Raw genomic sequence first — 57,671 nt, forward strand, 5'->3', positions numbered from 1 at the left:
GACGATCGAATGAAGTCGCCTCGCGATGCCCTTCGTGCCGGTCGCTGCCATGGTCGGTCTCCCGATGTCCGGTGTGCGTTCACCAACCCGGCCCGCCGCATGGGCAGACCGGGCACGAGAGGCCCACGGCATCAGTATGCCGAATGAGTGGTCGCGCGCCAAGGCTCATCATGGAACTTTGCGGCTCGGACTCGCGGGATCGTCGCGGCGAGCGGGCAGCAGATAGAGGAGGAGCCGCCCGTGGGCACACGGCGCACGGGCGGCTCGGATGGGGGACGAGTTGTGTTGGTTGGTCAGCCGGCGCGGACCTGGACGCGCTGGGCGCGCCGCGAGGTTCTCTTGGGCAGAACGATGGTCAGCACGCCGTCGCGGCAGGTCGCCGTGATGCCTTCCTGATCCACGTCCTCGCCCAGGCGGAACGCGCGGCGGTAGTCGCCCACACCGAACTCGCCCTGCACCCAGCGGGCGTCCTCGGGGTAGCGTTGCTCGACGCGGGCCTCGACGGTCAGTACGCCGTCGTCGATCGTGAGCGAGATGCCCTCGGGCGTCGCCCCGGGGACGTCGGCGTGGATCTCGAAGCGGTCATCAAAGGTGAAGAAGTCGCTCGGCGGCCTGTAGAGCCTGCGCTCGCCCGCGACGTTCGACACGGACCCGTTGCGTTCAATCACCGTCGTCTCGTTCATGGTGGTGTCCTCCGTTTGGTGTTCGAGCGTGCGGCACGACCTCACGAGGCGTTCACCGGGAGCGTCTTCGCCTGCTTCGTTTCCGGCGCGCCCAGGGCACGCACCTCGATCTTGCGCGGCCGCGCCGACTCGGCCTTGGGCATCGTCACCCGCAGCACGCCGTTCGTCAGCGTCGCCTCGACGCGCGACGGATCGATCGGCAGCGGCAGGCCGACCGTGCGTTCGAAGTGCGCCAGTTCACGCTCGACGCGCAGGGTCTCCGCGCCTTCGGGAGTGGTGCGCTCACGCCGGCCGCGCACCGTCACGAGGTTCTCCGTTGCCGTCACCTCGACCTCGTCGAGTGAGAAGCCGGGGAGTTCCGCCTCGAGATGGAACGCGGTGTCGTCGTGCCAGAGGTTGACGGCGGGCCACGAGGCCGGCACGGACGGCGCGATGCCGAACGCTTCGTCCATCCGGCGGGTCATCGCATCGAACACCCGCCCGAACTGCCTCGACAGGTCATCGATTCTCGGGGTCAGGATCAGTGTGCCACGCATGGGTCGCCTCCTTTCGATCGTTCATTCCCGGTCGCCGATTCCCACAGACCGGCGCTACGGGAAGGTGGGCAACCAGCGTGCCAGCGCGCGTGGCGACCACGGAGTCATGGGGGCGAGCGGAGCGTCTGTCGCGGAGGCAATGCGTGCAGGGCGGGCTGTCAAGTTGACAGCCCAGGGCTCGAGACTCAGGACTCGAGCGTCCAGGCTCCTCCTACGATCCCCTGCCGGTGGGGTGGCCGAGTGGTCGAAGGCGCCGGTCTTGAAAACCGGTAGACCCGTCAGGGTCTCGCGGGTTCGAATCCCGCCCCCACCGCTTGTTTTTCGGACAATCCTTGGGGGTAGCCGCCGCGTCGGCTCACCCCGGGGAGACGCCGTGTCGATGCTTACGCGGGCCTCGCGTGATCGCACCCCGTCCGGAGGAACGGAAGATGCGCCTCGACTTCGACATCGCTTATCTGTCGCTGGAGATCGGGATCGACTCTCGCATCCCGACCTACGCCGGCGGCCTCGGCGTGCTCGCGGGCGACACCATGCTCGCCGCCGCCGACCTCGGTATCCCCATGGTCGGCGTCACCCTCCTCTACCGCGAGGGCTACTTCACGCAGGAACCGGCGGGGGGCAACCCGCGCGACATTCCCCAGCCCTGGGAGCCTGAGCGCGTGCTGCGCCAGATGCTCCCGCGCGTCGTCGTGCCGATCGACGGACGGCCGGTCATGCTCCGCGCCTGGCGGCACGACGCGGTGGGCGTGGGCGGGCACGTCGTCCCCGTCTACTTCCTCGACGCCGAGCTCCCCGAGAACGATCCGGACGCTCGCATCATCACCCGCCGCCTCTACGCCGGCGACCACCAGCATCGGATTCGGCAGGAGACGGTGCTCGGCATCGGCGGCCCAAGGATGCTGCGCGCCATCGGGCACGACGTGCGCCTCTTCCACATGAACGAAGGACACGCTTCCTTCGCCACCCTCGAAGCCCTCAGCGCGTGCGTCGCCCGGCGATCGGAGCACGGCGGCACGGCGCACGATGCGCTGGGGCCGGCGTCGATCGCCCAGGTCCGCGACCGCTTCGTCTTCACCACCCACACGCCCCTGCCCGCCGGCCACGACCGGTTCGACGTCGATACCGTGCGCCGCATCGTGGGCGACCATCCCGCCCTCCACCGCCCGGACCTGCACGGGGAGGGCGAGTTGAACACGACGCGCCTGGCGATGAACCTCAGCGCGTTCACCAACGCCGTCTCGCGCCGCCACGCCGAGGTCTCGCGGGCGATGTTCCCCGGCTACCGCATCGAGTCCGTGACGAACGGTGTGCACGCCGGCCGCTGGGCGAATGCGCACGTCGCCGCCCTGTTCGACGAGCACGTTCCGAACTGGCGGCGGCACAACGCCGACCTGCGCCTCGCGCACCGCATCCCAGCTGACGCCATCCTCGCCGCCCACGCGAAGGCCAAGGGCGAGATGCTCACGGCAGTCGCCTCCGCGACGGGCCGATCGCTCGAGCCCGACGCCCTCACGATCGTCTTCGCGCGGCGCATGACGGACTACAAGCGCCCGACGCTCGCCCTCGCCGATCCTGCCCGGCTTCGCGCCATCGCCGACCGCGCGGGCCCGATCCAGCTCGTCTTCGCGGGCAAGGCCCACGCCCACGACGGCGCGGGTCAGGAAATCGTCCGGCGGATCCACGCCGTCGCCAGGTCGCTCGAAGGCTCTGTGCCCATCGTGTTCGTGAACGGGTACGACATCGCTCTCGCGCACAAACTCGTCGCCGGCGCGGACCTCTGGCTGAACGTCCCTCGTCCGCCGTTGGAGGCCTCTGGCACGAGCGGGATGAAAGCCGCCATCAACGGCGTGCCCAGCCTCTCCACCCTCGATGGCTGGTGGCTCGAAGGATGCGTCGAGGGCGTAACGGGCTGGTCGATCGGCTCTGCGTCCGACGACTGCCGAACCGAAGGCCACGAGAGCATGGACCCGCGACACGCCGCGGACCTCTACGACAAGCTCGAGCGCGCCGTCGCGCCGCTCTTCCACCGCGACAAGCCGTCCTGGGCGCGGATGATGCTCAACTGCATCGCCGTGAACGGGTCGTACTTCACCGCCGAGCGGATGGTCGCCGAGTACGCCGTGCGGGCGTACGCGCGCTAGGCCGTCGTCTCCGGCCCGACGACCTCGACACGCGTCGATCGGTCGAGGTTGCAGACGACCAGTTCGCCGTCGTCCTTGCGGATGACGAGGCGGTCGAGCCAGAGTTTCTTGTCCTCGCCGTGCGCGTACCACGAGCCGGTCTTCTCGCGCCCGGCGCGCACCACCGTCCCCTCGAAAGTGGTCGTGATCGCGCCGGAGAGGCGCGGCACTTCCTTCGTCACACGGACGCGGTCGCCAGGCTCGAAGGTGCGGGTCTGGAGCGGCATGGGGCTGAGTATACGCGCGGCGTCACCGCCCGATGGCACGCTCGACCTCGGCCAGCAGGCGGGCCGCGCCGTCGCCGGTGCGCGCCTCGGCGATCAGCCGCATGATCGGCTCGGTGTTGCTCGCCCGCACGTGGACCCACGCCGGACCGCCGCCCGCGTGGCGGCAGTCGTCCCAGTCCACGCGCACACCGTCCTGACGGTCGGCGCGGGCACCTTCCCTGCTCGCCCAGGCGGCGACGCGCTCGACGGCGGGCGACGCCGCCTCGCGGGCGGCCATCTCGACCTTGCGCTTCTCGATCGCATAGGCGGGCATTTCCGCGATCAGCTCGGCGAGCGCCCGCCCGTGCCGGGCCATCAGGGCGAGCACGAGGGCCATCGCGCTCAGTGAGTCGCGGACGCAGGTCACGCCCGGCCAGATGACGCCGCCGTTCCCCTCCCCACCGATCTCGGAGCCTTCGCGCTTCATCGCGCCGGCGACGTGTGCCTCGCCGACGGGCGTGCGAACGACACGCGCCCCGTGCTCGCGTGCGAGGTCGTCGATCATTCGGCTGGTCGAGAGGTTCGCGCACAGCACGATGCCGCGGTGTCCCTCGTGCGCGCGCGCACCCAGCGCGTCGCACGCCTCCAGCACGCTCCGCGCGGCGAGCACGAGCGTCCACTCCTCGCCGACGTATCTCCCTTCGCCGTCGATGATCGCGAGGCGGTCGCCGTCAGGATCCTGCGCGAAGCCGGCGTCCGCCCGGGACTCGCTCACCGCCGCGCAGAGTGTGCCGAGGTTTTCGCGTGTCGGTTCCGGCGGGTGGGGGAAGACGCCAGACTCGTCGTCGCCGAGGTGTGTGACGCGGCAGCCGAGCGATTCGAGCAGCCGCCGCCCGCCCTCGACCCCGGCCGCGTTCACCGAGTCCAGCACGACCGAGTAGCGCCGTTCGCGGATGAGCGCGACGAGTTCGTCGCCGAGCCTGCGGAGCACGAGCGCGGCGTGGTCCCAGCCCGCGTCGTGCCGGCGCCGCACTCGCCCCGCCTCCGACCAGTTCCGCCACACGACACGCCCACCGCGGAACGTCGCGGCGATCTCGTCAGCGGCCGGCGGCGGCGGGGCGCAAGCGCGCACGCCCTCGGCGACGCCCTCACCCTCGGCGACGAGGCACTTGATCCCGTTCCATTCCTGGCCGTTATGGCTGGCGGTGACGACGAGGCCGCCCGCCGCGTCGAGTTCGTCCACCATCACGCCGACGGTGGGGGTCATCTCGACGCCGAGGTCGATCACGTCGCATCCCGCGCCGGTGAGGCCCGCAACGGCCGCAGCGTGGATCGGGTCGCACCCCGCGCGTCCGTCGCGCCCGACAACGACCACCGGCCTGCCCCCCCGTCGAGGCAGCCACGACCCGAACGCCGCGGCGAACCGCGCCGCGACTTCGGTCGTCAGGCTCGTGCCGACGATCCCGCGCATCCCGCTCACCCCGACCATCAACGGACCGTCGCGCATCGTTCCTCCCGCCGCCCGGCAGAGAACAGCCTACCCGCCGACTCACGATCGGCCCACTCATGTCTGGTTCCTGGCGTCTCTCCTCCTCCTTCCTATACTTCGCGCCCTTCCATGTATTCCATCTCCGTCGAGACCGAGTTCTGCGCCGCGCACGCCATCGTCATCGCCGGCGTGCGCGAGCCGCTCCACGGGCACAACTGGCGAGTGACGGCGACGATCTCCGGCGACACGCTCGACGATGAGGGCGTGCTCTGCGACTTCCACGCCGTCGAGGCCGCGCTCCGCGAGGTCATCTCTCCTTTCGTCAACGCGAACCTGCACGATTCGCCCCCGTTCAACCGCCGCAACCCTACCGCCGAACTCGTGGCGCGGCACATCGCCGACGAACTCGCCGTGCGTCTCGCGCCGTCGCTCGCCCGGGGCGCCCGCGTGTCAGCCGTGAGCGTCACCGAAGCCCCCGGTTGCGCCGCGACCTACCGTCCTGAGCCGTGACGCAGACCCGCCGAGCCAACTCCGTCACCCGCGAGCCGGAGCCGTCGCCCGAGGCGTCGCACTTCTTCAACCGCGACCTCTCGTGGCTGGAGTTCAACCGGCGCGTGCTGGCGCAGGCCGCCGACGCGGACTTTCCGCTGCTCGAACGGGTGAAGTTCCTCGCCATCTTCTCGAACAACCTCGACGAGTTCTTCATGAAGCGTGTCGGCCTGCTGAAGCGCTCGGTGCATGCGGGCATCGACTCGCCCGGGCCGGACGGGCTGCGCGGCCGGCAGGTGCTGGCGGCCATCCGCGAGCGCGTCATCGAGTTGCAGCGCGTGCAGGCGGAGTTGTGGGAGCGGACGCTTCGCCCCGCGCTCGAAGCCGAGGGCGTGCGCATCCTCCGCTACGCCGACCTGAACGCCGACGAACGAACCGCGATCGACGCCTGGTACCGGGCGAACGTGTTCCCGGTGCTTACGCCGCTTGCGGTCGATCCGGGCCACCGCTTCCCGTTCATCTCGAACCTCTCGGAGAACCTCGGCATTCTCGTCTGCGCGCCGGGCAGCCCCGAGCGGCACTTCGCCCGCATCAAGGTGCCCGACGTCCTGCCCCGGTTCGTCCCCGTGGGTGCGGACGCGCCCATGCAGCCCGGCGACCTCGCCCGCCTCCCGGTCTCGCAGGATGCGCCGCTGCGCCTGCTCCCGCTGGAGGAGCTGATCCTCAACAACCTCGACGACCTCTTCCCCGGCATGGAAACGCACGACGTCACGCCCTTCCGGCTGACGCGCAACGCGGCGGTCGAGCGGGAGGACGACGAGGTCGAGGATCTCCTCGAGCACGTCGAGGCGGAACTTCACATGCGCCGGTTCGCCAGCGCGGTGCGCATCGAGACCGCCCCGAACCCTTCGCCCGGCGTGCTCGCCTTCGTCACCGACGAGCTGGGCCTGACCGAGGAGGACGTCTACAAGCGGCCCGGACCGCTCGAGTACGCCGACCTCTTCCAGGTGGCGGAAGTCGCCCTGCCGCACCTGAAGTTCGAGCCGTGGATTCCCGCCGTGCCGCCCGCGATCGCGCACGCCTCGTCCTCGGACTCGGACCTCTTCGCCATCGTGCGTGAGCGCGACGTGCTGCTCCACCATCCCTACGAGTCGTTCAAGGCGTCGGTCGAGCGGTTCATCGCCGCCGCCGCCCGCGACCCGGACGTGCTGGCGATCAAGCAGACCATCTACCGTACCAGCCGCGACTCGCCCTTCGTCGCCTCGCTCATCCGCGCCGCGGAGAACGGCAAGCAGGTCGCCTGCCTCGTCGAGCTCCGCGCCCGCTTCGACGAGCAGAAGAACCTCCGCTTCGCGCGGCAGCTCGAGAAACACGGCGTCCACGTCGCCTACGGCGTCGTCGGGCTGAAGACCCACTGCAAGTGCTCCCTCGTCGTCCGCCGCGAGAGCGGCGGCCTGCGCGCCTACGCCCACCTCGGCACCGGAAACTACAACCCCCACACGGCCCAGCTCTACACCGACATCGGCCTGCTCACCTCCAACCCGCGCATCACCGACGACGTCGTCGCCCTCTTCAACCTCCTCACCGGACGCAGCCAGCAGACCGAATACAACGAGCTGCTCATCGCCCCCGCCAACCTCCGCCGCCAGTTCTCCGAGCTCATCCGCCGCGAGACAGAGAATGCACGCCGCGGTCTGCCCGCGCGCATCTTCGTCAAGGTCAACTCCCTCGAAGACCGCAAGATGAGCGAACTCATCTACGAGGCCTCGCAGGCCGGCGTGCGGGTCGATCTCGTCGTGCGCGGCTTCTGCTGCCTCCGCCCCGGCGTGCCCGGACTCTCCGACAACGTCCGCGTCGTCTCCGTCGTCGGCAGGTTCCTCGAACACTCGCGCGTCTTTCACTTCGCCAACGCCCGCGAGAACCCCCTCGACGGCGACTGGTACATCGGCTCGGCCGACTGGATGTACCGCAACCTCAACAACCGCGTCGAGGCGGTCATCCCCGTGCGCGACGCCGACGCCCGGCGACGCCTGAACCGCATCCGCGAGGTCATGCTCGCCGATCGCCGTCGCGCCTGGTCGCTCAACCCCGACGGCTCGTACACGCAACTCGTCCCCCCCCCGGACGCGCCGCCCGATTCGCCCGTCGCCCTCGGCACCTTCCGCACGCTGATGAACGACACGCTCGCCGCCTCGGGCCAAGGGTAACGCCCCCCTCATCCTCTCCTCGGTCAGGCCTCCTCCAGCGCGCCGAACTCCGGCTCCTCCGCCGCGCTCCCCGTGCCCGTGATCGCCCGCACGATGCGTTCGGCGTGGACGTGCGTGTTCTCGATGAAGTATCGCGTGCGCTCCTGCGAGCCGCCGCACGCCGTCCCCGCGACGTACACGCCCGGCACGTTCGTCTCCATCGTTCGAGGGTCGTGGGTCGGCCGCCGTTCCGGGCCTTCCAGCGCGATGCCGAACGCTTCGAACAGCGATGGATCCTGCACGTACCCGGTCATCAGCAGCACGAAATCGGTTTCGATCTCGGTCGGCCCGCCGCGCCCGCCCGCGTCGCCGAGCACGACCGAGCCGTCGCGGATCTCGCGCACGACCGTCCGCGGCAGCCACCCGATCTCGCCCTTCGCGATCAGCCACTCGATCTCCGGCCGCAGCCAGTACTTCACCCGCTGCTCGTCGAACCGCTCGCCGCGATACGAGACCGTCACACGCGCCCCCACCCGCCGGCACCGCAGCGCGGCCTCCACCGCCGAGTTCTTCCCGCCCACGATCAGCACGCGCGTGCCGAAGTACTTGTGCGGTCCCTCGAAGTAGTGGCTCACGTGCGCCAGCCCCTCGCCCGCCACGCCCAGCATCCGCGGCCGGTGCATGTTCCCGATCGCCAGCACGACCCGCCGCGCTCGATACTCCTCCCCTCCTTCTTCGGGTGCAGGGCCTTGCATGCCCCGTTCCTCCCCCATTTCCTCCTTCCCTCCCACACCGTGCGGGCTTCTTGCTGTCCGAACAACGAACACCTCTCCCTCGCGCCGCACGCCGACCACACGCCGGTATGGGCGAATCTCCAGCCCGAACTGCCGCACGATCTCGCGCAGGTACGCCTGGTACTCCTCGCCGGTGATCTTGGCCTGATCGACGCTGGGGATCGGCACGCCGCGGACGGCGAGCCGCTCGGTGCTGGAGAAGAACCGGGTGTTCGGCGCCCACCACCCGAAGGTCGCGCCGACCTGTCCGGCCTCGACGTGCGCGTACGACACCCCCGCGCGCTTCAGCCCCGCTGCAACCTCCAGACCGATCGGCCCAGCGCCGACGATCAGCACGTCCGCGTCGATCATCGGCCAAGAATAGCCCAGGCGCGCGGCGTCTCACGAACAGCACGCTCCGCGGTCGGCAGGCGGAAGACGCGGTGGTCAGCGCGCACGCCGGGAGTGGTTGAAGACGGGGTCTGCAAGGATCCGCCCCGGTGAAGTCGGCATTCCCGCTCTTGCCTTGATCCCTCTTCCCCTCCACCTCCGTAGCATCCGCCATGCGACGCGCCGGGTGCGACGAGAACAACCTGCAGATGTCCGACGTGCTCTGCGACTTCTGCGGGGCGGAGTGGACCCTCGATCGCCCGATGGTCGAAGGCCACCGCGGCGCGTGCATCTGCGGCCCGTGCCTCAGCATCGCCTACACCGAACTCGTGATGCTGGGCACGGACGCCGCGCCCGCGGGCTATGAGTGCCGCCTGTGCCTGGAGCACAAACCGGACCCGGCGTGGAGCAGCCCGCTCTTCGAGGGCGTGTACGCCTGCCGCCAGTGCGTAAAGCGCAGCGCGGGCGTGCTGCACAAGGACCCGGACATCCCGTGGCGCAAGCCGGACGCGCCCGCGCCGCCGTGATGCCGGTCAGCGGTCGTGGTCATTCTCGTCGTCGCTCGCCGGCAGGTCTTCGTGCCCGGATTCGAGGGCTGCTCGCAGGGCCGCGAGCCGTGCCGCGTGGCCCTCGGTCAGGCGACCGGTGAAGAGGCGTTCGAAGGCGTCCGCGGCGTCGGTCGCGTGCGGCAGCGATGCCGCGCGGTCGAGGACGTCGAGCCAGGTGTCGGCGTCGGCGTTCAGGGCGGCCGCGGCGTCGTAGCGCCGCAGCGCGATGAGCGCGCCGAGGCGGGCACGGACGGCGCGGGCGTGCGAAGCATCGTCAGCGTCCTCGGGGAAGACGCCGAGCACGTCGAGCGCGGTCTGCGCGCGGCCGAGGGCCAACCTGGCCTCGGCGAGCATCAGGATCGCCTCGACGCGGTCGCGCTCGTCGAGGACGCGGGCCTTGGCCCCCTCGATGAGCGGCGCCAGCGCGAGTTCCCGCCGCGCTGGCGAGCGGATCACGCGCGCCACGGCGACCCGGTCGGCAGGCGCGAGCGCCTCGACGAACGCATCCAGCGCGGCGGCGTGGGCCGCGGGCGTCGGCGCTGGCAGCAGCACCATCCGCTCGAATGCCTCGGCGGCGGGCAGGTGCGCCTGCGCGGCCCGCGAGGCGGCGGCGAAGAGGCCGGGATCGTCCGAGGCACGGGCGATGATCGCCCCGGTGAACTCCGCGAACGGCGCGAGGCTGTCCGCGACAGCCGCGCGCACCCCCGCGCGCGTCGAGGCCAGCAGCGAGGCGACTGCGCGCCGATCGCCGTCATCTCCCAGCGAGGCCAGCAGGCGAACGGATGAGGGGTTCAGCGTGTCAGGTGGGGCGGCGCGCAGCGACTCGACGACGCGCTGCCGGTCCGTGGGGTCTTCGAGCAGCCCGGCGCGGTGCAGCGCGAGCAGGGCATCGGCGGCCGCGCCACGCGCGCCCGACTCGCGTTCAAGCCACGCGAGCGCGGGGCCGCGGATCACCGGCGAGGGCCAGCGCGTGGCGGCGACCAGCAGCGCCTCGGCGGGGCGGGCGTCGGTCTCGCGGGCAAGGGCGCGTCCGACCACAGGCTCCGCCTCGGGGGGGGCGAGGCGACTGACGAGCAGCGCAGCCTCGGCCCGAACCTCCGGCGATGCGTGTTCGAGCAGCGAGATCGCGGAGGCCGCGACCTCACCCCCGAGCGTGTTCGTCGCCGAGAGTTCCCGCGCGGCCAGTTCAAAGCCGAGGCGGCGCAGTTCGTCCCGGTCGTCGCGCAGCAGCGAAGCAAGCATCGTGAGCCGCTCCTCGGCGGACACGAGGAGGTAGAGCCGCCGGGTCGTTTCGACCAGGCGTGTCTTCGCGCGCTCGTTGCGCTGCCACAGGTCCGCGCTTCGCCGCGCCAGCGACTCGATCAGCTCCCGCTGCCATAGCCGCTCCGGCAGCGTTTCGACGCGAGTCAGCCACGCCTGCCACGCCTCGGCGGTGCGAGGCAGGTCGGTCCGCGCGGCGAGGCGTTCGAGAGCGTCGAACGCCGCCGTGCGCACCGCTGACGGGCGACTCGGCTCGACGAACGCCACGATCGTCCGCGCGGCTTCGCGCGTGCGCACGCTCGCCAGCGCGCCGAGCACCGCCGGAACCTGCTCCGGCGTTGAGACCGCCGCCAGCGCGCCCAGCGGCGCGCCGAGGTCGACCGCGACCGCCGGCGAGCGCGCCATCGCGGCCAGCAGCAGCCGGCGCGATCCCGGGGCGTCTTCCGCGCGGGCGAGAACCTCGGAAACCAGCCGCAGGCTCTCCGGCTCCACGCACCGATCCACCAAGAGCGAAGCCGCCCGCTCCCGGTCGGCGGCAGGTGCGGCGGGATCGTCGAGCAGGGCAAGGAGTGACTCCGGTGTTGCCGCGGGCGCCACCGCGGCCTGGACCGTGCCTGTTCCGTTCTGCAACGCGAGAGCCTGCGGCCCTGCCAGGGCGAGCGCGAGTATAAGCGTACCCGTCCATCGGGCGCACCCATGCCGTCGTCCCGGCCTGTCAGGCCGCTGTCCCACGCGTGTTCGGCTCCCACTGGGGGCGATCGGCGCCGAAGGCCGGCCCACCGTCCCGATCCTACCGTTGCCGCGGCATTGATGTTGCTGCAACCTCTCCCTACCATCGGTCGGCCCGCCTTTCGGGGGCCATCGGCGAGGCGACATGAACGACTGGTTCGACGCCGAAGAGCACGTTGAACGCGCCCACGAGCTGTACGAGGCCGGGCGCTGGGACGAGGCCGAGTCCGAGTTGCGCAAGGCCCTGTCGCGCAATCCCTACCAGGCGGAGTGGCAGTTCAACCTCGGCCTTACGCTCGAGGCCGCGGGCCGGTATCGCGAGGCCGCCGAGGCGTTCGCCTGCGCCGCCGAGTTGCGCCCCGACGACGCCCCGACGTCCGTGCTCGCGGGCCTGAACCGTCTCCGTGCCGGTGACCCCGAGGGCGCGCTGCCGCTGCTGGAGAAGGCGGCCTCGATCGACCCGCAGAACCTGGACGCCTTCACGTACCGCATCGAGGCGAACGCTCGGCTCGGCCGGCACGAGCAGGCTGAACTCTTGTTCTACATGGCGCAGCAGCTCGCCCCCGACCACGCGGACATCTACGCCGCGATGGCGGACTCGCTCCTCGAGCGTGGCCTGCACGACAAGGCCGTCTGGTGTTTGCGCGAGGCGGCTCGGCTGGACCCGGACCTGCCGCGTGTGCAGGCGAGACTCGCCGAGGCCTACGCCAGCACGGGGCGCCACGAGCGGGCGCGGCAGTTGTACCTGCTGGAACTGCGGCGCGACCCGGGCGACGTGGAGACGCTCCTCGACCTCGGTTGCCTGCTGACGGACATGAACCGCTACGCCGAGGCTGGCGAGAAGTTCCGCCGCGTGCTGGAACTGGAGCCGGACAACCCCGATGCGCACTTCCACCTCGGCGAGCTGGCGGAGCGGCAGGGCGACCGGGCCGGCGCGCTGGTGCAGTTCGACGTGGTGGTGCGCCTGAACGCGGAGTTCCCGGGGGCGCGGTGCGCGCTGGCCGAGTGCCTCATGCAGCGCGACAAGCCCGGCGATGCGGATCGCGCCGCGGACCTGCTGCTCGAGGAGTGCGCCGACCAGGCCCGCCACCCGGACCGCTCGGACCCGGAGGACGCGGCGGAGCTGGCACGCCTCCTGTTGGACGCGGATCGTCCGAAGGAGGCCGCGACGGTTTTCTCCCGTGTGCTGGCGAAACGCCCGAACGACGCCGAAGCCCACCACGGGCTGAGTGTGGCGAGGTTCCGGCTGCGCGACTTGGCGGGGGGGATGGAGTCGGCCCGCGCTGCACTGCGCCTGGCCCCGACAATGGTGGCGCCGATGCACAACCTCGCGCTGGCGTATCTGGAGCAGGGGCAGTGGACGCGGGCGCGCTACTGGGCCGCGCAGGCCTGCCGCATCGACCCGGACGACCCCTCACTGCGCCGCCTGCGCCTGCGCCTGCGGGTGCACGCGCTGGTCGAGGTCGTGGCGTGGCTGGCCGGGCGGGTGGTGCGACGCAAGCGCTGAGCATCCCGCGCCTCAAGCCTCAAGCCTCAAGCCTCAAGCCTCAAACTTTCCACCATCCGCCGCGCGATCGCCCGTGTTGGCGCGATCATCTCGTCCCCGTGCGATGCCGAAAACGCGGCGAGTTCCGCGAGCGTGAGCCAGCGCGTCTCCTCGTACTCCCAGGCGTCCGGGGCATGAGCGGTTGGAAGCGCCTCGGGGGCCCGGTCGTATTCGAGCCGCAGGACGATGTCCGTACCGCGACCGGCGGGGTCGAGCGTGATGCACTCCGGCACGGCCCGCGCCGGCGGGAGTGTGATGCCGATCTCCTCGCGGATCTCGCGCAGCAGGTGGTCGAGCGCGTCGCGACCGTTGAGCGTGGCCGGCTGGTCGTCGTCGAAGACACCCGGCGCGTGCAGGCCGCCGGCGGGTCCGAACTCCCACTTGCCGGGGCAGGCCCAGACCTCGCGGCTTCGCCTGCCGAGCAGCACGCGCGTGGGCTCGCCGGGCGGCGCGGCAACCAGCAGCCCCGTCACGCCCAGCAGCGAGACGATCGGCGGGTCGGACTCGTCCTGGCACGTCAGGCGGAGGTAGGAGTCGCGCCGGGCGTGGATGGTCGAGGCGGCCCCGTCAAACGACACAAACGCGAGGATCGGGCCGTTGAAGAGGCGCGGCGTGCGCGTCCGCAGCGCGTTCCAGCGTTCGAGCATGGCGCGCGAAGGCTCCGGCGCCCGCCCGGCAGCCACCTCGACGCGGAGCGCGTCGAGGAGAGTGGGCATTGGACGGTGGACAATGGACATTCGGTGTCGGTCCCTTCAGGCGGTGAGGGCTATTCTGCCGTCTGTCTTCACGTCCATCGTCCGCTGTTCACCGTCAACTGTCCCTCGGGCGTTTGGGCGTGATACGGCCGAGCGAGCCTTCGAAGGCTTCGAGCGCGGCCTTCACGAGCGGGTGTTCGGTGACGGTGACTTCCGGCCTCGCGCCGGTGTCGGGCGTGCCGACGGGCGACTCCTTGCGCTCGCGGATTTCCACTCGGGCGCGGCGGCCGGTCCCGTCCCGGATCAGCCGCTCCACCGCCTCACGTTGCGGTTCGAGAAGCGGCACGGCGAGCGGCGGCGCGTGCAGCACGATGGGATCGTCGTCCAGCGTCCCGGCCTCAACCCCCGCCAGCAGCGCGCGCAGGCGCGGCGACGCGCGATCGACAACCTCCGCCCATGAACGGGCGCGAGGCGGCGCGGCAGGCGCGTGGGAACTCGGCTGCGGACTCGAGGCAGGGCGCGAAGCGACGGACGCGGCTCGGCGTTCCTCCGGCGCGCCCGGCGGCGGCGGGTCGGCCCTTACCCCCGCCGCCCGGCCGGTTTTCCCGGCGGGCCTCCGCCCTCGAGTTGCGTGACCAGCGCGGTCACCTCCGCCAGCTTCTCCGTCATCGCCAGCCGAACGATTCCCGCGTCCAGCAGGGCGCGCGGCATCGCGCTCCCCTTGGCCGCCCGCTGCACGCTCTCGCAGACCGCGATCATGTGCACCAGACCAGCGGCGTCAAAGCGTGCCGCACGGGCGACCTCTTCCTCGCGCGTCCCGCCCGACAGGTCGAGCAGCGAGGTCTTCGGCCCGCACGCGGCGAGAATCATCAGGTCGCGGAGCCGACCCATGAGTGTTTCGAGCAACTGCTCGACGCCGACCCCCTTGGCGAGAAGCTCGGCGGTGCGGTCGAGGGCTGCGCCCGCGTCGCCTTCTGCGAAGGTGTCAATGAGTGCGCCGACCAGCGTCCGGTCCGGCAGCCCGAGCAGCTCTTCGAGGAGTTTCACCGTGAGCCGCTTCTCGCCCGCGGCCATGAGGCGGTCCAGCAGCGAGAGCGCGTCTCGCATCGATCCGTTGCCCAGCCGTGAGACCTCGGCGATCAGTTCCGGCTCGGCGTCGAGTCCCTCCTGCCGGATGACCTTCGCCATGTGCTCGGCGATCAGCGACGACGGGATGTCGCGGAAGTCGAACCGCTGGCACCGGCTCTGGATCGTCGCGGGAACCTTGTGCGCCTCGGTGGTGCAAAGAATGAACTTGACGTGCTCCGGCGGCTCCTCCATCGTCTTGAGAAGCGTGTTGAAGGCGTCGCGGGTCAGGCCGTGCACTTCGTCGATGATGTAGACCTTGTACGGCCCGCGCATCGGGCGATATACGCAGTTGGCGATGAGTTCGCGCGCGTTCTCGACGCCGCGGTTGCTGGCCGCGTCGATCTCGATGACGTCCTGGTCGCGGCCCGTCATGATGGCCTGCGCGACCTCATCGCTCAGGGCGCCGTCCTTGGGCGTGTTGAGCGCCTTGGCGAAGAGGCGGGCCATGGTCGTCTTGCCCACGCCGCGCGTGCCGCAGAAGAGGTAGGCGTGCGCAACGCGACCGGAGCGGATGGCGTTGCGGAGCGTGCGAGCGATCGGCTCCTGGCCGACCACCTCGTCAAAGTCGCGCGAGCGGTAGCGGCGGGCAAGAACGGTGTAGGCCATGGGTTCGATTGTACGGCCCCGCCCCGCCAGCGACGGCCCGACGTAGACTCACCCCGTGCGGACCCTCCGGATCGCATCGCTGGCGGCGGCCGTGCTCGTGCTGTCGGCCTGTGCCGGCGGTTCGGGCGGCTCCTCTGGGCGGGCGGAAACCTTCGAGCCCCTCTTCAACGGCTTCACGCTCCACGGCTGGACGAAGCGCGGCGGCAGCGCGGAGTTCTTCGTCGATCGTCCCAACCCGCTCAAGCCCGCGGTCATCGTCGGCCGCAGCGCGCCCAACACCGAGAACACGTTCCTCTGCACCGAGCGTGAGTACGCCGACTTCGTCCTCGAGCTGGAGTTCCTGGTGCACCCCGAGTTGAACTCTGGCGTGCAGTTCCGATCGCGGAGCGACCCCGCCTACCGCGACGGCCGCGTGCACGGCTACCAGGCGGAGATCGACCCGTCGGAGCGGGCATGGACCGGCGGCATCTACGACGAGGGGCGGCGCGGCTGGCTCGCGGACCTGAGCACGAACCCCGCCGCACGGGCGGCGTTCAGGCAGAACGAGTGGAACCACATGCGCATCGAGGCCGTCGGGACGCGCATCCGCACATGGGTCAACGGCGTGCCCGCCGCGGACCTGACCGATGGCATGACGCGCAGCGGGTTCGTCGCGTTGCAGGTCCACGGGGTTGGCGACCGAACCGACCCGCTCGAAGTGCGCTTCCGGAACGTGCGCATCCGTGAAGTGCGCGGGGACTGAGCCAGCATGACTCGGAAGTTCGATTGCGCGCCGGGCGTGGTGGGGGTGTCGGGCGCGGACCTGCCGCCCCTGCCGGACGAGATCGGCACGAATCCCGAGGCGGGACGCGTCGATCCACGGGCATGGTTCGAGCGCCCCGATCGCCCGCTGGAAATCGAGATCGGCTCGGGCAAAGGGACGTTCATCCTCGCGCAGGCCGGGCGAGACCCGGCGACCAACTACCTCGGCGTCGAGTGGGCGGGGGAGTTCTACGCCTACGCCGCCGACCGCGTGCGCCGGCGGCGCGAAGCCACGGGCGGGCCGCGGAACGTGCGCCTGCTGCACGCGGACGCGACGGAGTTCCTGCGCTGGCGCGTGCCGTCCGGGATCGTACGCGTGATCCACCTGTACTTTTCCGACCCGTGGCCCAAGCGCAAGCACTGGAAGAAGCGGGTGGTGCAGGACCGGTTCCTCGCGGACGTGTGGCGCGTGCTGGAGCGGGGGGGAGAGTTGCGAGTGGTGACGGACCACGACGGTCTGTGGGCGTGGTACGAGGAGCACTTCGCGCGGTGGACCTGTCCTCAGGGCTGGGCGACGCTCGGGATCCCGCCGGAAGGGGGGGGTGGACCATTCGAGCGTGTCGCCTTCGAGCCACAGGGCTGGGTGGACGAGGGAGAACTCGTGGGGACGAACTTCGAGCGGAAGTTCCGGGCCGAGGGGCGGCGGTTCCGTGCCGCGTGTCTGCGGAAGGTCCACTCGTAGGTCCGATCGAGTTATCGCCGGATAGGCGTCCGATCCTCGCCGCGCCGGGTTCGTTCCCGGACATTCGCCCAAGGCGGGTCGCAGGCGGTCCGATCTTGATACGGGGCGTCCGGGCGCTCCCGGAGCGGCCGATGGGCTGGATCGAGTTTGACTACGCCGTGTTCGTGGTCGCGTGTGCCGCGGCTGTCGGCGCGCTCTCGTCGTGGCTGCGCCGTCATTCCGGGCGCGGGCGCGTCCCCGCGTCGGCGTGGCTGCTGATCGGCTCGGTGGTGGCCTTCGGCTGGTCGTTCACGGAGTGGGCAGGGCGTGAGGAACGCCGCCGCATGGAATCGATGGTGCAGGGCTTCGCCCCGACCTTCGCGATGGAGATGACCCGGCTCGGCCACGCGGACGTTCGTCTCGACACCCCGCCGAACGATCCGACGTACCTCCGGCTGATCGAGGCGCAGATCCGGTGGCTCGCCGTGAACCCGAGGATCGCCGACGTGTACACGTTCCGGCGCCTCGACGACGGGACGATCGTGCTCGTCGTGGACTCGGAGACCGACTATGACGGCGACGGCCGATACGTCGGCGAGCGCGAGTCGCGCACTCCCATAGGCGAGGTCTACGAGGAATCCTACCCCGCGCTGGAGCGTGCGTTCGCCGGCATCCCCTGCTTCGACGACGAGATCGTCCAGGACCGCTGGGGCACCTGGGTCAGCGCGTTCCACCCGATGTACGACGAGGAAGGCAACGTCGAGGCCGTGCTCGGCGTGGACTTCCCCGCCGACGAATGGCTGGCGCGGATCGCCGCGGCGCGTTGGCGCGTGATCGGCTACGTGGCGGGGCTGTGCGGCGTCCTGCTCGCGGCCGCAGTCGTCGTGACGCGCACACGCGATGAACTCGCCGAACGCATGAGGATGCAGAGCGAACTCGTCCGGGCACGCGACGAGGCGGCGGCGGCAGCGGCGGCGCGCGGGGCCTTCCTCGCCAACATGAGCCACGAGATCCGCACGCCCATGACCGCCATCCTCGGCTACGCCGACCTTCTGGACGATCCCTCGGTGGACGAGGCGGGGCGGGTCGAGGCCGTCCGAGTCATCCGCAGAAATGGTCGCCACCTCCTGTCGGTCATCAACGACATCCTGGACCTTTCCAAGATTGAAGCGGGTCGCCTCGAGGTCGAGCCGGGCGACTGCGTGCCGGTGCGCATCGTCGAGGAAGTCTGCTCGCTCCTGCGCGTCCGCGCCGTTGAGAAGGGACTCGATCTCGAGTGGTCGATGGGCGGGCAGGTGCCACGGCGCATCCGTACCGACGCCCGACGGCTCAAGCAGACCCTGCTGAACCTCGTCGGGAACGCCGTCAAGTTCACCGAACGCGGATCGGTCCGGGTCGTCGTGGCGATGGGAGGCGACGACGAATCCGGCCGCGTGATCCGCTTCCGGGTCGCCGACACCGGGATCGGGATCGCGGCGGACAAGATCGCCACGCTCTTCGAGCCGTTCATGCAGGCCGATGAGACGATGTCGCGCCGCTTCGGCGGCACGGGGCTTGGCCTGGCGGTCTCCCACCGCCTGACCGAGATGCTGGGCGGGTCCATCGAAGTGCGCAGCGAACCGGGCGTCGGCAGTGAGTTCACGCTCATGCTGCCCGTCACCAGGGAGGAGGCGTCGGACCTCATCTCCTCGCCCGACGAGTTGTTCGAGGCGGACGTCGCCGAGGGCGAACACGCCGCGATGGATGGCGTCCGCTTGCGGGCGCGCGTGCTGCTGGCCGAAGACGGCGAAGACAACCGTCGCCTCATCGTCCACCATCTCACGCGGGCCGGGGCCGAGGTGGAGACTGTCGCCAACGGGCGGGCCGCGGTGGAGCTGGCCGTCGCCGCGGTCAACGAGGCGAGGCCGTTCGACGTGGTGCTGATGGACATGCAGATGCCGGTGATGGACGGGTACACCGCGTCGAAGGAACTCCGGCGCGTGGGCTACGGGCTGCCGATCATCGCCCTCACAGCCCACGCCATGGCTGAGGACCGTGCCCGCTGCCTCGCCGCAGGGTGCGACGATTACGTCAGCAAGCCGATCGACCGCACCGAGCTCCTGCGGGCCTGCGCCCGGTGGGCTGGCCGGCGCGTGCGACGCGCCGCGGCGTGAGATCGCTGCCGCCCCTCTACAGTTGCGCGTGGCGAATGCGGCATCGAAGGATCGACGATCGGCGGTCGTGCTGCTCTCCGGCGGGCTGGACAGCGCGACCGTGCTGGCCATGGCCCACGCCGCCGGGCTGGCGTGCCACACGCTCAGCGTGGATTACGGGCAGCGGCATAGATTGGAGCTGGATGCGGCCGCGAGGGTCGCCTCCAGCCTCGGTGCCGCGTCGCACCGCGTCGTGCGCGTGGACCTGCGCGCGATCGGGGGGAGCGCACTGACGGACGACATCGCCGTGCCTGGGGGGCGCACCGAGGCCGAGATCGGGGACGGCATCCCGGCGACCTATGTGCCGGCGCGGAACCTCGTGTTCCTTTCGATCGGCGTGGGGCTGGCGGAAGCGCTCGGGGCGGCGGAGTTGCACGTCGGCGTGAACGCGGTGGACTACTCGGGCTACCCGGACTGCCGACCGGCGTTCGTTGAGGCGTTCCAGCGTGCGGCGGACCTGTCGACGAAGGCGGGTGTGGAGGGGCGCGGCGTGTCGGTGCGCACGCCCATCATCGCCATGACCAAGGCCGAGATCATCCGCGAGGGCGTGCGTCTCGGCGTGGACTACTCGCTCACGCGATCGTGCTACGACCCTGACGAGCGTGGGCGTGCCTGCGGCGTGTGCGACGCGTGCACGATTCGACGCCGCGGGTTCGAGGCCGCAGGCGTGCCGGACCCGACGGACTACGCGGAAGTGGGAAGTGACTGAGTGACGCAGAGGAGCCTGGTGCGTCTGTGAGCAGCAGCGCGTCCATCCCGGTGGCGGAAACCTTCCTCTCGATCCAGGGCGAGGGGAAGCTGACCGGCGTGCCCTCGTACTTTGTGCGCGTCAGCGGGTGCAACCTGCGCTGCGCCTGGTGCGACACGCCCTACGCCAGCTGGTCGCCGGAGGGAAGGGGCGTCGAGATCGGCGAGCTCGTTCGCCGCGCCGAATCGAGTGGCGCTCGACACGCGGTCGTCACCGGGGGCGAGCCGATGATCTTCCCACAGGTGACCACGCTGACGCACGCGCTGCGCGAGACGGGCCTGCACGTCACCGTCGAGACGGCGGGGACGGTGCATCGCGGGGTCGCGTGCGACCTGCTGAGCCTCAGCCCGAAACTGCGCAACTCGACGCCCATCGGCGATCCACGCGACCCGCTCGGAGAGTGGACCGCGCGCCACGAGACGCGCCGGCTCAACCTGCCCGTACTGCAGCGCCTCGTCGACGAACACCCCGATCGGCAGGTGAAGTTCGTCGTGTCGTCGCCCGCGGACCTGCCGGAGATCGACGCGCTGCTCGGGCAACTCCGCGGCCTGGCCCCGTCGGACGTCATGCTCATGCCCGAAGGCACCACCGTCCCCGACCCGACCTCGGTGCGCTGGGCGGTGGACGAGTGCCTCCGCCGCGGCTGGCGGTACTGCCACCGCCTTCACGTCGAGTTGTTCGGGAACACGAGGGGGACGTAGGAACAGCGAACAGCGAAAAACGAAGAGCGAACATGGAGCAAGGGTCGGCGCGGGCTCGGCTTGTGTCGCAGCGCCGACCGGCGCGCGTAGAATCCGCTCCGGTGCGCCGGCGACGTTCACCCGGCTCGTCCGCTCTGTGCTTCATGTTCGCTTTTCGTTTTTCGCTGTTCGCTTTTCCATGCCCTACCGCGTCTGCAAGTCGTTCGAGATCGAGAGCGGGCACATGCTCTCGAAGCACCCCGGCCGGTGCCGGCATCCGCACGGGCACTCCCGCCGGGTCGAGGTCGTCGTGGCGCGCCGGCGGCTGGATGAGCACGACATGGTCTGCGACTTCAAGGCTCTGCGGCTCGCCCTCGAGTCCTATCTCGATGCTCTCGACCATGCTCTGCTCGTGAACAGCGACGACCCCGCCCTGCCCGTCCTGCGAGACACCGTCGGCGGCCGGCTGGTGGTTTTCGAGGGCGAGGACCCCACGACGGAGGCGATCGCGCGGCGCATCTACGAGCATCTGAAGGGCGAGGTCGAGGCGGGGCGCTCGTACGCCGACGCCGTGGGGCACCGCTACGCCCTGCCGCGCGACCTGATCGTCGAGCGCGTGCGGGTGTGGGAGACCTCGTCCTCGTGGGCGGAGTACGGCGTCGAGCCGGGAGGACCGTGAGCATGGCTTCAAGCGTTGCGTGGTGGCGTCGCCCGGCGGTGGTTGCGATCGCTCTCGTGCTGGCGGGTCAGGCGTTGGCGCAGCCGGACCGCGATGCGCCGTCAGCGGCCGACTACGACTACGCCCGTGGCCTGTCGCGGGTGTTCGAGAGCGCGGTCGCCCGCGTCGAGGAGTCGGTGGTCCACATCACGTCGGTCGAGGAGCGGCAACTCGTCGCCCGCGACTTCTTCGGCCGCCCGCAGAACCGGACCTTCCGCCGCTCCGGCCTCGGGTCGGGCGTCATCGTGAGCCAGGACGGCCTCATCCTGACCAACAACCACGTTGTGCAGGGCGCGACGCAACTGATCGTCAGGCTGCCCGACGGGCGCGAACTCGAGGCCCAGGTCGTCGGGACCGACGAACTCCGCGATCTGGCCGTGCTGCGCGTGCGTGCCAACGGGCTGAAGGCCGCAGCGTGGGGCGATTCCGACCGCGTGCGCGTCGGCGAGTGGGTGCTCGCGGTGGGCAGCCCGTTCGGCTTTGCGCGCACGGTGACCGCTGGGATCGTGAGCGCGAAGGGGCGCGGCCTGGGCATCGGCTCCGACGAGTTCAAGGAGGCCGAGGAGTACATCCAGACCGACGCCGCCATCAACCCCGGCAACTCCGGCGGCCCGCTCATCAACGTCGAAGGCGAGGTCATCGGCATCAACACCGCGATCTACTCGACGCGCATGGGGGGGTCGATCGGCCTGGGCTTCGCCATCCCGTCCGAACTCGCTCGCGCCGTCGCCGACAACATTGTGCGCGGAGGCCGCGCCGACTTCGGCTGGCTCGGCGTCGAGATGCGAGCGCTCACCGAACAGGAGTCCGCCGGCGCAACGGGAGGCGGAGTGGTCGTGACGCGAGTCGTCCCCGGCAGCCCCGCCGAACGAGCCGGCCTGCGGACGGGCGACGTCATCACCCGATACCGCGGCCGCGCGGTCGCCAGCGAGGACCAGCTCGTGCGCGCCGTGCAGTTCACGCCGCCCGGCAGCGAGGTCGAGATGGACGTGGTGCGAGACGGCCGACCGTCGCGCCTGCGGGCGACGATCGTGGACCGTACCGCCGCGCTCGGCGGAGCGTGGCTCGACGCCGTCGGCTTCGCCGCCGCGCCCATGCGACCCGACCTCCGCGGCACGGGCAACGCGCCCGCCGAGGGACTGCTCGTGCTGCGCGTCGATCGAGGCGGCCCGGCGGCGCAGGTCGGGCTGGAGCCGGGCGACGTCATCGTCGCCGTCGGAGGCCGCTCCGTGAAGGACGTCGAGGAGTTGCGCCGCGCCATCGAACGCGCACGCGACCGACGACTCCCCATCGCCATCGTCCGCGGCGGGCTGCGCGGCGAGGGCGTCCTCCGCTGGTAGCCCTCGCGGACCGTACCATGCCGCGATGAAGACCCTCTACGTGATCGACGGGTACGCCCAGTTCTTCCGCGCGTACCACGCGATCCGGACGCCCATGAGCAGCCCCGTCACGGGCGAACCGACCAACCTCACCTTCGGCTTCGTCGGCATGCTCCTGAAGCTGCTGCGCGGCGAGGGCGCGGTCGGCGGCATGCCCGACTACGTCGCCGTCGCGCTGGACGTCTCCGGCGACCGCGGCACGTTCCGCAGCGGCCTCTACCCCGAGTACAAGGCGACGCGGCCGCCCCCCCCGGAGGACCTGCCCGTGCAGGTCGAGCGCTGTCTGCGCATCCTGCGCGAGATCGGCGTGCCGATCGTCGGCGCGGAGGGCTTCGAGGCCGACGACGTGATCGCCACCGTCGTGGACCGCCTGAAAGAGCAGCACCCCGACCTGCGTGTGCGGATCGTGAGCAAGGACAAGGATCTCAAGCAACTGCTCCGCGACAACGTGGTCGAGTTGTACGACGTGCACCACGACGCCGTCATCGACGAGGCGAAGCTGCGCGAGGAGACGGGCCTCTCGCCGGCGCAGGTCGTGGACATGCTCGCGCTCATGGGCGACACGGTGGACAACGTGCCCGGCGTGGAGGGCGTGGGGCCGAAGACCGCCGCCCAACTTATCGCCGAGTACGGGTCGCTCGACGCGCTGCTCGCCCGGGCGGACGAGATCAAGGGCAAGCGCGGCGAGAAACTCCGCGAGGCCGCGCCGAGGCTCGGACTGTCCAGACAGCTGGTCACGCTGCGCCGCGACGCCCCGGCGGAGTTGGACCTTGAAGCCGCGTCAGTGCGCCGGCTCCGGCTCGAACGCCTGCTCCCGATCCTCAAGGAACTGGGCTTCAACCGCTACCAGGATGAAGTGCGGGAGCTGCTCGCCGGGCCTGGGGCGCGCAGGCCTGACGAGCCGGGCACGGGCGAGGAATCCGGCGCGTTCGCCGATTCGCTCTTCGCGCAGGCGCCGGGTGCGTCGGTGCGCCCGAAGGCCGAGGGCGATTACCGCTGCGTGCGCACGCGAGCGGAACTGGACGCCCTCGTTGAGGAGTTGCGCCGCGCCCCGGCCGTCTCCGTGGACACCGAGACGACCTCGGTCAGCCCCATGCGAGCCGCGCTCTGCGGGCTGTGTTTCGCCGTCGGGCCGGGCGCGGGGTGGTACGTGCCCGTGCGCTCGCCCGAGCAGGCGACGCACCTCGACGAGCGCGCCGTGCTCGACGCCCTGCGCCCCGTGCTCGAAGACCCGGACAAGCCGAAACTCGGCCACAACCTCAAGTACGACATGCTTGTCCTGCGCCGCCACGGCGTCGAACTGCGCGGTCTCTCCCGGGCGGGCGGGAACGCGGAGGACTTTCCGTCCTGCGACTCGATGGTGGCGAGTTACCTCATCGACTCGTCGCGTTCGAGCCACGGGCTCGATGCGCTCGCTCTCGCACTCCTCGGTCGGACGAACATCTCGATCAAGGAACTGATCGGCACGGGCAAGACGCAGCGGACCTTCGACCAGGTGCCGCTGGAGCAGGCGACGCCCTACGCCGCCGAGGACGCCGACGTCGCCCTGCAACTGGCCCGGGCGATGGCGCCCAGGCTGCGGGCGATGGGGCTGATGCCGCTCTTTGCGGGGCTGGAGATGCCGCTGGTCGAGGTGCTCGCAGAGCTCGAGTGGAACGGCATCCTGGTGGACCCGGACGAACTCGACCGCCAGCGTCAACGCCTCGAATCCCGGATCGCAGACCTCAAATCGAAGATATCAGACGCGGCCTTCGACGCCCTGGGCCGGACCTTCGACCCCGACTCGCCGAAGCAACTCGCCGCCGTGCTCTTCAACCGCCCCGACTCGCCCGAGCCCGGCCTCGGCCTGCGCGCGACGAAGCGCGGCAAGACCGGCCCGAGCACCGACGCGGAGGTGCTCGAAAAACTGGCGGAGGACGCCGGCGTCGAGTCGCCCATTCCCAGGCTCGTCCTGGACTACCGCCAACTCACGAAACTCGTGAGCACCTATCTCGTCAGCCTGCGCGACGAGATCAACCCCGAGACGAAGCGCATCCACGCCAGTTTCAACCAGACCGTCGCGGCCACCGGGCGGCTCAGTTCCAGCGACCCGAACCTCCAGAACATCCCCATCCGCACCGACGTCGGTCGCGAGATCCGCAAGGCGTTCGTCGCGCCGCCCGGCCGCGTGCTCATCACCGCCGACTACTCGCAGATCGAGCTGCGGCTGCTGGCGCACCTCTCACGCGACCCGGCCCTCATCGCCGCATTCCGCGAGGGTCAGGACATCCACGCCGCCGTCGCCGCCCAGATCCACGGCGTGCCCGTCGAGAAGGTCACACGCGAGCAGCGGAACGGCGCAAAGATGGTGAACTTCGGCATCGTGTACGGCATCACGCCCTACGGGCTGGCACGCCGCCTCGGCGTCTCGAACACCGAGGCGACCGAGATCATCGACGGCTACAAGCGTCGCTTCGCCGGCATCACGACCTTCCTGCAGGAGTGCGTTGAGCAGGCGACACGCCGCGGCTACGTCGAGACCATGATGAAGCGCCGCCGCTCGATCCCCGACATCGAATCGACGAACCCGCAGCGGCGCGCCCTCGCCGAGCGCACGGCGATCAACAGCGTGGTGCAGGGGTCCGCCGCCGACCTCATCAAGATCGCCATGGTGGACCTGCACCGCCGCCTCAGCCCCCACGCGGCCCACCACCGCGGCGGCAGACCACCCGAGATCGAGGGTGTGCGGATGCTGCTGCAGATTCACGACGAACTCGTCTTCGAGGCTCCCGAAGAACGGGCCGAGGAGGCGCGCCGCGTGATCGTGGACCGGATGGAGCACGCGATGACGCTCGACGTGCCGCTGGTGGCGGACTCGGCCGTGAGCCGCGACTGGCACGAGGCGAAGTGAATCTCACGCCGGAAACGGCACTGGGCGGGGCAGTCGCGGAGTCGGTGCGGAGAGCGCGGAGAGGGCGGAGTTGTCTTCTTCAACTACCCTTGACCCGTCCCGGCGGCATGGTATACTTCGTCATTTGCCGAAATAACGGAGTGACCCGTGCCCGCCGAAGTTCTCAAAGCCCTGGCCGACGAAACCCGGCTCCGGCTCGCCCTCGCCTGCCGCGGCCGGGAACTGTGCGTCTGCCAGCTGCTGGCCCTGGTGCGGTTGGCCCCCTCAACCGTCTCTCAGCACCTGAAAGTGCTCGCCTACGCGGGCGTGCTGATGAGCCGCAAGGAGGGCCGGTGGATGCACTACCGGCTGGCGGAGCCGCCCGAGCCGGAGGCCGCGATCGTGCGAGCCGCGCTCGACGCCTTCGCCCGCACTCCGATGGGGCGCGAGGACGCGCGATCGCTCCGTGAGATTCTGCGGCTGGACTTGGAGGCGTTATGTCTGATCCTGCGCGAAGGCGGGTGCTGTTCGTCTGCACCGGGAACTCCTGCCGCAGCCAGATGGCCGAGGGCTGGGCGCGCGCGCTCCACGCGGACCTGATCGAGGCACGGTCCGCCGGGACGCGCCCGAAGGAGATCGACCCAATGGCGGTGCGTGTCATGCGTGAAGCAGGCGTGGACATCGCGGGCCAGCGCTCGACGCGCCTGGCGGACCTCGCCGACGAGCAGTTCGACCTCGCCGTGACAGTCTGCGACGACGCGCGCGAGGCGTGCCCGGTCGTGCCCGGTGCGGCCGGAACGCTGCACGCCCCGTTCGACGACCCGCCCCGGCTGGCCCGCGAGGCGAAGTCGGAAGCCGAGGCGCTCGCCCACTACCGGCGCGTGCGCGACGAGATCCGCGAGTTCGTGCGTTCTCTCCCGATGCGGCTTGCAACCGGCCGCGGCGTGCCGGAAAGGAAGACCGAGCGATGAGAGGTCCAGCAACAGACACCTGCTGCACGCCCGCCTGCCCGATACCCCGCACGAAGCGGCTCGGATTCCTCGACCGCTTCCTGACGGCGTGGATCTTCCTCGCCATGGCAGCGGGGGTGCTCATCGGCCGCTTCGCCCCGGCCGTTCCCGAGGCGCTCGGTCGCGTCTCGGTTGGCACAACGAACATTCCCATCGCCGTCGGCCTGATCCTGATGATGTACCCGCCCCTGGCCAAGGTGCGCTACGAGAAACTCCCCGAAGTCTTCCGCGACTGGCAAATCCTCGCCCTTTCCCTCGTCCAGAACTGGATCGTCGGCCCCGTGCTGATGTTCACCCTCGCCGTCGTCTTCCTGCACGGGCACCCTGAGTACATGATCGGCCTCATCATGGTCGGTCTCGCACGCTGCATCGCCATGGTGCTGGTCTGGAACGATCTCGCCCGCGGCAGCAGCGACTACGCCGCAGGCCTCGTCGCCTTCAACAGCATCTTCCAGGTGCTCTTCTTCGGCGCCTACGCATGGGTATTCGTCACCTGGCTCCCGCCCGCACTGGGCCTCGAAGGCGCGGTCGTGGACGTCGGCATCGGGGAGGTCTTCCGCAGCGTGATGATCTACCTGGGCATCCCCTTCCTCGGCGGCATGCTCACGCGCTTCGTCCTCCGCCCGCTCAAGGGCGACGCGTGGTACTCGGCACGGTTCATTCCGACCATCGCGCCCGTCACGCTCATCGCCCTCCTCTTCACGATCGCCGTGATGTTCAGCCTCAAGGGCGAGAAGATCGTCGAGCTGCCGCTCGACATCCTGCGGATCGCGCTGCCCCTGACCGTCTACTTCGTCGTGATGTTCCTGGTGAGTTTCCTGATGGCGAACCGCCTCGGCGCGGACTACGAGCGGGCGACGACGCTCGCGTTCACCGCCTCGGGCAACAACTTCGAACTCGCGATCGCGGTCGCGGTCGCGGTCTTCGGGCTTGGCTCGGGCGTGGCGTTCGCCACGGTCGTCGGTCCTCTCGTCGAGGTGCCGGTGCTCATCGGGCTGGTGTCGGTGTCGTTGTGGCTGGGCAGGCGGCTGTACCGGCCTTCGGTGGTCAAGGCCTGACAAGGCCGGAAAGGACGTGCGAGATGAAAAGTGCACAGATTGATACACGCGACGTCGTGCGCCAGGGCTACGGCGCCATTGCCGAGAGCGGCGACGGGTGCTGCGGCGGGGGATGCTGCGGACCGACGATGGACGCCGGCACCCTCGCCCAGCGCATCGGCTACTCGGCCGAAGAGGTCGCCGCGCTGCCCGAGGGTGCGAACATGGGCCTCTCCTGCGGCAACCCGGGCGCGATCGCAGCGCTCCGGCCCGGCGAGGTTGTCCTCGACCTCGGGTCGGGGGGGGGCTTCGACGTCTTCCTCTGCGGCCCGAAGGTCGGCGCGGCGGGGCGCGTCATCGGCGTGGACATGACGCCCGCCATGCTCTCCAAGGCACGCCGCAACCTCGACCACTACCGCCGCTCCACCGGCCTCGACAACGTCGAGTTCCGCCTGGGCGAGATCGAGAGCCTGCCCGTCGCCGATGCGAGCGTCGACGTCGTCATCTCGAACTGCGTCCTCAACCTCTCGCCCGACAAGCCCCGCGTCTGGCGCGAAATCGCCCGGGTCCTCAGGCCCGGCGGGCGGGTCGCCATCTCGGACCTTGCCCTCCTCCGCCCGCTCCCAGCGAGCGTTCTGGCGATGGTCGAAGCGATGATCGGCTGCGTCTCGGGCGCGGCGCTGGTCGCCGACGTCGAGCGCATGGCCCGCGAGGCCGGCCTCAAGGACGTGCGCGTCACCCCGAAGCCGGGCTACGTGGCCGCGCTCAGCGGCTTCAAGGATCCGCTCTACGCCAAGATCGCCGAGTCGCTCCCGTCGGGCGCGACCGTCGCCGACTTCGTCACGAGCGTGGACATCGAGGCGCGGAAGTGACGAAGTGATGCAGCCGCCGAGTGGCGGAGTGGCGCGGGCGGGATCGGGCAACGTCCTGTTCTCGCCCGCGCTCTCTGCGCCCTCCGCACGAGATCAATCTCGCCGCCGCGCCATCACCACCCGCGGCCTCCCCTCGAAGTCGTCAACCACGCGAGCATCCTCCAGCTCACACACGCCCCGCGCGATCGCCAGAGCGTCGGCCGCCCGCGACTCCGCGATCTCGACCGCAATCATCCCCCCCGGTCGCAGGTGGGCAGCCCCATGCTCAAGGATCGGCCTCACGAAGCGCAGCCCGTCCTCACCGCCGCGAAGGGCGGTCTCCGGCTCGTAGTCCTTCACGTTCGCGGGCACAGCGGCCCACTCATCGTCAGGGACATACGGCGGGTTGGCGACGAGGTAGTGCGCCCGCCCCTTCGTTCCCGCCGCCGGATGCTCGGCCAGCGGCGCGAAGAGGTCGCCCACGAGAAAGTCGATGCGGTCGGCCACGGCGTGCCGCGCCGCGTTCTCGCGCGCCACTTCGACCGCCTCGCCCGAAACGTCCGTCGCCACGACGCGGGCGTGCGGCAACCGCGTCGCCAGCGCCACCGCAACGCACCCCGAACCCGTGCACAGGTCGATGACGAGCGTGCCGTCGCCTTCCGCGCCGCCGAAGCCCGGAGTCGCACGGGCGTGCTGCAGCACGTGCTCGACGATCGTCTCCGTCGCGGGCCGCGGCACGAGCACGCGCCGATCGACCCTGAACGGCAGCCCGAAGAACCACGCCTCGCCCGTGAGGTACTGCACCGGCTCGTGACGCAGGGCGCGGGCCACGAGGTCGCGCAGCGCCTGGCGTTCGAGCGGCGACGCCGGCCGGTCAGGGTCCGTGTACAGCCGAAGCCGGTCGCACCCGATCACGTGCAGCACCAGCATCTCCGCGCACAACCGGGGAGAGTCGATGCCCGCCTTCGTGAAGGCCTCGCCCATCCACGCGAGCAGTCTTCGCGTGGTCCAGACCTGCGATTGTGCGCGCTGGGTGGCCACGACGGGAGTGTATTCGCCGCCGTGAATCCGGGGGGCACGGGGCGCGAAACGCTCCGCGCCGTCGTCGGCTACCGTGCTCCGAGGAGCGAGGAGATGCCGGCCAGCGCGCTCTGCTGCGACTGGAGTGCGGCGAGCGCCCGCTCCATCGCCAGGAACTGCGCTTCGAGCTGCTTTCGGCGCTGCTCGAGCCGCACGTCGAAAGCCTCGATGCGCTTGCTCTGGAGTTCGATCTGCGTCGCCAGGGTGCGGTCGCGCTGCCTCAGCACGCCGTCCACCGAATCGACGTACTGCTTCGCCAACTCCTCCACCTGGTAGAGCACGCCGAGTTTGGAGAACTCGTCCTTCGTGCTGGTGTTCTTCACCCACACGCCCGGCTCGATCTCGATGAACTCCTCCCTGGCCGCCACCTCGCGCGCCGCGAAGACCTCCTGCACGGCGGCGAAATCGGACTCCATCGCCTCGCGCAACCGGTTGCGATCGATCGAGAGCTTCCCCCCCTCGCCGACCTTCACGCCGACCTCGGTAAGGCGCGTGTACCGCCCCGTTACGCCCTTCGCCTCGCCGAGGATCGTCCGCTGCATCGAGGCGAGGAGGTTCGCCACCGTGGAATCGCCGAGCAGCGGGCCGCGGACGTTGGTCTCCTGGTCGAACTTCGTCTGCGTTTTCACGCGGTCGAGGACCGCGTTGTACGCGCTGATGAAGTCGTCGATGGCCTTCTCCATGCTGCCCGTGTCGCGCGAGACCGTGAGCGTCACCGGGTTGGGGTTGGTCGCGTGCAGGTCGATCGTCACTCCCGTAACGACCGTGTCGAGCGTGTTCGTCGAGGACGTCAGCAGGACCGCCTTCGCCGGGTCGCTGGAACCGAAGAAGACGCGCGCATCCTCGCCCGCGTCGAGCGTCTCCAGCCCGAGCGCAAGCCCCCCGTCGTCAAGGATGAACCGCCCGGCCCGTCCCGAAGCGGCCGAGACCAGGCTGATGCGGAACGGGCTGGACCCCGACCCGTCGTTGATGACCGTGGCCCGCACGCCAACGCCCGCCTCGTTGATCTTCCTGACCACCGTGTCCAGTGTGTCGGCGGCGTCGAACTCGACCGTCGTCTCGTAGGAGCCGCTGATGAAGTTGTCGTCCCCCGTGCCGGACGCCGTGCCCGCGATGCGCAGCGATCGGGCGACGGTGCCGGTCAGGTCCTCGATCTTGATCGCCGCCCCGCCCTCCGGCTCCCCGTCCTTCTCGCGGACGAGCAGGCCGTCGCCGTTGGCGTTGATCGACGCGACGAGGTTCAGCCCGAGCGCGCCGGCCTGCGCGTTCATCTCCTGGATCAGGTCGGCGAGGGTCTTCGTGTCCGTGCCGATGTCGATCACGGCCGTTTTGCCGTTGCCGTCGGTGAGCCGGAAGGTTCCCGTGCCGATACCGCGCCCGCCGTTGAGGTCGGCGACCCGCGTCGAGAGCGTGACGTAGCGGTGCTGGAGGTTCGCGCCCTGCACGCTGGACTTGGCGACGCCGCCGGCTTCGGTGGCGATGCCGAGCGATTCGGCCGTCTCGCCCGTCACGATCAGGTTCGAGCCGCCCCCCGTCGTGTCGGTGATGAGCAGGCCGTTGCCCGCGCCGTTGAGCGAGGCAACGATCCGCCCGCCGTTGCCCGCGGCATCGTTGATCGCGGCCATCACCGCGCGGATCGTCTCCGCGCCGGACAGATCGGCCGAGAACGACGTGCCGTCGCGGGCCGTGAACGAGATCGTCCCGTCTCCCGTGATGCCCGCCCCCCCGTTGAGGTTCGAGACGAGGGTCGTGTTCAGGCCCGCGAGCACACGCTTCCCTGTCAGCGTGCCCGTGGCCGAGCCGAGGATGCCGAGGTCCCTGGCGGTGCTGGATGTCCCGCTCTTCTCGACGACCTGCAGGGAGCGGCCCTGCGTGTCCGTCAGCACGATCCTGCCGCCGCTGAGCGACGCCGAGACGTCCGCGTTCAGACCGGCATCGGTCAGGGCGGCGTTGATCCGCTCGATCACGCCCCCCAGCGTCGAGACCGGTCCCTGCACGAGGTTCAGGTCGGCGTCGTATTTCGCGCCAACGTTCACGTTCACCGAGAGGTTCGCGCCGCCCGGATCGATCCTGATCGTGAAGTCGTAGCGCGTCGTGCTGATGTCCGTTCCGATGAACACGCCGTTGCCGTCGTTCAGCGAAGCGAGCGCGGTCCCGCTCCCCGCGTAGTAGACCTCCGAGCCGTTGAGCGTGCCCGACGACGACGATCCCTTGATGCCGAGCGACTCGGCCGTCGTGAACCCGGCCGCGTTCGACACCGAGAAATCCGCCGTGCTCGTCAGCACGAACCGGCCCCCGCTCACGCTCGCCGTCACGTCCACCTCGGCCGCCGCGTTGATGGCGTCGATCACGTCGTTCACCGTGACCGCCTTCGACAGGTCGATCGTCGCGCTCGACGACCCCTGCGAGATGACAATCTTGCCCCGCTTCACGCCCTCCCCCGCGTTGAAGTCCGCCAGCGCGACGTCGCGGTCCAGCCTCGCCTCGGCCGATTCGAACGTGAACGCCGTCGCCCCGACCGACGAGATGTCCCGGTCGGCGAACCCTCGCGAGAGCAGCTGCTGGCTCGACACCAGGCGATCGACGACGAAGCTGTACGAGCCGGGCGATGCGCCGATCCCTGCCGTGGCCGTCAGCACGTTCGCGTTGCTGCTCGACGCGGCCATCGCAGAGAACGTCCGGTTCGTGCGGAAGCCCGACGCCGCCGACCGCAGCGCGGACATCCGCGCGTTCACGTCCATGTATGCCGTCTGCTGCAACTGCAGCTGGGCCATGCGACGCTGGGCCAGCGCCTTGGGTCTCGCTTCGAGCGACAGCAACTGCTGGATCAGCGTCGCCGTGTCGATCCCGCTGAACAGCCCGATGCCGGTCGTGATCCCGCCCATCCCGAACGCTCCCCGATCGGCCACCCGTGTTTCTGGTGCCCGTCCGTACACGCGGCCGCAAAGCCCGGGCCACGCACGCACCGCCCCCGGACCCTTTCATCGGCTCTTCGCCAGCCGACGCTTGTCCCCGACTCCCACACCGGCAACCATCCTCCGCACTTCCCGAAACCGGTTCCCTCCAACTGTCGATTGGAAGTGCGTTCAGGACTGTGGCTGGGGCACCCCGCCCGTGCTCATCCCGACAACGCCATGACCACGCCCGACCCATCCATGACCGCGCTCTTCAGACGAACGATCGGAGTGCTCGGCGCTGTCACCTGTCTGCTCGGCGCGGCAGGCGCAATTCTTGCGCTGCTCGCCTCCCCGCCCGTCTGGTTCGCCGCGGGTTTCCAGATCATCATCGCGTTGACCGGCCTCATCGCCCTGCTCGTGGCGCGCTCGCCGGGCACGCCCGCTCCTGCGCTCGCCCTGGTCTGCTTCGCCGGCGCGATCTTCACCGGCACGACCCTCGGACGCTTCAGCGCGGTGCTCGCAGCCGCCGCGGAGCCGATCGGCACCACCGACGCCATGCGCCGTCTCGTCCGCGACCCGTGGTTCCTTGCGCAGAACGCGCTCGCCGGCATGCTGGGCGTCATGGCGCTGTTCGCCGCGCTCGGACGCGACCGCCGCGCATGGCCCAAACTGGCGCTCGGCGTTGCCTGCGCCGCGCCCGTCGCGGCCGCCGCAGGATGGATCGTCGCCTTCAACGGCGACGAGGTCGTTCTCGCGCCCGTGGACTCCGCGATCGGCATCGTGCGCGTCGTGGTCGTCTGCCTCGCCGGCATTGCATCGGTCATCCTGCTCAGCATCAGCGCGCACCTCGTGATCGGGGCCTTCTCGACGCCGCCCGACCCACGGGCGAAACCCGACGCCGGACCGGCCCAATAATCACCCATGCCCGGCTCGTTCTGGCTCGGACTCTTCGCGCTCCTCGCCGCCTTTGCCGCTGGGGCTGCGCTCGTGTGGTGGCTCAGCCGCCGCTTCCTTCCCCGAGCCGCGCGCACGACCGTCGAATCACACACGATCGCCGAGCGCGTCGCCTCGGTCGGCAAACTCGTCGGCCTCGAAGTCCGCGCCAAGGAGATCGCGACGGCGACACACGGTCTGCCCTGGCTGCCGCCGCTGCTCCTCAGCCGCGCCCGACTTGCCATGATCTTCCACTTCGAGAAGCAGTACTCGATCAACCTCGCCGAGATCCGGCCGAAGGACGTGCGCGAGATCGGCCCCGGCCGTTACCGCCTGCGTCTCCCCCCCGCGCACGGCGAACTGCGCCTGACCGACGTCACGCCCTACGACGTGCAGGACGGCAAACTGCTCCAACTCATCGACGTGCTGCCCATGACCGCCGAGCGGCAGAAGGAACTGATGGAGCGAGCCAAGGACGAGGCCGCGCGCCTCTTCGCCGAGAACGAGCACAAGTACGCCGCCGAGGCCCGCGCCAGCATCGAGCGACAACTCCGCGCGCTCCTCGCCCTTTTCGACGCCGAGGTCGAGCTCGTCTGGCCCGAGCACTGGCGCGAGGACACCGCGGTCGCGGTCGTCGAGCACGCCGGCACGCCGTGACGTCAGGCCCCGCTCGGGTGCCACACCGTCTTGAACTCGACGAACGGCTCGATCCACCACGGCGACTCGCACGCCGCGTCGTCGAACCAGTCCGGCTCCGGATGCCACGCCTTCACCCGCTTCAGGTTCTCCGCCGCGCCGAGTTCGAGCGTGCGCCGGCGCTCGTCGCTCATGCCCGCCGCGTGGATGGCGTCGATGCCGCGGTGCGATGCGAAGTGGGGGACCAGTTCCTCGCGCTCCCCCGTGAGGATGTTCACGACGCCGCCCGGCATGTCGCTCGTCGCGATCGCCTCGGCGAGCACGCACGCCCCCACCGGGCTGCGCTCGCTCGCCAGCACGACGCACGCATTCCCCGCGCACACCACGGGAGCGACCAGCGAGACCAGCGAAAGCAGCGGCGCATCGTCGGGGCAAACCACGCCAACCACGCCCACCGGCTCGGGAACCGTGAAGTTGTGGTACGGTCCCGCGACCGGGTTCGCGCACCCCAGCGCCTGCGGGTACTTGTCCGCCCATCCGGAGTAGTGAACCACGCGATCGATCGCCCGCTCCACCTCCGTCTCGATGCTTTGATGACGTGATGCCTCGGCGCCTTCGCCCGGGTCGATCGCAGCACGCAACTCGGCCCGCTTGCCCTCCATCATCTCCGCGAGGCGGTACAGCACCTGCGCCCGCAGGTACGCCGTCGCCGCGGCCCACTTGTCCTGCGCCGCCCGTGCCGCCTCGACCGCGTCGCGCAGGTCCTTTCGGCTCGCGCGGCAGAGGTGCGCGACGATCCGCCCGTCCGCCGTCGATATCTTCATCGACCGCCCCGACTCGCTGCGCGGGAATGCACCCCCGATGAAGAGCTTGTAGGTCTTCGAGATGCCCAGCCGATCGGTCATGGCTTCACCGTCGAGACGCGCGGGCCGCGCCGCCTGCCCGCGCAGCGCGACCGACCCGACAAGCGTAGCGCAGCCGCGCCTCGCGGCGCTGTTCACGCCTTCACGGGGCGCGCCCTACATCGTCTCCACGCGCTGCCTGTACCGCACGCCACGCTTCTCCTGCTCCGCCAGCACGTCCCGTACCAGCGCCTCGTCGCCGGCCAGCCGTTCCGGCGGCAGCACACCCGGCGTCGTGATCCGCCCCGCCGCCAGCATCCTCGCCACGATCGTGCACGGGAACGCCGTCGTGCGCGCCATGCTCGTCCAGCCGGTCTCGGGGTCGTAGCAGTCCAGCAGGTCCCACACGCGCCGCTCGCGCCGCCCGCCGCGCACGCCCTCGACCGTGATCCGCATCACCGTCAGGTCCTCCTCGCCCGGCCCGTAGGACCACATCGGGAACATGAGCGCGCTGATCACATCGATCGGCCGCACCTTCACGCCCCCAGCCTCGATCGGCTCGTGCCCGAAAAGGCCCGTCGCCCGAAACACACGCATCAACTCGATGTGCCCCGGGTAGCGCAGTGTCCGCTCCTTCATGTTCGGCACGGGCATCGTGCGTGCCAGCGACCGCAACCCGTCCGTGTTGAAGGCTTCGAGCGTCCCCACGCCCTCGAAGTCGATCAGCTCCGGCTCGCTCAGCGCCTCGCGCACGACCACCTCGCCTCCCTCGACGAACCGCGCCGGCCGCGTGTACTCCTCGATCACGTCGTGCGGCGAAAACCCCGCCTTGTACTCGAACGGCCACCGCCTCTCTCGCGGCAGCCCGCCGACGAGGATGTCGATCCGCTCGCACTCCTCCATCCGCCCCGCCTCGAACGCCGCCAGCAGGTTGCTCATCCCCGGCGCGACCCCGCAGTCCACCACCGTCGGCACGCCGCGGGCCTTCGCCGCCGCGTCAAGGTCGAGCGCGTCCTCGGGCATGAACGAGATGTCGCAGTACGGCCGCCCCGCCTCGATGACGGCTTCGAGCGTCTGGAAGCCCAGCCGGCTGGCCAGCGCGCCGAGCACCACGTCGTGCTCCGCCGCGAGATGCTGGACAAGGTCCGTGTCGGAGAGGTCGCCCGTCACGGTGCGCAGCCGCCCGCCCGCCCAGTGCTGGGCGCGCTCCAGCGCATCCGGTTGCGCGTCCGCGATCGTCACGCGAAAGTCGGCGTCCGTCGCGAGGTCCGCGGCCATCACCGCCCCGACCAGCCCGCTCCCGAGAACAACAGCCGTGGGCACTCAGCCACCTCCCTTGTCGCTCGCCGCGAACGTCCCCCGCGCCGCTGCGCCGCACTCCGGGCACGGCCGCTCGGCATCCAGGCCGCGAAGATCGTAGCGGCAGACGGGGCAGAGGCCGCGTCAGCCACCGAGCGCGGAACGTTGGGTAGGCCATGCGAATCTCGGTGGCGGGTCTGAAAGGTTGAAGCCTTCCGACGGCTTCTCAGCCCGAAGGGCTGCATCGTTTGTAGCCGGGGGTGGAGGAGGCTCTGCGACGACACCCCCGGAGAGCGCGACCCACCCATTCCGTTTCATTCGGTTCCGCAGCCCGAAGGGCTGCTCGTGCTGCGTGCACGTCGTGACCACGATGACCCCTTCGGGCTCCGGTGGTTCGCGTGATAATCCGGGGGTCGCGCTCGAAGACTCGCTCGACCCCCGGCTACTGACGACGCAGCCCTTCGGGCTGGAGAGACATCACAGCCCTCCGGCCGAATGACCGATCGCGTACCGTGGCGATCGCCCTAACGCCAACGTGATGCGCTCGCCCCACGGCCGATCATGTGTCCGCGGCCTGTCGCGCGGCCGGCGCCCGGCCCCACCCGCACTCGGGGTGGCCTGCCCCCCGCAACGTTCGCGGCGACGCTGGCCGTCGCTCCCTATCCTTGAACCAAGACTCTCATAGACAGTGGTACAGAACTTGGGGGCAGGTCAGTCGGGTTTGCGGTGGTCGACAGGGGCCAGTAGACTCCTGGGCATGGCGGGCAACGGCCAGAGCCCCCGGAAGCGCCAAGCTCGCGGAGCCGAACCGGTGGCACAGAAACTCAGTGCCACCTTGCCGAGGACAGCCTTATGAAGGAGAGGGTCGTCTTCACCAGGGTCGGGTGGATGGAGTGGTACATGGGCCCGCAGCCCGGGGATGAGCGGCCCATCGGCGGCGGCCGGTACAACAAGAACCACATCGGCAGCGAACTGTTCAACTTCCGGAGGTTTGACGGCAGGTTGCTCGGGTACATCGAGTCGCGGGGAGGAAGGTTAAACCTCTCAAGGATCGATCCGTCCGCCCGCGGACAATCGCTCTCCGGCGTCACTGTCGTCTTTGTCTCGACCAGCCCGGCGAAGCTCGGTCGTGGGCAGGTCGTGATTGGGTGGCACCGGAATGCCACCGTCTATGAGAGCAGCCGACCCCGGCCTGTTCCCGCCGACCAGTACGCGTACTCGTGTGATGCCGATCCTGCTGAATGTTGCTTGCTCCCGATCCGTTTCAGGAGCTTGCCGGTGCCGGCTAACACGAAAGGTGCCTTCGGTCAGAGCAATATTCGCTATCCCTTCAACGAAGCGGGCTCGCCTGACTTGCAGCGTTGGATGCATACAGCCCTTCAGCTCGTTCGCGAATACGCAGGCCCGAACCTTTTGGATGGCGCTCCGACTGTCGTTGAGGACAAAGCGCAGGAGATCTACCAGGAGGCCGAGTTCCGAAGCAGCGGCCAAGGCTTCCGCGGGACCGCTGCCGAGCGCAGGGCTGTCGAAGACCTCGCCATGAAAAGGGCGATCGAACACTTCAGGAAGCTAGGCTACTCGGTTGACCACAAGGTGCATAAAACCAAGCCGTACGACCTGTACTGTTCGAAGAGGCGTAGGCCTCCGCTGTTTGTTGAGATCAAGGGAACGGTCGGAGATGGACAGAGCGTGATTCTCACCAAGAACGAAGTGCAGCATATGCAGCGCGAGCGGGAACGTTGCGCGCTGTTTGTCCTGGCAGGGGTGAAGCTGAAGCGACGGGGCAGGCGCCCAATCGCTACAGGCGGCACACCCCGGGTGCTGTGCCCCTTGCCCGATCTGGATGGCCGTCTCTCGCCGATCTGCTACAACTTTAGTCTTGCCACAGCAGACGAGCTGAATCTCGGCGTCGGCGTAGGAATCGCTCAAGTGTCCGCTGCCTGTGGGGCGGCCGGCGTCCGGCCCCACCCGCACTCGGGGCAGGCGCGTTGCGGCAGGCTGCGGAGATCGTAGCGGCAGACGGGGCAGAGCCCGCGCCGGATCCGCCGGGCGGTGCGCACCGCGGCGAGGCCGGTGAAGAACGCAAGCCAGATCGCGGCGTAAAAGAGCGTGTTGAAGAGCAGTCCGGGCCAGATGGGGCCATAGGGGAGCCACACATAACGATGAATCTTCAACGTCCAGAGCGATGGCGTCTCGCTCACTGTTGTTCCTGCTGAGACTTCATTCGGATCAGGCAGATACACATCGGTTCGCATGAGCGCGCGCATCGGCCAACCGCACGCGGTATCATATCGTGACGATAGAACATCCTGCGTGCTCAACAGTGATCGGGCCGGTAGCCGGGCAGACGACCAATATGGCGACCTCTGAAGTCCATGGAAGTTGACTCCCTAGCGATGCGCTCTACCCTCAATACCAGATCGGATCGCATGAGCAAATCGCTCAGCTGCCCGGCCCTCAGTAAAATACACACATACTTGCGTGTGCCCCGGTCTCACGCTGGTGTCGCCAACAACATGAATACCATCGCGTTCCTCGTGTATCACGGACAGAGCGGTAGGGTTGCCGAGGTGCGGCAGCGCAGCCACACCCCAAGCGACACATACCGCGACAATGAACCCGGCCGGCAGCGAGATCCGCGTGCGCCTTATCCACCGTCGGCGGTGCCGTCGAGCCATGGTCGAGTCAGTGTTCTGCGGGTCGGCGTCCGGCATCGGTCAGTCTCGCGGGTGGCGTGAAAGTGGCGGCGTGTGCGTGTGGTGTGGCGGCCCGACCGCTCCCTTACGGTCGCGGCTCGTCCTCACTCATGTTACCTCTTTTCGGTCACGGCTCGTCTTCGCGTGCATCGCGCTGTCACTCCCGCAGCTCGTTCTCAAACACCGTCTCCCCCGCGACCACCGTGCGCAGCACGCGAGTCCCCGGGATCTCGCCCGGCTCGCACGTCAGCGCATCGCGGTCGATGACGATGAAGTCCGCCTCCTTGCCGGGGGCGATCGAGCCTGTGATCTCCTCCCAGAACGCGGCGTACGCGGCGTCCAGTGTGAAGGCCCGCAGCGCCTCCTCTCCCGTCATGCGCTGCTCGGTGTGCCAGCCGCCGGGCGGGTCGCCCTCGGCGGTCTGGCGCGTGACGGCCGCGTGCAGGCCGAGGAAGGGGTTGTGGCTCTCGACCGGGAAGTCGCTCCCGCCGGCGATGCGGGCGCCGGTGCGCAGCAGGCTCGCCCAGGCGTACGCCCCGCGCCCGCGCTCGGGCCCCACGCGCGCGTACACCCACCGCATGTCGCTCGTGCAGTGCGTCGGCTGCATCGACGGGATGACGCCGAGCGCGGCGAAGCGGGGGATGTCGTCCGCGTGCAGCAGTTGGGCGTGCTCGATGCGGAAGCGGTGATCCGGCGAGGGCGACGACGCGAGGGCACGCTCGTACGCATCCAGCACCGCCCGGTTGGCCCGGTCGCCGATGGCGTGGGTGCACAGTTGGTAGCCGTGGATGATCGCGTGCCGTGCGGCGGTCTCGATCGCCTCGGGCTGCGTCACCGCCAGCCCGTGCCAGGCGTCCCCGCCGGGGCCGACGGGGCGGTCGGCGTAGGGGTCGAGCAGCCACGCCCCGCGCGAGCCCATCGCCCCGTCAATGTAATATTTCGCCGCCCGCACGCTCAGCCGCGGGCCTTCGTGGATGCCCTGCTCCTCGAAGTACCGAGGGGCGTACGCGGCCGCGACCATGGCGTGGATGCGCATCTTCAGCCGCCCGTCCGCATCGAGGCACTTGTAGGTCTCGATCTCGTCCGGCCCGACGCCCGCGTCGTGGACGCCGGTGAGTCCGACGGCGAGGCACAACTCCTGGGCCTTGAGGAGGAGTTCCTCGGTCGTGCCGACGCCCGCGCCGGTGATGGCGGCCCGCACGATGGGCATGGCGTTGTCGATGAGGATGCCGGTGGCGCGGCCGTGGGCGTCGCGGACGATCTCGCCGCCGGGCGGGTCGGCGGTATCGTCGGCGATGCGCGCGAGCCGCATCGCCGCGTCGTTCGCCAGTCCCGCGTGCCCGTCGACGCGCGAGAGCCAGACGGGGTGATCCGGCACGGCGGCCGAGAGCGCGTCGTGCGTGGGCAGGCGCTTGTCGGGCCACGACTCGTGGTCCCACCCGCGCCCGACGATCCACTCGCCCGGCGGCGTGGTTCGCGCGCGTGCGGCGACGATGGCGACGACCTCGTCGTAGGAGCGAGACAGGCGCAGGTCGAGCATCCCCAGCCCCAGCGCGCCCAGCCCCGCCATGTGCCCGTGCGCGTCGATCAGCCCCGGCAGCACCGTCATCTCGCGCAGGTCGATGCGCTCCGCCTCCGGTCCCGCCGCGGCGATGGCGTCGGCGTTCGACCCGACCGCCACGAACCGCCCGCTCTCGACGACGAACGCCTCGGCGCGCGGGCGGGCCGGGTCCATGGTGTGGACGTTCGCGTTGAGGTAGACGGTCCGAGGCTGCGCATCGGCGAGCGATGCGACGCACGACACGGCGACGGCGGCGAGGAGTCGGCTCATCATGCCGACAGCCTACCGCGCGGGCCGACCGTGGCGATGGTCAGCCCTCGCCGTTCTCGGCCAGTCCGGGCGTGCCGTTCGGCTCGGGAGGGGTCGGCGGCGGCTCGTAGGCGCCGGTCCACAGGATGCGCCGCCAGCGCGCCGCGTCCTCGAGGATGAGCAGCAGGCACGGCAGCACCACGAGGATGAGCAGCGTTGCCGACATCAGGCCGAACGAGATCGTGATGGCCATCGGGATCAGGAACCGCGCCTGGAACGACTGCTCCAGCATCAGCGGGCTGAGGCCGAGCACGGTCGTGATGGTCGTGAGCAGGATCGGCCGCAGGCGCGCCCTCCCCGCTTCAAGGACCGCGTGCCAGGTGCTCGGCAGTTCGGCCCGCTTCTGGTTGAAGAAGTCCATGAAGATCAGCGAGTCGTTCACCACCACGCCCGAGAGCGCGACGAAACCAATCAGCGACAGAAACGTCATGCTGAAGCCCAGGATCACGTGTCCCCAGATCATGCCGATGACGGCGAACGGGATCGCCGTCATCACGATCAGCGGCTGCGAGTACGACGCGAAGAGCCACGCGAGGCAGACGTAGATCAGCCCCGCCGCCACCGCCATGCCGATCGGGAGCGTGCTGAACGACTCCTGAACTTCCTTCTGTCGGCCGCGTTCGAGGATGCGCACGCCGGGCACCTCGGCCTCGATGCGCCGCAGGTCGGGCCGCACCGCCATGGTCACGCGCTCGGGGTTCACCCCCGCCTTGCGGTCCACCTCGGCGTTCACCGTCACCGCGCGCCGCCCGTCGAGCCGGCGCACCGTCGCGTAGGAGCGTGTCATTGTGACGTGCGCCACCTCGCCCAGCGGCACCGGCTCGCCGCCCGGTGCAATGACGAACATGCGTTCGAGCGCGGCAGGGCTGCGCCGGAACTCGACCGGCATCATCACTCGCACGTCCACGTCCTCGCGGTCGCCGGGGAAGGTGTACGCCTCCAGCCCGAAGACCGCGGCGCGCACCTGCTCGCCCAGGAACGCCTCGGTGAAGCCCAGTTCGCTCGCGCCGTCGCGGAGCGTGAGGCGGATCTCGGGCTGTCCCGCGTCCGCATCGTCCGTCACGTCGAAGACGCCGTCAATCGCGCGGAGCGTCTCCTTCACCTGCCGGACCGCCGCGTCGATGGCCGACTGCGACGCACCCGCGACCGTGAACGTCAGGGCAGGCCCCCCCGGCCCCGCGCCGATGGCGTCGAACCGCAGCGAGCGCACGCCGGGCATCTCGCCGACCTCAGCGCGGACGGCGTTCACCACGTCGTCGCTGGTGCGATCGCGCCGCTCGACGGGGTGCAGTTCGATGATGAGTTGCCCAAGGTGGCTCTGGACGGCGTCCCCCCCCTCACCGTTGATGTCCCCCATCGCGCCGACGACCGTGAATGCATCGCGGACCTCGGGCTGATTCAGCACCGCGCGCTCGATCCGCCTCAGGATGCGGTCGGTCTCGGCCGCCGGCGTGCCGATCGGCATCCGCAGTTGCACGTTGATTGTCTCGGCGTCCTCGGTCTCGAAGAAGATGAACTCCAGCCGTCCGCCCGCGACGAGACCGATCGACACGGCGAGCGTTGCGACCGCGATGCAGAGCGTGATGTACCGCCGCCGCAGCGCCACGCGCAGAACGCGCAGGTATCCCGGCACCAGGAACTTCGAGAAGAGCGTGTCGCGGGCGTGGTCGAAGGCGTTCTCGACGCGTCGCAGGCGGCCGACGTGCCCCTCCGCGCGCAGCCGGTCCGCCTTCTTCAGGCTGTGCGCCATGTGCGCCGGCAGGATGAACAGCGATTCGAGCAGCGACGCGACCAGCGCGCACGTCACCACCATCGGCAGCCACTTCAGGAAGTCGCCGATGTTTCCCTCGATCAGCGCGAGCGGCAGGAACGCGAACACCGTCGTCAGCACCGTCGCCACGACAGGCCATCCGACCTGCCCCGTGCCGTTGATCGCCGCGTCGATCGCCCCCTCGCCGCTCTCGTGGCGGGCCGTGATGTTCTCCGCCACCACGATCGCGTCGTCCACCAGGATGCCGATCACCACGATCAGCCCGAACATCGTCAGCAGGTTCAGCGATACGCCGAGCAGGTGCATCACCGCCAGCGTGCCCGACATCGCGACGATCAGCCCCACCGCTACCCAGAACGACACCCGCCAGTTCAGCAGCAGCACCAGCGTCAGGAACACCAGCATCCCGCCCCAGATCGCGTTCCGCGTCAGCAGGTCCAGCCGGCCCACCACGAACCGCGCCAGGTCCGTCGTGATCCGCACGTCGCACGGCGGCGGGGGCGCGACCAGACCGAGCTCGTACGCCCGAATCCGCTCCGATGGCGGGCTGGTGTCGCCCGGACGACGCATGACCGACCGGATTCGCTCCCCCGTCGTCATCGCCAGCGGCTCGTTGCGAAGCCCCGCCGCGTAGGCCTTCACCAGTTCCGCCACTGTCACCACGTCCACGCCCTGGACCGGGAACACCGTCAACGACACCGCCGGCTTGCCGTTCAGCCGCGCCGAAGTGTCCGTGTCCACGAACCCCTCGCGCACGTCCGCGATCTCGCCCAGCCGGAGCACGCGCCCGCCCTCGTCGGCCCGCACCACGACCTCGCGCACCGAGTCGGCACGCTCCTTTGCTCCGACCGTCCTCACCGAGACGCTCTGCGTCGGTCCGCGCACCGTTCCCGCGGGCTGCTCGCGCATCGCCGCACCGACCCGGCGCGCGACCTCCGGCAGGCTCAGCCCGTGTTCCAGCATCGCCGCCGGGCTGACCTCGACCGTCAGCTCGTCCCCCCGTGTCGCCCCGATCTCCACGTCGCCCATGCCCCGCAGCAGCCGCAGGTCCTCGCGGATGCGCCGCGCGGCGTCCTTCATCGCACGCTCGTCCGTGTCGCCGTACAGCGACAGGATCACCGCCGGCAGTTTCGGCTCCAGTTTCGTGACCGTGATCCGCTCCGACCGCTCCGGCAGGTCCTGCAGCGCGTCGATCTCGCGCTTCACCTCCGCGACCGCCGCCTCGATGTCCTTGCCCTCGCGGAACTCCACCCGAAGCACCGCCGCGCTCTCCGTCACGGTGGTGTTGATCTCCTTCACGTCGTCGAGATCGCGGATGCGATCCTCGATCTTGATCGCCAGCGATCGCTCGACCTCGTCCGGGGCCGCGCCGGGATACGGCGCGGCGATCATGACCTGTGTCGGCCGCACCTCGGGGAAGAACTCGCGCGTCAGCCTCAGCCCGAAAATCAGTCCCGCGCCCAGCACGGCGAACATCGTGAGGTTCGCGACGACGGGACGGCGCACGCCGAATGCAGCGAGGCTCACGGGCCTGCCCTCGGTGTCGCGCCGTTCGCAGGCCTCGCGGCCCGAGCGTCATCCACGCGGACCGCCATGCCGTCGGCCAGTTCGTCGCGACCGGCGAGCACGACCCGCTCGCCGTCCTCCAGGCCCGACGGGATCACCGCCCACTGCGTCTCGTCCGGGTCGAGCGCGGGGAACTCGGCCTCGATGAAGCGGGGGGGCGCAACCGCCCGAGAGCGCAGCCGCCAGCCTTCGCCTTCGCGCACCACCACCATCACCCGGTCGCTGTCGAGCGCTCGGCGCGGCACCAGCACCCGCGGCTCGGCGCGGCCCGAATAGACCCGGCCGATCACGAACTGGCCTGGCAGCAGCAGCGCCCCCGCGCCAGCCAGCGGGTCGTCCGCGCCGTAGTCGATCCGCTGCTCGACCTCCACGAACACCGTGATGGTCCGCGTGCGGGCGTCCGCCTCCGGCGCGATGCGCGCGACACGACCGTCCCACCGCATCGCCGCGGGCGAGTCCGCGATCAGTTCCGCCCGATCGCCGACCGCGACGGACGCCGCCGCCGAGACGGGAAGCCGCAGCGGCGCCTCGACGCGGCGCAGATCGACGATACGCGCCACCGGCGCGCCAACGCCGAGCAGTTCGCCGGGCCTCGGGTCCACCCGCTGCAACACGCCGTCAACCGGCGAATGGACCGTCGTGCGCGCAAGGTCGTCGAGCGCAATCCTGGACGAGGCCTCCTGGTTCACGAGCTGCGCGACCATTGCGGCCCGTCGCGCAGGAACCGCCTCCAACTGCTGGCGGTACTGCGACGCCTCGCGCCGCATCCGGGCGATCTCCGCACGCCGCCTCTCGATCTGTGATTCCACCGCCGCCCCGCGCTCCGCGGCGGCGAGCGTTCTCTCCAGTTCACGCTCCTCGATCGCCACCTGCTCGTCCGCGAGCGCCAGCTGCTCGCGCCACGCCGCCTCGTCCACGTCCAGCCGTTCCAGGTCCGCCTTTGTTGCTGCAACCATCTGGCTCGCGGACTGGGCACGGTTCGCGTAGTCGCGCGGGTCGAGCCGTACGAGCAGGTCGCCCCGCCGGATGGGCATGCCCGGCTCGACGCGAACGGGCCGCTCGACGACGCGTGCGGATACTTCCGCCGCCACCTCGACGGCTTCCATGGCTCGTACCGTGCCGTAGCCCTGCCACACGTCGGGAACCATCGTCCGGTGCGCGAGCGTCGTCAGCACCAGCGGCGCGGTCTCGCCGTGGTCGGAGCGCTGCGGCCTCTCCTTCGTGGCCACCAGCGCCGCGAACACGCCGATGCCGATGAACAGCACGCCCGCGCCGACCACCACGCGCACGACGATCGAGACGGCACGCCAGGGGAACGGAGACGGGCGGGGCATGGATTCCGACGCTCCAGGGCCGACGCCCGGCTCGGGCGTGAGGCAACTCTATGCCCCGTGACCAGCAGCAACGAGCCTCGACCGCGCCTCAACGAGCCGCGACCATGAGGGAGCAGTTTCCTCCACCCAGCGGTACGTCACCACCCTCAAGGCTGGATCGTCACCACGAACCGCTCCAGCACGAGGACCGCGACCGACACCAGCACGATCCCGATGAGATTCAGGATCAACCCGGCCCGCGCCATCTGCGGAAGCGAAACATGGCCAGACCCGAACACGATCGCGTTCGGCGGCGTGGCGACCGGAAGCATGAACGCGCAACTCGCCGCCAGCGCGGCCGGCACCAGCAGGTACGCCGGATCGACGCCGAGGCCCGTCGCCGCCCCCGCGAGCACCGGCATCAGCGTCGTCGTCACCGCCGTGTTGCTCGTCAGTTCCGTCAGGAAGATCACCACTCCCGCGATCGCCGCGACCATCAGCGCCAGCGGCAGCCCCCGCAGCGCCTGGAACTGCTCGCCGATGAACCTCGTCACGCCCGTCGAGTCCATCGCGGACGCCAGGCTCAGCCCGCCGCCGAAGAGCAGCAGGATCCCCCACGGCAGCCGCGACGCCGTCGGCCAGTCCATCGCGAAGACTCGCTCTCGCGGCCTGACCGGGATCACGAACAGCACGAGCGCGGCGATGATGGCGATCCCCTCGTCCGTCAGCAGGTGCACCTCGCGCCCGTCCGTGCCCGTGCGAACCATCCCCAGCGCAGAGGCGAGCGGTTGGCGGAAGATCCACGCCAGCGCGGTGCAGCAGAACACGACGAACACTGCCCATTCGCCCCGCTTCATCGGCCCGAGGGCGCGCAGCTCGCCCGCGATCAGCGCCTTGCCGCCGGGAATCTCGCGCAACCGAACAGGGAACGCCAACCGCGTCAGCACGATCCACGCCACGGGCAGAAAGACGGCGACGAACGGCACGCCGATCCGCAGCCACTCCGCGAACGTGATGACCTGCCCGTACTCGCGCTCCACGAAGCCCTTGAGCACCGTGTTCGGCGGCGTGCCGATCAGCGTCCCGATCCCCCCGATGCTCGCCCCGTAGGCGATCCCGAGCATCAGGCAGGTGGCGAAGTTCGAGCCGTCCAGCCCCGGCTCGGGCGGCGCGCCGCGCTCGAAGTCGCGCCCCAGGCGGGCGAAGACCAGCGCGATGACGCTCACGCCGATGGGCAGCATCATCGCGGCTGTCGCCGTGTTCGACACCCACATGCTCATCAGCGCGCTGGCGAGCATGAACCCGCCGATCAGCCGCACGGGCCTCGTTCCCACGACGGCGATCGTGATCAGCGCAATGCGCTTGTGCAGGCCCCACCGCTCCATCCCGAGGCCCAGGATGAACCCGCCCATGAACAGGAAGATCACCGGGTCGGCATAGGGCGCGACGGCCTGGCGGATGGGCGATACGCCGAGGATCGGGAAGAGCGCGATCGGCAGCAGCGCGGTCGCGCTCAGCGGCAGCGCCTCCGTCATCCACCACACCGCCATCAGCACGGCCACTGCCGCCGCGGCACGCCCCGTGTCCGAAAGCCCGCCGCCCAGCGCACCGGACTCGTCCGCCCGGGCTCCAGGCAGAACGGCGTACATCAGCACCGCGAGCGCAGGGCCGGCGAACAGCCCAACCCAGCCGACGGTCTCCGCGATGTTGCGCCGGCTCGGCGCGGTTGCGCACATGGTGGGAAAGCCTACCGTCCCGCCGGCAAACCGACGAATCGTGCGCGCCGGCCCGACGTCGGGCCGATACACGGGGCGTGATCAAGTACCTCGGCTCGAAGCGCACGCTCATTCCCTCCATCCTCCGCGCCGTGCGCGGCGTCGAGAGCGCGGGCACCGTCATCGACCTCTTCTCGGGCACCTCCCGCGTCGGTCACGCCCTCAAGGCCGCCGGCTATCGCGTCCTCGCCAACGACCACAACGCCTACGCGGCCGTGCTCGCCCGCTGCTACGTGCAGGCCGATGCCGAGGGCGTCCTCCCGGACGCCGAACGCCTGGTCCGCGAGTTCAATGCCCTGCCCGGCCGCCCCGGCTGGTTCACCGAGACCTACTGCATCCGCTCGCGCTTCTTCATGCCGAAGAACGGCGAGCGCATCGACGCCGTCCGCGAGGCGATCGTCCGCAAGGGTCTGGAGCCGGAGTTGGAGGCCGTCGTGCTCACCTCGCTCATGGAGGCAGCCGACCGAGTCGATTCGACGACGGGCGTGCAGATGGCCTACCTGAAGCGGTGGGCGCGGCGTGCCGCAAACGATCTGGAGCTGCGCGTGCCCGTCGTGCTTCCACGGGCCGCGCAGGGCAAGGGCGAGGCGCACCAACTCGACGCCCTCGACGCGGCCCGCCGACTCGCCGCCGACGTGGCCTACGTTGACCCGCCCTACAACCAGCACGCCTACCTCGGCAACTACCACGTCTGGGAATCGCTCGTGCGCTGGGACAAGCCGGAGGTCTACGGCGTGGCCTGCAAGCGGGCCGACTGCCGCGAGCGTCGCAGCGAGTTCAACTCCCGGCCCGCCTGCGCCGCCGCCCTGCGCCGCGTGCTGGAAGCCCTGCGGGCAGACGCCGTTGTCGTCTCCCTGAGCGACGAGGGTTACGTCTCCCGCGCCGAGGTCGAGTCGATGCTCCGTGGCCTGTGGGGCGGCGAAGGGGCCGTCCGTGTCATCGCCCACGACTACAAGCGCTACGTCGGCGCGCTGATCGGCATCCACAACTCCCGCGGCGAGCGCGTCGGACGGATCAGCCACCTGCGGAACACGGAGTACCTGTTCGTCGCACGGCGCGAGGCGGCACGGACGCGCACGCACACGCACGCGGATGCGACGGAACACGACGCCTGCGCCGTTGCCTGATCTCGTCCGCGCTCAGTCTTCCGGGATGTTGTCACTCGTCACGATCTGCCGGAACCGCGTACGAAGCCGGTTCGTGATCGGTCCCTCGCCGTCGGAGATGCGGTGGGTCGCCGTCACGCGGGTCTCGCCCTCGTGCTCCAGCACCTCGCGCACGGCGATCATCTCCGCCGCGGTCCCGGTCAGGAACACTTCGTCGGCGGCCAGGAGTTCCGCGAGCGTGAAGTCCCGTTCCTCCACCTTCAGCCCGCACGCCGGCGCGAGTTCCCGCATCACGAACCGCCGCGTGATCCCCTCGAGGATGCCCGCCTCGCTCGGCGGCGTGAAGACACGCCCGTCCTTCACGATGAAGATGTTGTCGCCCGAGCCTTCCGTGACGCGTCCCTCAAGGTTCAGCATGATGACCTCGAGCAGCATGTCCTCCGGCTTCGTGATCCCGAGGTGCTGCGACAGGTGGATCGCCTCGCACTTGGCCAGGATGTTGTTCAGGTAGTTCAGGCTCTTGATCCGCGGGTCCAGGCAGGGGATTGGCGTCTTGGGCCGGTGCGCCACCACCACGCGCATCCCCTTCTCGTACATCTCCGGCTTGTAGAGCGAGATCTGGTCCGCGATGCAGATCACCCCCGGCTCGGGGCACAGGTACGGGTTCAGGCCGAGCGTCCCCACCCCGCGCGTCACCACCAGCCGGATGTACCCGTCCACCAGCCCGTTCGCCTCGATGCAACGCCGCTGGATGTCGATCATCTCCTCGCGCGGCACGTGCTTCTCCAGCCGCAGTCCGATGCGGTTGGCGCACGCGTACAGCCGGTCCATGTGCTGCCCGCACTTGAAGATCCGTCCCTTGTAGACGCGGATGCCCTCGAACACGCCGTCGCCGTAGAGCAGCCCGTGGTCGAAGACGTTCACCGCCGCCCGGCTCTTGGGCACGATCTCGCCGTTCACGTACACGAACGGCCTGTCGGCCGGGGACGCGGCAGGGCGGGCGGTGCGGACATCCGTGCTGGCCTGGGTCATCGCGGCTCCTCTCTCGCCCGGACTCCGCCGGACACGCACCATCGTATCGGCTCCATGGGCGACCGCCCGGGGGAACCGCCCAACATCCGAACATTCCATGCCGCCCTCGTCACGCGCGCAGTTCCGCGCCGAGTTCCGCGCGGGCACGATCGATCAGCCCTGACACCTGCGGCTCAACCTCCTCCCGCCGCAGCGTGCGCGCCGGGTCGCGGAACGTCAGCCGCAGCGTCACGCTCTTACGGCCCGCGCCCGCCTGCTTCCCGCGGTATGTCCCTACGAACTCAACGCTCTCCAGCAGCGGCAGGTTCGCGCCCTCCACGAGCGATCGCACCCGGTCCCACGGCATCCGCTCCGGGACGAGCAGCGACAGGTCTCGGTCGATCGGGGGGAACGCCGGCAGCGGCCTGATGCTCGCGCGAGGCGGGAACAGGCCGAGCAGTGACTCAAGGTTGAGATCACCGGCCGCGATCGGATGGTCGAGATCGTGCTGGCGCAGCACGGCGTCCGCGAGCAGGCCGACGCTGCCGATCCGCTCTCCATGAATGAGCACGTCCGCGAAGGCGTCCGCGCGAAACGCCGCGGCGTAGGGCGACGACGCCGCCAGCCGGACTGCCGCGCCCTCGCCCCCGAGCCGCGCTGCGATCGTTTCCACCACGCCTCGGATGGCGCGCAGCCCCGCCTGCAACTCCTCGTGCGTCGCCTTCGATCCCGCGGTCGGAACGTCCATCAGCAGCGCGAGATTGCGGTTCTCGACCGTCCGCGCGCCCGGCCCGTCGATCTCGGCGAAGTTTGCCGACCACTCGTACAGCCGCACCCCGCCAGGTCGCGCGACCTGCGCCGCTCGGTTCGCGCGCCGACAGCCCAGCAGGCTCGGCAGCGCGCTCGGACGGCAAACCGGCTCCGCCTTGCGACGCTCGTCGTCCACCCTCACCATCCGCAACCCCGGCGGCATGAACGGCGCGGCGTCGTCCTCCGACACGAACGTGAACGTCACCGCCTCGTAGAACCCCAGCCCCTCAAGCGCGGCGTGCATCTCCCGCAACGCCCGCTCGCGCTGCTGCGGCGGGCGCACCGCCACCGGCATCCAGTCACGCACGGGAACGCTGTCCAACCCGTGCAGACGCGCGACCTCCTCCACGAGGTCCACCTCGCGCTCCAGGTCCAGCCGGAAGGGGGGGGGCACGCACGTCAGCGCGTCGCCGCCGCCCTCCGCCTCGATACCGATCGACTTCAGCAGCCGCGCCTGCTCCGCGTCCGGCACGTCCACACCGATCAGCGCACGGGCACGCGACGGCCGGAACCGGATCGACCGCGCCGGCGGCAGCGGCCGGCCCTCGTCCAGCATCCCCGAGCACAGCATCCCCCCCGCCACCTCGACGATGAGCGCGGCCGCCCGGCGCGCCGCAAAGTCCAGCTCCGCCGGCGCGACCCCGCGCTCGAACCGGTGGCTCGCGTCGGTCCGAATCCCCAGCCGACGCGCCGCGCGCCGAACGACCGCCGGCTCCCACGTCGCGACCTCGAGCACGACATCCGTCGTGCTCGCACCGACCTCACTCTCCGCGCCGCCGATCACGCCCGCCAGCGACTGCGCCCGCTCGGCATCCGCGACGACGAGTTCGTCCGCCCGCAGCGTCCGGTCCTTGCCGTCGAGCGTGCTGAGTTTCTCGCCCTCCTTCGCCCACCGGATGATCAGCCGTCCGCCGGCGAGCGAGCGCAGGTCGAAGACGTGCGACGGATGCCCGAGTTCGAACGTGAGGAAGTTCGTCACGTCCACGACGTTGTTGATCGGCCGCTGCCCAAGCGACTCCAGCAGGTCCGTCATCCAAGCCGGGCTGGGTCCGATCTTCACGCCTCGGATCACCTGCGCCGTGAACCGCGGGCAAGCCTCGGGCACGCGGTTCTCGAGCGAGAGATACCCGTCGGCCGGCTCGCCCCGTCGCGGCTCGACCCACGTGGGCATCACCAGCCGCCGACCCGTGACCGCCGCGACTTCGCGCGCCAGCCCGACCTGACTCAGGCAGTCGCCCCGGTTGGAAGTGATCTCGACGTCGAGCACCGTGTCGCCGGCAGGCGTGGCGCGGCGCGACTCGATCGGGAAGCCCGCGTTCGTCAGGGCGTGCTCGACCTCATCCGCCGCGGCGTGGGCGGGCTCCAGATATCGGTTCAGCCAGCGGATGCTCAACTCCATGGGGCAGAGGATAGCCCAACCCCTCTGTGGTCCCGCACCCGCGTGCCCTACACTGCCGCGCATGAACCGGCGGCCGCTCTTCTCCGTGTTCGCATGCTGCGCGGCGGGCGTGCTTGCCGCTTCCTGCGCCTCGCGCCCCGTCGACCCGGCGCGCACCGCTTCCGCGCCCCCCGATTTCACGCTCTCCGTGACCGTTCTCTCGTCCGCCCGCTCGATCGCCGAAACAGACCGACTCCCACCGCGGTCACGACCCGCCTGCTACCTCGTCGAGCCGGACGGCTCGTTCCGCGTCGCGGTCGGTCCCGCGGCCTCCCCGAAGGTCTTTCCGCCCCTGGCCCGCACGCTGACACGCGAGCAGGTGGACCGCGTCTGGTCGCTGGCGCGCGACGCGGGTGTCCTCGACGCCGACCACCCCGGCCGCGTGCAGAACGTCGAGACCTTCGTCCGCCCTGCGGGCAACGCGACCGTCGCGCTCGTCTACGCGGGATTCGCAGGCTCGCAGCGGCACGTGGCCGTCGCGCTCGACGGCGATCACGCCGAACCCGCCGCTCTCGTGCCCCTCATCGACGAACTCAACGCCCTCGCCTGGATGCGCGCCTGGTCCGCCGATGGCACGCCCTGACCGCGGCCTATGGTCGAACACATGGCCGGGAACGCGGACAAGGGTGTGATCGTCGGCATCGACCTCGGCACCACGAACAGCCTCGTGGCCGTCTGCGACGAACGCGGCCCGCGCACCATCGACGACCAGCGCGGCGAAGCGCTTCTCCCGAGCGTCGTGCGCTACGAAGACGACGGCAAGGGCGGCCTGCGCGCCGTCGTCGGACGCGACGCGGCCGAGGCCGCGATCGACCACCCGCTCACCACGGTCTCCAGCGTCAAGCGCCTCATGGGCAGGAGCGTCCGGGACGCGGCCGGCGACCTGCCGTACCTCGCCTACCGCGTCGCCCCTGGCGAGCGAGGCACGGCCCGTGTCGTGCTCCCGATCGGCGGCAGACAGGTCGCGCTCTCGCCGGAGGAAGTCTCCGCGTCCATCCTCCGCGAACTCAAGGACCGCGCTTCACGAGCGCTCGGCGAAGAGGTCCGCCGCGCCGTCGTCACCGTCCCCGCGTACTTCGACGACGCTCAGCGCCAGGCCACGCGCCACGCGGGGCGGCTCGCGGGTCTTGAGGTCGTTCGCATCGTCAACGAGCCGACGGCCGCCGCGCTCGCCTACGGCATCGGCGCGACGGGCACGCGGCGAGAAGAAACCGTCGTCGTCTACGACCTCGGGGGGGGGACGTTCGATGTCTCCGTCCTGCGCATCACGCCCGCACAGCAAGAGGGCGATACCGCCTTCTTCGAGGCGCTCTCCACGGCCGGCGACACCCGCCTCGGCGGTGACGACGCCGACCACTCCCTCGTCGCTCTCTTCGCCACCGAGGTCCGCGCCATGCTCGGCCTCCCACCGGAGGGGGGGGCTTCGCTCGACGCCTTTCCTCCGGCCACGCGCCGCGCCCTGCTCGCTTTCGCCCGCGACGTCAAGCACCGCCTCAGCGACGCCGAGCAGGCAAGCGTCGAGATCGCCGTCAACGAGCGCGAGGTCTACCGCCGCGCTGTCGCACGCGCCGAGTACGAGTCCATGATCCGCCCGTTCGTCGATCGAACGCTCGACTGCTGCCGACGCGCCCTCCGCGACGCCCGCCTCGACGCCGCCTCCATCGACGCCGTCATCCTCGTCGGCGGCGCGACGCGCACGCCCCTCGTCCGCAACGCCGTCGCCGAGTTCTTCGGGCGCGACCCATACGTCGCCCTCGACCCCGACCGCGTCGTCGCCCTCGGCGCAGCCGTCCAGGCGGCCATCCTCCGCGGCGACCGCCCAGGCACCCTCCTGCTCGACGTCATCCCACTCAGCCTCGGCGTCGAAACCGTTGGCGGCGCGGTCGCCAAACTCATCTTCCGCAACAGCGCCGTCCCCGCGCGCGCCGTCGAACGCTTCTCCACCAGCGTGGACGGACAGACCTCCATCCTCCTCCGCGTCGTGCAGGGTGAGCGCGAGATGGCCGCCGACTGCCGAACCCTCGGCGAGTTCCACCTGCGAGGCATCCCACCCATGCCCGCTGGTGTGCCCCAGGTCGAGGTCGAGTTCCTCATCGACGCGAACGGCGTGCTCACGGTGCGCGCCGTCGAGCGCCGCAGCGGCAGACGCGCCTCCCTCCAGGTCGTCCCGAACCACGGCCTCTCCGCCGAGGAGGTCGATCGCATCGAGCGTGAGAGTTTCGCGCACGCCCGCGAGGACATGACACGCCACCGCATCGTGGACCTCGTCGCAAACAGCCGCCTCGACCTCAAGTGGATCGGCGAACGCCTCGAACGCCACCGTGCCGAACTCGACCCCGCCTACGCCGCGAGCCTCGGCCGGATCGCCGACGCGCTGCGCTCGCTCGTCGAGGCCGCCGACGCCGACTGGCGCAGCGTCGATCCCAACGCGCTCCACGCCGCCAAGGAAGCCCTCGACCGCGAGAGTGTGCGCCTCCAGGAGATCGCCATCGCCGCCTCTCTCCGCGCCGACTCCCCCTGACCGTGCCGACCGTCGCCCTCCCTTTCCTTCTTTCCTCTCCCGCATCCTCCGCGACGGTCGTGCCCTCCGCCGGTTCCCACCCGTCCGTCTCCCTCCGAACTCGCGTTACTCGGACGATCCCCCTCACAAACGGCACGCCACCGTCTCGGTCGATCTCCGGTCCGGCTGCGCCATGACCGGGTGTTTCCGATGCTTGTTCGGGGTGGCCGCACGCGCGGGCTGGCCCCGAGCAACCGAAGGGGACCGCCATGAGGGCACAGAGACGGAGCCTGAGCGCATCGTGCATGACAGTGGTATCGGCGGTCGCCATTCCCGCGGCCGCGTCCGCCGACCCCCCCCGCCATACGCTCGTCTACGCCGAGTCCTCGTCCGCCAGCCTCGCCCGATGCGCCGAGTGGGAGAACCCGTGGGAGATCGTTTCGGGTCCGGCCGCCTTCGGCGGGTCGATCGCGTGGATGACGCTCCACCACTCGCCCAACGGCCGCCGCGCCGCCCTCGCCGTGGACGACAACCGCTCGCTCATGGTCTCGCTCGAAGGGTCGTCTTCATGGTCGGACCCTGAGGAGGTCTGCGCCGACGTCGGCACGATGCTCACACGCACGTGGCACGCGGGCTTCGAGGGCGTGTCCGGCGATCTGCTCATCGTCTACCGGAGCGTCAACCAGACCGCGATCCACTACCGCGTCGTCAGCGGCGGCTCCGTCTCCGCCGAGCAGACCTACTCCGGACTCAACCTCGACACCGCGCCGCGCTGGATCGAACTCGTCCAGCGGCCTGAGTCCGACGAGATGATCCTGCTCGCCGGAACGAGCACGCGCCTCGCGGCCTCGGTCTGGAACGGTACAACCTTCGACTCGGCCGTCACGCTCACCACCGCGCTGCCATCCGAGGGCAAGCCGTTCAGCGGCGCATACTACGGCGACGCGGGGAATGCCAAGGTCGTCTGGGGGCAGTCCGGCGGCGGCAAGCGCCACCGCACCTGGAACGGCGCGTCGTGGAGCAGCGCTGCTTCCATCTCCGGCGGGTCCGGAGTCGTCGCATGGATGACCGTCGCACGTGACCCGAGCGACGGGAGCGACCGTCTGATCGCCGCGTGGACGACGGCCACGAAGCGCGCCGAAGCCTCCACCTTCAACGGCTCCAGCTGGGCCACCATCACCGCACTCGACACCTCCCTCGAAAACCCGATGGAGCCTCGCATCGCCACCGCCTTCACCCCCAACGGCGAGGCCGTTGTTGCCTGGCACCGCAACGGCGAGAACAGACTCCGCTCTCGGACCTGGGACGGCAGCGCCTGGACCGCCGTCGTCCTCGGCCCGAATCTCGGCAGCGCGCCGGTCAGCCTCCAGATGGTCTCCGGTCCCGGCGAGAACCAGGTCGTCGCAGCCATCCGCCAGCGGTCCTCCACGCCCACCTACGAGGACTATCTCGTCTACTCCTCCGGCGGCAACCTCTCCTACGGCTCCATGCAGGTCTACGGCCTGCAGGGCGCGCAGATCAGCGGCGTCTCGCTCCCCTCTCCCCCCACAGGCTCCAGCGGCAGCACGAACCTCTCCTACGGCAACAACGCCACCGCCACGATCGCGCCGGGTTCCTACCGGGACATCTCCGCCGGCAACGGCTGCACGCTCAACGTCTCAGCGGGCAACTACTTCTTCCGCTCCATGCCCGGCGTCGGCAACAACTTCCGATTCGTCGCCAACACCACCAGCGGCGATGTCACCCTCGTCTTCACCAACGGCAACATGAACTCCGGAAACAACTTCGAGATCATCCGCAACGGCGAAGGCCGCGTCTATCTCCACCTCGTCAACGGCAACTTCCAGACCGGCAACAACGCCGACATCTCCGGCCACGTCTACGTCCACAACGGCAACTTCCAGGCCGGAAACAACACCACCGTCAGCGGCCGCGTCTACGCGTCCGGCAACTTCCAGGCCGGAAACAACAACGTTGTCTACGACGGCGGCGCGGGAAGCACGCCCGGCCCATTCTCCACCGTCCTCTGGACCAGCGGCTCGCCCTCGTCCCCTGTCATCGTCGCCGACGAACTCCACGGCGATTCCCCGCGCATGCCCTTTGCCCTCAGCACGCCCGTCGAGGGCGCCGCCGCCGCGGCTGGCATCCCCGTCCGCGTTGTCCGCTGGCGCGAGGTCAGTCCACGCGACGGCGAGGACTGAGCCAAAAGCGAACGGTGACGAGGTGACGGAGTGTCCCGCACTCCGTCACGTTTCCTTTCCCGGCACTCCGATGTCCTCGTCCCACAACTCCGGCCGCTCGCGGATGAACCGCTCCATGAGCGCTACGCACCGCGGATCATCCACGACCACCACCTCCGCCCCCGACGCGCGCAGCCAGTCCTCACGTCCCTGGAACGTCCTGTTCTCGCCGATCACCACTCGCGGGATGCGGTGCAGCGCCGCCGTCCCCGAGCACATCGCGCACGGCGACAGCGTCGAGGCCAGCGTCAGCCGGTGCCAGTCTCGCCGCCGCCCCGCGTTGCGGATGCACACCATCTCCGCGTGCGCCGTCGGGTCGTCCGTCTGGACACGCAGGTTGTGCCCGCGCGCCACGACCACCCCCGCCGCGTCCACCAGCGCGGACCCGATCGGGATCCCCCCTTCTTTCAGCGACTTCACCGCCTGCTCGTAGGCGGCCTCCAGGGCCACGCGGTCAGCGTCGGTCATCGGCACGGGCGTCCTCCCCCGCCGTCGGGTACGCTGACCCGCGCATGAGCGAGCCAGCCGCCACCCCGGCGAACGTCATCATCTTCGATCATCCGCTCATCCAGCACAAGTTGACGTGGCTGCGCGACCGCACCACCGGCCACCGCCCCTTCCGCGCCCTCATGGCCCAGATCGCAGGCCTCATGGTCTTCGAGGTCACGCGCAGCTTTCCCACGCGCACCATCGACGTCCAGACCCCGCTCGAAGCCACTCCGCGCCGGCCTCGGCATGACCGAGGGCATCCTCGAAGTCATGCCCGAAGCACGCGTCGGACACCTCGGCCTCGCACGCGACGAGCGAACTCTCAAACCCCTCGCCTACCTCAACAGACTCCCCCGCAACCTCGGCGACGGCCCCGTCATCCTCGTCGATCCCATGCTCGCCACCGGCGGCTCCGCCATCGCCGCCATCGCCATGCTCCGCGACGCCGGCGCGACCGACCTGCGCATGATGTGCCTCGTCGCCGCGCCCGAGGGCATCCGCGCCCTCCACGCCGCCCACCCCGAACTCACCATCTACACCGCAGCCATCGACCGCGCCCTCGACGAGCACGGCTTCATCCGCCCCGGCCTCGGCGACGCGGGGGATCGCTTGTACGGGACGGTGTGAACGGCACGGATGAACGACCGCGTGTGCTGTCACGGTCGGCTCCGCGACCGTGGTGCCGTTGCGTCTCGGGGTGTCGCCGCGAGATGCACCACCGTCGGCCCGGAGCCGCCGACGAAGGTGGCACAAGCCTTCCGCGCCCTCTCCACGCCGCGCTCCACAACGGAGCACGATGCGCAAGCGAGTACCAGCCCTGCGCCTGCCCGGCGTGCATCATCCTCCCCCGCCCCGGCGGAGGGGTGGCAAAGTCCTTGGGGCCGGTGGGGGTGTTGTTGCTCCGCTGATCTGCGGTTTCGTTCCTCTCACGCCGAGGACGCATCGCGTTGAACAGCGATCGAGGATGAGGCGGCGCACAGCACAAGCACTGCGACTGCCCCCATGTTCC

The 57,671-nt window shown here is 70.1% G+C and carries 44 protein-coding genes, 1 tRNA gene and 1 pseudogene; 26 read left to right on the forward strand and 20 right to left on the reverse strand.

All coding sequences use genetic code 11. From position 1 onward, the window contains the following. Positions 1 to 293 precede the first annotated feature (293 nt). Together FBT69_12925 and FBT69_12930 are read right to left on the reverse strand one after the other, a co-directional pair. Positions 294 to 683: an Hsp20/alpha crystallin family protein gene (locus FBT69_12925; GenBank protein MDL1905693.1), complete on the reverse strand. Its 390-nt coding sequence runs from the start codon at positions 681 to 683 to the stop codon at positions 294 to 296. A 41-nt stretch (positions 684 to 724) separates the two neighbouring features. Then, the gene (locus FBT69_12930; protein ID MDL1905694.1) at positions 725 to 1,219 is read right to left on the reverse strand and encodes an Hsp20/alpha crystallin family protein; all 495 of its coding nucleotides are present in this window, start codon (positions 1,217 to 1,219) and stop codon (positions 725 to 727) included. 226 nt (positions 1,220 to 1,445) lie between these two features. Here FBT69_12930 and FBT69_12935 point away from each other — a divergent pair. After that, positions 1,446 to 1,532, forward strand: a tRNA-Ser gene (locus FBT69_12935). A 115-nt stretch (positions 1,533 to 1,647) separates the two neighbouring features. After that, positions 1,648 to 3,360: an alpha-glucan family phosphorylase gene (glgP, locus tag FBT69_12940; GenBank protein ID MDL1905695.1), complete on the forward strand. Its 1,713-nt coding sequence runs from the start codon at positions 1,648 to 1,650 to the stop codon at positions 3,358 to 3,360. On the opposite strand, the gene FBT69_12945 is transcribed toward glgP, so the two are convergent. Together FBT69_12945 and FBT69_12950 are read right to left on the reverse strand one after the other, a co-directional pair. Next, on the reverse strand, positions 3,357 to 3,626 hold the full coding sequence (locus FBT69_12945; protein MDL1905696.1) for a hypothetical protein: 270 nt from the start codon (positions 3,624 to 3,626) through the stop codon (positions 3,357 to 3,359). The two genes, glgP and FBT69_12945, sit on opposite strands and share 4 nt — an antisense overlap. 22 nt (positions 3,627 to 3,648) lie before the next feature. Then, complete coding sequence (locus FBT69_12950; protein MDL1905697.1) at positions 3,649 to 5,112, reverse strand: phosphoglucosamine mutase; 1,464 nt, start codon at positions 5,110 to 5,112, stop codon at positions 3,649 to 3,651. A gap of 111 nt (positions 5,113 to 5,223) precedes the next feature. Between FBT69_12950 and FBT69_12955 the strand changes: the two genes are divergently transcribed. Beyond that, complete coding sequence (locus FBT69_12955; protein MDL1905698.1) at positions 5,224 to 5,604, forward strand: 6-carboxytetrahydropterin synthase; 381 nt, start codon at positions 5,224 to 5,226, stop codon at positions 5,602 to 5,604. Then, on the forward strand, positions 5,601 to 7,790 hold the full coding sequence (gene ppk1, locus FBT69_12960) for a polyphosphate kinase 1 (GenBank protein ID MDL1905699.1): 2,190 nt from the start codon (positions 5,601 to 5,603) through the stop codon (positions 7,788 to 7,790). Before FBT69_12955 ends, ppk1 begins: the two co-directional genes overlap by 4 nt. 23 nt (positions 7,791 to 7,813) lie before the next feature. On the opposite strand, the gene FBT69_12965 is transcribed toward ppk1, so the two are convergent. Beyond that, complete coding sequence (locus FBT69_12965) at positions 7,814 to 8,914, reverse strand: pyridine nucleotide-disulfide oxidoreductase (GenBank protein MDL1905700.1); 1,101 nt, start codon at positions 8,912 to 8,914, stop codon at positions 7,814 to 7,816. Between the two features lie 191 nt (positions 8,915 to 9,105). Here FBT69_12965 and FBT69_12970 point away from each other — a divergent pair, with 191 nt between their 5' ends. Next, positions 9,106 to 9,459, forward strand: a complete 354-nt coding sequence (locus tag FBT69_12970; protein MDL1905701.1) for a hypothetical protein — start codon at positions 9,106 to 9,108, stop codon at positions 9,457 to 9,459. Positions 9,460 to 9,465: 6 nt separating this feature from the next. Here FBT69_12970 and FBT69_12975 read toward each other — a convergent pair whose 3' ends face one another. After that, positions 9,466 to 11,472, reverse strand: coding sequence for a hypothetical protein (locus FBT69_12975; protein ID MDL1905702.1), 2,007 nt, complete (start codon positions 11,470 to 11,472; stop codon positions 9,466 to 9,468). Positions 11,473 to 11,614: 142 nt separating this feature from the next. Between FBT69_12975 and FBT69_12980 the strand changes: the two genes are divergently transcribed. Continuing rightward, positions 11,615 to 12,976, forward strand: a complete 1,362-nt coding sequence (locus tag FBT69_12980; protein ID MDL1905703.1) for a tetratricopeptide repeat protein — start codon at positions 11,615 to 11,617, stop codon at positions 12,974 to 12,976. Positions 12,977 to 13,002: 26 nt separating this feature from the next. Here the strand turns inward: FBT69_12980 and FBT69_12985 are convergent, their stop codons facing one another. The 3 genes from FBT69_12985 to dnaX form a co-directional block, all read right to left on the reverse strand. Next, entirely contained in the window at positions 13,003 to 13,731 is a 729-nt protein-coding gene (locus FBT69_12985) for a hypothetical protein (GenBank protein ID MDL1905704.1), read from the reverse strand. Between the two features lie 94 nt (positions 13,732 to 13,825). After that, positions 13,826 to 14,080: a hypothetical protein gene (locus FBT69_12990; GenBank protein MDL1905705.1), complete on the reverse strand. Its 255-nt coding sequence runs from the start codon at positions 14,078 to 14,080 to the stop codon at positions 13,826 to 13,828. A 209-nt stretch (positions 14,081 to 14,289) separates the two neighbouring features. After that, positions 14,290 to 15,444, reverse strand: a complete 1,155-nt coding sequence (gene dnaX / locus FBT69_12995) for a DNA polymerase III subunit gamma/tau (protein ID MDL1905706.1) — start codon at positions 15,442 to 15,444, stop codon at positions 14,290 to 14,292. A 55-nt stretch (positions 15,445 to 15,499) separates the two neighbouring features. On the opposite strand from dnaX, the gene FBT69_13000 reads away from it, so the two are divergent. From FBT69_13000 to arsM, 12 genes are all read left to right on the forward strand, one after another. Further along, positions 15,500 to 16,186 (forward strand): DUF1080 domain-containing protein, encoded by a 687-nt coding sequence (locus tag FBT69_13000; GenBank protein ID MDL1905707.1) that lies wholly within the window; start codon positions 15,500 to 15,502, stop codon positions 16,184 to 16,186. A gap of 6 nt (positions 16,187 to 16,192) precedes the next feature. Then, on the forward strand, positions 16,193 to 16,927 hold the full coding sequence (locus FBT69_13005) for a hypothetical protein (GenBank protein MDL1905708.1): 735 nt from the start codon (positions 16,193 to 16,195) through the stop codon (positions 16,925 to 16,927). Between the two features lie 131 nt (positions 16,928 to 17,058). After that, positions 17,059 to 19,059, forward strand: a complete 2,001-nt coding sequence (locus FBT69_13010; protein ID MDL1905709.1) for a response regulator — start codon at positions 17,059 to 17,061, stop codon at positions 19,057 to 19,059. Positions 19,060 to 19,087: 28 nt separating this feature from the next. Next, positions 19,088 to 19,807 (forward strand): 7-cyano-7-deazaguanine synthase QueC, encoded by a 720-nt coding sequence (gene queC / locus FBT69_13015; GenBank protein MDL1905710.1) that lies wholly within the window; start codon positions 19,088 to 19,090, stop codon positions 19,805 to 19,807. A 44-nt stretch (positions 19,808 to 19,851) separates the two neighbouring features. Further along, positions 19,852 to 20,547, forward strand: coding sequence for a 7-carboxy-7-deazaguanine synthase QueE (locus FBT69_13020; GenBank protein MDL1905711.1), 696 nt, complete (start codon positions 19,852 to 19,854; stop codon positions 20,545 to 20,547). Between the two features lie 178 nt (positions 20,548 to 20,725). After that, on the forward strand, positions 20,726 to 21,205 hold the full coding sequence (locus tag FBT69_13025) for a 6-carboxytetrahydropterin synthase (GenBank protein MDL1905712.1): 480 nt from the start codon (positions 20,726 to 20,728) through the stop codon (positions 21,203 to 21,205). Between the two features lie 2 nt (positions 21,206 to 21,207). Beyond that, positions 21,208 to 22,584 carry a PDZ domain-containing protein gene (locus FBT69_13030; GenBank protein MDL1905713.1) on the forward strand — a complete coding sequence of 459 codons (1,377 nt, stop codon included), beginning with the start codon at positions 21,208 to 21,210 and terminating at the stop codon, positions 22,582 to 22,584. Positions 22,585 to 22,609: 25 nt separating this feature from the next. Beyond that, complete coding sequence (polA, locus tag FBT69_13035; protein MDL1905714.1) at positions 22,610 to 25,513, forward strand: DNA polymerase I; 2,904 nt, start codon at positions 22,610 to 22,612, stop codon at positions 25,511 to 25,513. A 147-nt stretch (positions 25,514 to 25,660) separates the two neighbouring features. Further along, positions 25,661 to 26,092 (forward strand): winged helix-turn-helix transcriptional regulator, encoded by a 432-nt coding sequence (locus FBT69_13040; protein ID MDL1905715.1) that lies wholly within the window; start codon positions 25,661 to 25,663, stop codon positions 26,090 to 26,092. Then, a complete protein-coding gene (locus FBT69_13045) occupies positions 25,990 to 26,463 on the forward strand; it encodes an arsenate reductase ArsC (GenBank protein MDL1905716.1) in 474 nt (157 codons plus the stop codon). Before FBT69_13040 ends, FBT69_13045 begins: the two co-directional genes overlap by 103 nt. Next, positions 26,460 to 27,560, forward strand: a complete 1,101-nt coding sequence (arsB, locus tag FBT69_13050; protein ID MDL1905717.1) for an ACR3 family arsenite efflux transporter — start codon at positions 26,460 to 26,462, stop codon at positions 27,558 to 27,560. Before FBT69_13045 ends, arsB begins: the two co-directional genes overlap by 4 nt. 23 nt (positions 27,561 to 27,583) lie before the next feature. Beyond that, the gene (arsM, locus tag FBT69_13055; protein ID MDL1905718.1) at positions 27,584 to 28,411 is read left to right on the forward strand and encodes an arsenite methyltransferase; all 828 of its coding nucleotides are present in this window, start codon (positions 27,584 to 27,586) and stop codon (positions 28,409 to 28,411) included. 93 nt (positions 28,412 to 28,504) lie between these two features. On the opposite strand, the gene prmC is transcribed toward arsM, so the two are convergent. Both prmC and FBT69_13065 read right to left on the reverse strand, forming a co-directional pair. Further along, positions 28,505 to 29,431 (reverse strand): peptide chain release factor N(5)-glutamine methyltransferase, encoded by a 927-nt coding sequence (gene prmC, locus FBT69_13060; protein MDL1905719.1) that lies wholly within the window; start codon positions 29,429 to 29,431, stop codon positions 28,505 to 28,507. A gap of 68 nt (positions 29,432 to 29,499) precedes the next feature. Beyond that, positions 29,500 to 32,355: a hypothetical protein gene (locus FBT69_13065; protein MDL1905720.1), complete on the reverse strand. Its 2,856-nt coding sequence runs from the start codon at positions 32,353 to 32,355 to the stop codon at positions 29,500 to 29,502. A gap of 249 nt (positions 32,356 to 32,604) precedes the next feature. Here FBT69_13065 and FBT69_13070 point away from each other — a divergent pair, with 249 nt between their 5' ends. Continuing rightward, positions 32,605 to 33,282: a hypothetical protein gene (locus FBT69_13070; protein ID MDL1905721.1), complete on the forward strand. Its 678-nt coding sequence runs from the start codon at positions 32,605 to 32,607 to the stop codon at positions 33,280 to 33,282. Between the two features lie 6 nt (positions 33,283 to 33,288). Then, positions 33,289 to 33,957, forward strand: a complete 669-nt coding sequence (locus FBT69_13075) for a DUF4230 domain-containing protein (protein ID MDL1905722.1) — start codon at positions 33,289 to 33,291, stop codon at positions 33,955 to 33,957. Positions 33,958 to 33,959: 2 nt separating this feature from the next. Here FBT69_13075 and FBT69_13080 read toward each other — a convergent pair whose 3' ends face one another. Both FBT69_13080 and FBT69_13085 read right to left on the reverse strand, forming a co-directional pair. Next, a complete protein-coding gene (locus FBT69_13080; protein MDL1905723.1) occupies positions 33,960 to 34,841 on the reverse strand; it encodes an aldehyde dehydrogenase family protein in 882 nt (293 codons plus the stop codon). A 114-nt stretch (positions 34,842 to 34,955) separates the two neighbouring features. Next, positions 34,956 to 36,101 carry a saccharopine dehydrogenase gene (locus FBT69_13085; GenBank protein ID MDL1905724.1) on the reverse strand — a complete coding sequence of 382 codons (1,146 nt, stop codon included), beginning with the start codon at positions 36,099 to 36,101 and terminating at the stop codon, positions 34,956 to 34,958. Positions 36,102 to 36,929: 828 nt separating this feature from the next. Here FBT69_13085 and FBT69_13090 point away from each other — a divergent pair. Then, positions 36,930 to 38,090 carry a DUF3883 domain-containing protein gene (locus FBT69_13090; protein MDL1905725.1) on the forward strand — a complete coding sequence of 387 codons (1,161 nt, stop codon included), beginning with the start codon at positions 36,930 to 36,932 and terminating at the stop codon, positions 38,088 to 38,090. Positions 38,091 to 38,930: 840 nt separating this feature from the next. Here FBT69_13090 and FBT69_13095 read toward each other — a convergent pair. From FBT69_13095 to FBT69_13110, 4 genes are all read right to left on the reverse strand, one after another. Next, the gene (locus FBT69_13095; GenBank protein MDL1905726.1) at positions 38,931 to 40,607 is read right to left on the reverse strand and encodes an amidohydrolase; all 1,677 of its coding nucleotides are present in this window, start codon (positions 40,605 to 40,607) and stop codon (positions 38,931 to 38,933) included. 37 nt (positions 40,608 to 40,644) lie between these two features. Next, positions 40,645 to 43,941: an efflux RND transporter permease subunit gene (locus FBT69_13100; protein MDL1905727.1), complete on the reverse strand. Its 3,297-nt coding sequence runs from the start codon at positions 43,939 to 43,941 to the stop codon at positions 40,645 to 40,647. After that, on the reverse strand, positions 43,938 to 45,314 hold the full coding sequence (locus FBT69_13105; GenBank protein MDL1905728.1) for an efflux RND transporter periplasmic adaptor subunit: 1,377 nt from the start codon (positions 45,312 to 45,314) through the stop codon (positions 43,938 to 43,940). The genes FBT69_13100 and FBT69_13105 overlap by 4 nt, the downstream gene beginning before the upstream one ends. 146 nt (positions 45,315 to 45,460) lie before the next feature. Further along, positions 45,461 to 47,029 (reverse strand): SLC13/DASS family transporter, encoded by a 1,569-nt coding sequence (locus FBT69_13110; GenBank protein MDL1905729.1) that lies wholly within the window; start codon positions 47,027 to 47,029, stop codon positions 45,461 to 45,463. 77 nt (positions 47,030 to 47,106) lie between these two features. Between FBT69_13110 and FBT69_13115 the strand changes: the two genes are divergently transcribed. After that, entirely contained in the window at positions 47,107 to 48,195 is a 1,089-nt protein-coding gene (locus FBT69_13115) for a DNA methyltransferase (protein MDL1905730.1), read from the forward strand. Between the two features lie 12 nt (positions 48,196 to 48,207). On the opposite strand, the gene FBT69_13120 is transcribed toward FBT69_13115, so the two are convergent. Both FBT69_13120 and pheT read right to left on the reverse strand, forming a co-directional pair. Then, positions 48,208 to 49,206: a branched-chain amino acid aminotransferase gene (locus FBT69_13120; GenBank protein ID MDL1905731.1), complete on the reverse strand. Its 999-nt coding sequence runs from the start codon at positions 49,204 to 49,206 to the stop codon at positions 48,208 to 48,210. 109 nt (positions 49,207 to 49,315) lie between these two features. Continuing rightward, entirely contained in the window at positions 49,316 to 51,457 is a 2,142-nt protein-coding gene (gene pheT, locus FBT69_13125) for a phenylalanine--tRNA ligase subunit beta (protein ID MDL1905732.1), read from the reverse strand. Here pheT and FBT69_13130 point away from each other — a divergent pair. The 3 genes from FBT69_13130 to FBT69_13140 all read left to right on the forward strand — a co-directional run bounded on the left by FBT69_13130 (position 51,456) and on the right by FBT69_13140 (position 56,134). Beyond that, on the forward strand, positions 51,456 to 52,016 hold the full coding sequence (locus FBT69_13130) for a hypothetical protein (protein ID MDL1905733.1): 561 nt from the start codon (positions 51,456 to 51,458) through the stop codon (positions 52,014 to 52,016). The genes pheT and FBT69_13130 overlap by 2 nt on opposite strands. A gap of 9 nt (positions 52,017 to 52,025) precedes the next feature. Next, positions 52,026 to 53,954 (forward strand): molecular chaperone DnaK, encoded by a 1,929-nt coding sequence (dnaK, locus tag FBT69_13135; GenBank protein ID MDL1905734.1) that lies wholly within the window; start codon positions 52,026 to 52,028, stop codon positions 53,952 to 53,954. A 248-nt stretch (positions 53,955 to 54,202) separates the two neighbouring features. Further along, positions 54,203 to 56,134 carry a hypothetical protein gene (locus FBT69_13140; protein MDL1905735.1) on the forward strand — a complete coding sequence of 644 codons (1,932 nt, stop codon included), beginning with the start codon at positions 54,203 to 54,205 and terminating at the stop codon, positions 56,132 to 56,134. 45 nt (positions 56,135 to 56,179) lie between these two features. Here the strand turns inward: FBT69_13140 and FBT69_13145 are convergent, their stop codons facing one another. Beyond that, positions 56,180 to 56,641, reverse strand: coding sequence for a nucleoside deaminase (locus FBT69_13145; protein MDL1905736.1), 462 nt, complete (start codon positions 56,639 to 56,641; stop codon positions 56,180 to 56,182). Between the two features lie 44 nt (positions 56,642 to 56,685). Here FBT69_13145 and FBT69_13150 point away from each other — a divergent pair. Next, positions 56,686 to 57,289, forward strand: a pseudogene (locus FBT69_13150) (uracil phosphoribosyltransferase). Positions 57,290 to 57,671: the final 382 nt, after the last annotated feature.

Source organism: Synechococcales cyanobacterium CNB, assembly GCA_030263455.1.
Taxonomy (GTDB): domain Bacteria; phylum Planctomycetota; class Phycisphaerae; order Phycisphaerales; family UBA1924; genus CAADGN01.

Coding starts and splice junctions, on each gene's coding strand:
- FBT69_12925 (MDL1905693.1), bottom strand. CDS start 683: ATGAACGAGACGACGGTGATTGAACGCAACGGGTCCGTGTCGAACGTC.
- FBT69_12930 (MDL1905694.1), bottom strand. CDS start 1,219: ATGCGTGGCACACTGATCCTGACCCCGAGAATCGATGACCTGTCGAGG.
- glgP (MDL1905695.1), top strand. CDS start 1,648: ATGCGCCTCGACTTCGACATCGCTTATCTGTCGCTGGAGATCGGGATC.
- FBT69_12945 (MDL1905696.1), bottom strand. CDS start 3,626: ATGCCGCTCCAGACCCGCACCTTCGAGCCTGGCGACCGCGTCCGTGTG.
- FBT69_12950 (MDL1905697.1), bottom strand. CDS start 5,112: ATGCGCGACGGTCCGTTGATGGTCGGGGTGAGCGGGATGCGCGGGATC.
- FBT69_12955 (MDL1905698.1), top strand. CDS start 5,224: ATGTATTCCATCTCCGTCGAGACCGAGTTCTGCGCCGCGCACGCCATC.
- FBT69_12965 (MDL1905700.1), bottom strand. CDS start 8,914: ATGATCGACGCGGACGTGCTGATCGTCGGCGCTGGGCCGATCGGTCTG.
- FBT69_12970 (MDL1905701.1), top strand. CDS start 9,106: ATGCGACGCGCCGGGTGCGACGAGAACAACCTGCAGATGTCCGACGTG.
- FBT69_12980 (MDL1905703.1), top strand. CDS start 11,615: ATGAACGACTGGTTCGACGCCGAAGAGCACGTTGAACGCGCCCACGAG.
- FBT69_12985 (MDL1905704.1), bottom strand. CDS start 13,731: ATGCCCACTCTCCTCGACGCGCTCCGCGTCGAGGTGGCTGCCGGGCGG.
- dnaX (MDL1905706.1), bottom strand. CDS start 15,444: ATGGCCTACACCGTTCTTGCCCGCCGCTACCGCTCGCGCGACTTTGAC.
- FBT69_13005 (MDL1905708.1), top strand. CDS start 16,193: ATGACTCGGAAGTTCGATTGCGCGCCGGGCGTGGTGGGGGTGTCGGGC.
- FBT69_13010 (MDL1905709.1), top strand. CDS start 17,059: ATGGGCTGGATCGAGTTTGACTACGCCGTGTTCGTGGTCGCGTGTGCC.
- FBT69_13025 (MDL1905712.1), top strand. CDS start 20,726: ATGCCCTACCGCGTCTGCAAGTCGTTCGAGATCGAGAGCGGGCACATG.
- FBT69_13030 (MDL1905713.1), top strand. CDS start 21,208: ATGGCTTCAAGCGTTGCGTGGTGGCGTCGCCCGGCGGTGGTTGCGATC.
- polA (MDL1905714.1), top strand. CDS start 22,610: ATGAAGACCCTCTACGTGATCGACGGGTACGCCCAGTTCTTCCGCGCG.
- FBT69_13045 (MDL1905716.1), top strand. CDS start 25,990: ATGTCTGATCCTGCGCGAAGGCGGGTGCTGTTCGTCTGCACCGGGAAC.
- arsB (MDL1905717.1), top strand. CDS start 26,460: ATGAGAGGTCCAGCAACAGACACCTGCTGCACGCCCGCCTGCCCGATA.
- arsM (MDL1905718.1), top strand. CDS start 27,584: ATGAAAAGTGCACAGATTGATACACGCGACGTCGTGCGCCAGGGCTAC.
- FBT69_13065 (MDL1905720.1), bottom strand. CDS start 32,355: ATGGGCGGGATCACGACCGGCATCGGGCTGTTCAGCGGGATCGACACG.
- FBT69_13070 (MDL1905721.1), top strand. CDS start 32,605: ATGACCACGCCCGACCCATCCATGACCGCGCTCTTCAGACGAACGATC.
- FBT69_13075 (MDL1905722.1), top strand. CDS start 33,289: ATGCCCGGCTCGTTCTGGCTCGGACTCTTCGCGCTCCTCGCCGCCTTT.
- FBT69_13080 (MDL1905723.1), bottom strand. CDS start 34,841: ATGACCGATCGGCTGGGCATCTCGAAGACCTACAAGCTCTTCATCGGG.
- FBT69_13090 (MDL1905725.1), top strand. CDS start 36,930: ATGAAGGAGAGGGTCGTCTTCACCAGGGTCGGGTGGATGGAGTGGTAC.
- FBT69_13095 (MDL1905726.1), bottom strand. CDS start 40,607: ATGATGAGCCGACTCCTCGCCGCCGTCGCCGTGTCGTGCGTCGCATCG.
- FBT69_13105 (MDL1905728.1), bottom strand. CDS start 45,314: ATGCCCCGCCCGTCTCCGTTCCCCTGGCGTGCCGTCTCGATCGTCGTG.
- FBT69_13110 (MDL1905729.1), bottom strand. CDS start 47,029: ATGTGCGCAACCGCGCCGAGCCGGCGCAACATCGCGGAGACCGTCGGC.
- FBT69_13120 (MDL1905731.1), bottom strand. CDS start 49,206: ATGACCCAGGCCAGCACGGATGTCCGCACCGCCCGCCCTGCCGCGTCC.
- FBT69_13130 (MDL1905733.1), top strand. CDS start 51,456: ATGAACCGGCGGCCGCTCTTCTCCGTGTTCGCATGCTGCGCGGCGGGC.
- pheT (MDL1905732.1), bottom strand. CDS start 51,457: ATGCGCGGCAGTGTAGGGCACGCGGGTGCGGGACCACAGAGGGGTTGG.
- dnaK (MDL1905734.1), top strand. CDS start 52,026: ATGGTCGAACACATGGCCGGGAACGCGGACAAGGGTGTGATCGTCGGC.
- FBT69_13140 (MDL1905735.1), top strand. CDS start 54,203: ATGAGGGCACAGAGACGGAGCCTGAGCGCATCGTGCATGACAGTGGTA.
- FBT69_13145 (MDL1905736.1), bottom strand. CDS start 56,641: ATGACCGACGCTGACCGCGTGGCCCTGGAGGCCGCCTACGAGCAGGCG.